The organism is Cytobacillus stercorigallinarum (assembly GCF_014836495.1).
In the GTDB taxonomy this organism is placed as follows: domain Bacteria; phylum Bacillota; class Bacilli; order Bacillales; family Cytobacillaceae; genus Cytobacillus; species Cytobacillus stercorigallinarum.
This window is the reverse complement of sequence record NZ_JACSQT010000010.1, coordinates 75,710-116,712: the sequence shown is the minus strand read 5'-3', so window position 1 is coordinate 116,712 and position 41,003 is coordinate 75,710. Positions and strand designations below refer to the sequence as shown.

At 36.6% G+C, this 41,003-nt stretch carries 50 protein-coding genes; 14 read left to right on the top strand and 36 right to left on the bottom strand.

Annotated elements, in window-relative coordinates; translation table 11 throughout:
- Positions 1-510: 510 nt before the first annotated feature.
- From rlmD to H9655_RS18080, 5 genes are all read right to left on the bottom strand, one after another.
- Positions 511-1,884 carry a 23S rRNA (uracil(1939)-C(5))-methyltransferase RlmD gene (rlmD, locus tag H9655_RS18100; protein WP_191816649.1) on the bottom strand — a complete coding sequence of 458 codons (1,374 nt, stop codon included), beginning with the start codon at positions 1,882-1,884 and terminating at the stop codon, positions 511-513.
- A 216-nt stretch (positions 1,885-2,100) separates the two neighbouring features.
- A complete protein-coding gene (locus H9655_RS18095) occupies positions 2,101-2,265 on the bottom strand; it encodes a hypothetical protein (RefSeq protein ID WP_155986770.1) in 165 nt (54 codons plus the stop codon).
- A 58-nt stretch (positions 2,266-2,323) separates the two neighbouring features.
- On the bottom strand, positions 2,324-3,352 hold the full coding sequence (locus H9655_RS18090; RefSeq protein WP_191816648.1) for an IS1595 family transposase: 1,029 nt from the start codon (positions 3,350-3,352) through the stop codon (positions 2,324-2,326).
- 110 nt (positions 3,353-3,462) lie between these two features.
- Positions 3,463-4,173 (bottom strand): alpha/beta hydrolase, encoded by a 711-nt coding sequence (locus H9655_RS18085; RefSeq protein WP_191816647.1) that lies wholly within the window; start codon positions 4,171-4,173, stop codon positions 3,463-3,465.
- Positions 4,174-4,244: 71 nt separating this feature from the next.
- Entirely contained in the window at positions 4,245-5,168 is a 924-nt protein-coding gene (locus H9655_RS18080; RefSeq protein ID WP_191816646.1) for a diacylglycerol kinase, read from the bottom strand.
- A 290-nt stretch (positions 5,169-5,458) separates the two neighbouring features.
- Here H9655_RS18080 and H9655_RS22860 point away from each other — a divergent pair, with 290 nt between their 5' ends.
- Both H9655_RS22860 and H9655_RS18070 read left to right on the top strand, forming a co-directional pair.
- Complete coding sequence (locus tag H9655_RS22860) at positions 5,459-6,556, top strand: MBL fold metallo-hydrolase (protein WP_191816645.1); 1,098 nt, start codon at positions 5,459-5,461, stop codon at positions 6,554-6,556.
- An 18-nt stretch (positions 6,557-6,574) separates the two neighbouring features.
- Positions 6,575-6,829, top strand: a complete 255-nt coding sequence (locus H9655_RS18070; protein ID WP_225230737.1) for a DUF3006 domain-containing protein — start codon at positions 6,575-6,577, stop codon at positions 6,827-6,829.
- A 184-nt stretch (positions 6,830-7,013) separates the two neighbouring features.
- On the opposite strand, the gene H9655_RS18065 is transcribed toward H9655_RS18070, so the two are convergent.
- The 5 genes from H9655_RS18065 to H9655_RS18045 form a co-directional block, all read right to left on the bottom strand.
- Positions 7,014-7,385 carry a DUF2750 domain-containing protein gene (locus H9655_RS18065; protein WP_191816643.1) on the bottom strand — a complete coding sequence of 124 codons (372 nt, stop codon included), beginning with the start codon at positions 7,383-7,385 and terminating at the stop codon, positions 7,014-7,016.
- Positions 7,386-7,464: 79 nt separating this feature from the next.
- Complete coding sequence (locus tag H9655_RS18060; protein WP_191816642.1) at positions 7,465-7,755, bottom strand: hypothetical protein; 291 nt, start codon at positions 7,753-7,755, stop codon at positions 7,465-7,467.
- Positions 7,756-7,762: 7 nt separating this feature from the next.
- Positions 7,763-8,224, bottom strand: a complete 462-nt coding sequence (locus tag H9655_RS18055) for an ASCH domain-containing protein (protein ID WP_191816641.1) — start codon at positions 8,222-8,224, stop codon at positions 7,763-7,765.
- Positions 8,202-8,777 carry a nucleoside/nucleotide kinase family protein gene (locus tag H9655_RS18050; protein ID WP_191816640.1) on the bottom strand — a complete coding sequence of 192 codons (576 nt, stop codon included), beginning with the start codon at positions 8,775-8,777 and terminating at the stop codon, positions 8,202-8,204. Before H9655_RS18050 ends, H9655_RS18055 begins: the two co-directional genes overlap by 23 nt.
- On the bottom strand, positions 8,774-8,962 hold the full coding sequence (locus tag H9655_RS18045; protein ID WP_191816639.1) for a hypothetical protein: 189 nt from the start codon (positions 8,960-8,962) through the stop codon (positions 8,774-8,776). Before H9655_RS18045 ends, H9655_RS18050 begins: the two co-directional genes overlap by 4 nt.
- A gap of 483 nt (positions 8,963-9,445) precedes the next feature.
- On the opposite strand from H9655_RS18045, the gene H9655_RS18040 reads away from it, so the two are divergent.
- From H9655_RS18040 to H9655_RS18020, 5 genes are all read left to right on the top strand, one after another.
- Positions 9,446-9,742, top strand: a complete 297-nt coding sequence (locus tag H9655_RS18040) for a hypothetical protein (RefSeq protein WP_191816638.1) — start codon at positions 9,446-9,448, stop codon at positions 9,740-9,742.
- Between the two features lie 90 nt (positions 9,743-9,832).
- Positions 9,833-10,489 carry a DUF5819 family protein gene (locus H9655_RS18035; protein ID WP_191816637.1) on the top strand — a complete coding sequence of 219 codons (657 nt, stop codon included), beginning with the start codon at positions 9,833-9,835 and terminating at the stop codon, positions 10,487-10,489.
- Between the two features lie 17 nt (positions 10,490-10,506).
- A complete protein-coding gene (locus tag H9655_RS18030) occupies positions 10,507-11,478 on the top strand; it encodes an HTTM domain-containing protein (protein ID WP_318245514.1) in 972 nt (323 codons plus the stop codon).
- 1 nt (position 11,479) lies between these two features.
- Positions 11,480-12,712 carry a transglutaminase-like domain-containing protein gene (locus H9655_RS18025; protein ID WP_191816636.1) on the top strand — a complete coding sequence of 411 codons (1,233 nt, stop codon included), beginning with the start codon at positions 11,480-11,482 and terminating at the stop codon, positions 12,710-12,712.
- A gap of 25 nt (positions 12,713-12,737) precedes the next feature.
- Entirely contained in the window at positions 12,738-13,115 is a 378-nt protein-coding gene (locus tag H9655_RS18020; protein ID WP_191816635.1) for a thiol-disulfide oxidoreductase DCC family protein, read from the top strand.
- A 713-nt stretch (positions 13,116-13,828) separates the two neighbouring features.
- Here H9655_RS18020 and H9655_RS18015 read toward each other — a convergent pair.
- The 9 genes from H9655_RS18015 to sipW all read right to left on the bottom strand — a co-directional run bounded on the left by H9655_RS18015 (position 13,829) and on the right by sipW (position 21,117).
- Entirely contained in the window at positions 13,829-14,593 is a 765-nt protein-coding gene (locus H9655_RS18015; RefSeq protein WP_191816634.1) for a DUF1129 family protein, read from the bottom strand.
- Positions 14,594-14,607: 14 nt separating this feature from the next.
- A complete protein-coding gene (locus H9655_RS18010; RefSeq protein ID WP_191816633.1) occupies positions 14,608-14,934 on the bottom strand; it encodes a PadR family transcriptional regulator in 327 nt (108 codons plus the stop codon).
- Positions 14,935-15,143: 209 nt separating this feature from the next.
- Entirely contained in the window at positions 15,144-15,551 is a 408-nt protein-coding gene (locus tag H9655_RS18005; protein WP_191816631.1) for a DoxX family protein, read from the bottom strand.
- Positions 15,552-15,718: 167 nt separating this feature from the next.
- Positions 15,719-16,912, bottom strand: coding sequence for an ABC transporter permease (locus H9655_RS18000; RefSeq protein WP_191816629.1), 1,194 nt, complete (start codon positions 16,910-16,912; stop codon positions 15,719-15,721).
- A gap of 2 nt (positions 16,913-16,914) precedes the next feature.
- The gene (locus tag H9655_RS17995; protein WP_191816627.1) at positions 16,915-17,601 is read right to left on the bottom strand and encodes an ABC transporter ATP-binding protein; all 687 of its coding nucleotides are present in this window, start codon (positions 17,599-17,601) and stop codon (positions 16,915-16,917) included.
- A complete protein-coding gene (locus tag H9655_RS17990; RefSeq protein WP_191816625.1) occupies positions 17,598-18,719 on the bottom strand; it encodes an efflux RND transporter periplasmic adaptor subunit in 1,122 nt (373 codons plus the stop codon). Before H9655_RS17990 ends, H9655_RS17995 begins: the two co-directional genes overlap by 4 nt.
- Positions 18,720-18,726: 7 nt before the next feature.
- Complete coding sequence (locus H9655_RS17985; RefSeq protein ID WP_191816623.1) at positions 18,727-19,386, bottom strand: Yip1 family protein; 660 nt, start codon at positions 19,384-19,386, stop codon at positions 18,727-18,729.
- Between the two features lie 536 nt (positions 19,387-19,922).
- Positions 19,923-20,525, bottom strand: a complete 603-nt coding sequence (locus tag H9655_RS17980) for a TasA family protein (RefSeq protein WP_191816621.1) — start codon at positions 20,523-20,525, stop codon at positions 19,923-19,925.
- Between the two features lie 52 nt (positions 20,526-20,577).
- Complete coding sequence (gene sipW, locus H9655_RS17975) at positions 20,578-21,117, bottom strand: signal peptidase I SipW (RefSeq protein WP_225230729.1); 540 nt, start codon at positions 21,115-21,117, stop codon at positions 20,578-20,580.
- A 255-nt stretch (positions 21,118-21,372) separates the two neighbouring features.
- Here sipW and H9655_RS17970 point away from each other — a divergent pair, with 255 nt between their 5' ends.
- From H9655_RS17970 to H9655_RS17960, 3 genes are all read left to right on the top strand, one after another.
- The gene (locus H9655_RS17970) at positions 21,373-23,097 is read left to right on the top strand and encodes a M4 family metallopeptidase (protein ID WP_191816619.1); all 1,725 of its coding nucleotides are present in this window, start codon (positions 21,373-21,375) and stop codon (positions 23,095-23,097) included.
- Positions 23,098-23,519: 422 nt separating this feature from the next.
- Complete coding sequence (locus H9655_RS17965; protein ID WP_191816617.1) at positions 23,520-24,752, top strand: helix-turn-helix domain-containing protein; 1,233 nt, start codon at positions 23,520-23,522, stop codon at positions 24,750-24,752.
- Between the two features lie 327 nt (positions 24,753-25,079).
- Positions 25,080-26,291 carry an MFS transporter gene (locus H9655_RS17960; protein ID WP_191816615.1) on the top strand — a complete coding sequence of 404 codons (1,212 nt, stop codon included), beginning with the start codon at positions 25,080-25,082 and terminating at the stop codon, positions 26,289-26,291.
- Between the two features lie 98 nt (positions 26,292-26,389).
- Here H9655_RS17960 and H9655_RS17955 read toward each other — a convergent pair whose 3' ends face one another.
- Positions 26,390-26,683 carry a hypothetical protein gene (locus H9655_RS17955; RefSeq protein ID WP_191816613.1) on the bottom strand — a complete coding sequence of 98 codons (294 nt, stop codon included), beginning with the start codon at positions 26,681-26,683 and terminating at the stop codon, positions 26,390-26,392.
- Positions 26,684-26,801: 118 nt separating this feature from the next.
- On the opposite strand from H9655_RS17955, the gene H9655_RS17950 reads away from it, so the two are divergent.
- The gene (locus H9655_RS17950) at positions 26,802-27,395 is read left to right on the top strand and encodes a hypothetical protein (protein ID WP_191816611.1); all 594 of its coding nucleotides are present in this window, start codon (positions 26,802-26,804) and stop codon (positions 27,393-27,395) included.
- Positions 27,396-27,397: 2 nt separating this feature from the next.
- On the opposite strand, the gene H9655_RS17945 is transcribed toward H9655_RS17950, so the two are convergent.
- From H9655_RS17945 to H9655_RS17930, 4 genes are all read right to left on the bottom strand, one after another.
- Positions 27,398-27,697 carry a hypothetical protein gene (locus tag H9655_RS17945; protein ID WP_191816609.1) on the bottom strand — a complete coding sequence of 100 codons (300 nt, stop codon included), beginning with the start codon at positions 27,695-27,697 and terminating at the stop codon, positions 27,398-27,400.
- A gap of 16 nt (positions 27,698-27,713) precedes the next feature.
- The gene (locus H9655_RS17940; RefSeq protein ID WP_191816607.1) at positions 27,714-28,130 is read right to left on the bottom strand and encodes a hypothetical protein; all 417 of its coding nucleotides are present in this window, start codon (positions 28,128-28,130) and stop codon (positions 27,714-27,716) included.
- A gap of 69 nt (positions 28,131-28,199) precedes the next feature.
- On the bottom strand, positions 28,200-28,655 hold the full coding sequence (locus H9655_RS17935; RefSeq protein ID WP_191816605.1) for a hypothetical protein: 456 nt from the start codon (positions 28,653-28,655) through the stop codon (positions 28,200-28,202).
- Complete coding sequence (locus tag H9655_RS17930; RefSeq protein ID WP_191816603.1) at positions 28,645-29,244, bottom strand: histidine phosphatase family protein; 600 nt, start codon at positions 29,242-29,244, stop codon at positions 28,645-28,647. Before H9655_RS17930 ends, H9655_RS17935 begins: the two co-directional genes overlap by 11 nt.
- Positions 29,245-29,455: 211 nt before the next feature.
- On the opposite strand from H9655_RS17930, the gene H9655_RS17925 reads away from it, so the two are divergent.
- Positions 29,456-30,649 (top strand): MFS transporter, encoded by a 1,194-nt coding sequence (locus tag H9655_RS17925; RefSeq protein WP_191816601.1) that lies wholly within the window; start codon positions 29,456-29,458, stop codon positions 30,647-30,649.
- A gap of 26 nt (positions 30,650-30,675) precedes the next feature.
- Here H9655_RS17925 and H9655_RS17920 read toward each other — a convergent pair whose 3' ends face one another.
- Genes H9655_RS17920 through H9655_RS22545 form a run of 3 tightly spaced genes read right to left on the bottom strand, consistent with a single transcriptional unit; the run spans position 30,676 to position 31,822 of the window.
- Positions 30,676-31,137, bottom strand: a complete 462-nt coding sequence (locus H9655_RS17920; RefSeq protein ID WP_191816599.1) for a GNAT family N-acetyltransferase — start codon at positions 31,135-31,137, stop codon at positions 30,676-30,678.
- Positions 31,134-31,502 carry a VOC family protein gene (locus H9655_RS17915; protein ID WP_191816597.1) on the bottom strand — a complete coding sequence of 123 codons (369 nt, stop codon included), beginning with the start codon at positions 31,500-31,502 and terminating at the stop codon, positions 31,134-31,136. Before H9655_RS17915 ends, H9655_RS17920 begins: the two co-directional genes overlap by 4 nt.
- Entirely contained in the window at positions 31,499-31,822 is a 324-nt protein-coding gene (locus H9655_RS22545; protein ID WP_225230728.1) for a hypothetical protein, read from the bottom strand. The genes H9655_RS17915 and H9655_RS22545 overlap by 4 nt, the downstream gene beginning before the upstream one ends.
- Before the next feature lie 103 nt (positions 31,823-31,925).
- On the opposite strand from H9655_RS22545, the gene H9655_RS17910 reads away from it, so the two are divergent.
- On the top strand, positions 31,926-32,423 hold the full coding sequence (locus H9655_RS17910) for a hypothetical protein (RefSeq protein ID WP_191816595.1): 498 nt from the start codon (positions 31,926-31,928) through the stop codon (positions 32,421-32,423).
- Between the two features lie 527 nt (positions 32,424-32,950).
- Here H9655_RS17910 and H9655_RS17905 read toward each other — a convergent pair.
- The 9 genes from H9655_RS17905 to H9655_RS17865 all read right to left on the bottom strand — a co-directional run bounded on the left by H9655_RS17905 (position 32,951) and on the right by H9655_RS17865 (position 39,538).
- Positions 32,951-33,493 (bottom strand): histidine phosphatase family protein, encoded by a 543-nt coding sequence (locus H9655_RS17905; protein ID WP_191816593.1) that lies wholly within the window; start codon positions 33,491-33,493, stop codon positions 32,951-32,953.
- Positions 33,494-33,497: 4 nt separating this feature from the next.
- Positions 33,498-33,953, bottom strand: a complete 456-nt coding sequence (locus H9655_RS17900) for a GNAT family N-acetyltransferase (RefSeq protein WP_191816591.1) — start codon at positions 33,951-33,953, stop codon at positions 33,498-33,500.
- The gene (locus H9655_RS17895) at positions 33,953-34,492 is read right to left on the bottom strand and encodes a GNAT family N-acetyltransferase (RefSeq protein ID WP_191816590.1); all 540 of its coding nucleotides are present in this window, start codon (positions 34,490-34,492) and stop codon (positions 33,953-33,955) included. Before H9655_RS17895 ends, H9655_RS17900 begins: the two co-directional genes overlap by 1 nt.
- 127 nt (positions 34,493-34,619) lie before the next feature.
- Positions 34,620-35,429 carry a glycerophosphodiester phosphodiesterase gene (locus tag H9655_RS17890; RefSeq protein ID WP_191816588.1) on the bottom strand — a complete coding sequence of 270 codons (810 nt, stop codon included), beginning with the start codon at positions 35,427-35,429 and terminating at the stop codon, positions 34,620-34,622.
- A 223-nt stretch (positions 35,430-35,652) separates the two neighbouring features.
- Positions 35,653-36,435: a tyrosine-protein phosphatase gene (locus tag H9655_RS17885; RefSeq protein ID WP_191816586.1), complete on the bottom strand. Its 783-nt coding sequence runs from the start codon at positions 36,433-36,435 to the stop codon at positions 35,653-35,655.
- 98 nt (positions 36,436-36,533) lie between these two features.
- A complete protein-coding gene (locus H9655_RS17880; protein ID WP_191816584.1) occupies positions 36,534-37,463 on the bottom strand; it encodes a hypothetical protein in 930 nt (309 codons plus the stop codon).
- A gap of 7 nt (positions 37,464-37,470) precedes the next feature.
- Entirely contained in the window at positions 37,471-38,538 is a 1,068-nt protein-coding gene (locus H9655_RS17875; RefSeq protein ID WP_191816582.1) for a hypothetical protein, read from the bottom strand.
- Positions 38,535-38,996, bottom strand: coding sequence for an anti-sigma factor (locus H9655_RS17870; protein ID WP_191816580.1), 462 nt, complete (start codon positions 38,994-38,996; stop codon positions 38,535-38,537). Before H9655_RS17870 ends, H9655_RS17875 begins: the two co-directional genes overlap by 4 nt.
- Positions 38,993-39,538: an RNA polymerase sigma factor gene (locus H9655_RS17865; protein WP_191816653.1), complete on the bottom strand. Its 546-nt coding sequence runs from the start codon at positions 39,536-39,538 to the stop codon at positions 38,993-38,995. Before H9655_RS17865 ends, H9655_RS17870 begins: the two co-directional genes overlap by 4 nt.
- A 213-nt stretch (positions 39,539-39,751) precedes the next feature.
- Here H9655_RS17865 and H9655_RS17860 point away from each other — a divergent pair, with 213 nt between their 5' ends.
- Positions 39,752-40,189 carry a cell wall hydrolase gene (locus tag H9655_RS17860; protein WP_191816652.1) on the top strand — a complete coding sequence of 146 codons (438 nt, stop codon included), beginning with the start codon at positions 39,752-39,754 and terminating at the stop codon, positions 40,187-40,189.
- Positions 40,190-41,003: the final 814 nt, after the last annotated feature.

Sequence of the window (41,003 nt, the reverse complement as noted above, 5' to 3'; positions counted from 1 at the left end):
TTTATCGTCGTTGAAAACAGTGTTGACAAGAAGGAATAAAATGACTCTTCTTTTTACACAATTATATGGACTTAATCATTCCGAGTGTTTTCCGACCCAAAAATGACCGTTTTCCCCGCTTTTTTTCCGTATTTTTTCACGTTTTATCGGGAGTTAAAATAGAAATCTCCGATAAGGGAGAGAAGAATAAGGCGGAGAAAAGAATTGGGGAGAGAAGAAAAAAGATGGCGAAAGATGAGGAGAAAACCTTCGGTCTCTTATTGGAATACTGCATGAGTAAACTATTGAAAAAAGCCTGATATAGCAAGGATAGTGAAAAAAAGAGTAAGGAAAGAGGGATGGAAAACTATTGATTTTATATTGAAAAAGAGAAGAAAAAATCCCGGATTCCTATTGAGGAAAACCCGGGAGAATATTGAATCAGAATCGAGAATCGGAAATGTTTATTTTAACGAAAATCGGTCCTGAATCGGAAAAGTTTATTTTAGTTCGGAAAAGTTTATTTTTGGGTTACAATACCAAAGTTAGTTTAGCTACTGCTTCCACATGCGTCGTCTGCGGAAACATATCCACCGGCTGCACCTCTACAGTCCGATACCCCCCATCCTCAAGCACCCTTAAATCTCGTGCTAATGTCCCAGGATTACATGACACATAAACAACCTTCTTCGGTTTCATGTCAATAATGGTTTGCAACAGTGCTTCGTCGCAGCCTTTTCTTGGTGGGTCGACGACGAGGACGTCTGCTTTGTGGCCTTTTTCGTACCAGGCTGGGATGATTTCTTCTGCTTTACCGACGGCGAAGTTTGCGTTGGTGATGTTGTTTAGTTCGGCGTTGCGTTTGGCGTCTTCGATGGCTTCGGGGACGATTTCGACGCCAAAGACGAATTTTGCTTTTTGGGCAAGGAAGAGTGAGATGGTGCCGATGCCGCAGTAGGCGTCGATGACTTCTTCTTTGCCTGTGAGTGCTGCGTATTCTAGAGCTTTGTCGTAAAGGACTTTTGTTTGTTCTGGGTTGACTTGATAGAAGGATCTTGCTGAGATGGCGAAGCGGACATCACCAATATAGTCATAGATCACTTCTTGTCCCCAGAGCACACGGGTTTCGTCGCCCATGATGACATTTGTTTTCTTGTTGTTTACATTTTGAACGATTGATTTAACACCTGCAATATTCTCTGTGATATCTGCGATGATTTTCTTTCTATTCGGTAGATCTTTAGATTTTGTGACAAGGACAATCATGACATCACCTGTCACTAATCCGTAGCGGGCCATAATATGACGAAGGTCGCCTTTATGACGCTGCTCATCGTATGCACGTACACCATTTTTATTGCAGATGTCTTTGACTTTTTGAATAACCTCATCATTTTTTTCTTGCTGAATGAGGCAAGATTTCATATCTATGATTTGGTGGGAACGTTGTTGATAGAATCCACCTATTAATCCGCCTTCATGTTCGCCGATCGGTACTTGCGATTTATTGCGGTAACGCCATGGATCGCTCATGCCAAGGGTTGGGTGAACAGTGACGTTTTCAAGCTTGCCTATTCTTGTTAGCACGTCACGGACTTGCTTTTGCTTGGCTAGTAGCTGGCCCTCGTAGCTTAAATGCTGGAGCTGGCAGCCGCCACATTCCTTGTAAATTGGGCATGGGGCAGTGACGCGATATGGGCTTTCTTCGTATGTTTCGATCAGTTTGCCGAAGCCGTAGCCTTTGCTTGTTTTAAGCACTTTAATTTGCGCTTTTTCACCTGGAAGGGCGTTGGGGACAAATAGTGGATAACCGTCGACCTTTGCCACGCCCGCTCCTTCATGGGTTAAATCTTCAAAAGTAACATCTATATAATCGTTTTTCTTAACAGGTAATGTTTGCTTCATTTCATTCTTCCTCTTCTCTTAAAATCCGTGCAAATCGCTAGTCAGATTGTAACATAAAAACAAGCGCAATACGAAAGGAGGTTTCTTCCTCAATTTAAAATAAAGGCTCTGTTAAATTTTAATGTTGATTTTTAGGAGAAAAGTTCGGGAAACCACTTCTCACTGGTTTCCCGAACTATTAAGGGCGAAAAAACTCTTTATTTGCGGAGATAATAATCACTTACGAAGCATTTTATAAAAAATATAAATAACACCAAATACTAAAAAGGAATAAGCAATCACAAGTGACTGTTCAATCTCTAAAAAACTTCTTCCCTTTGCCATAAATAGGAGTATTATTCCACAAATAATCATTACAATTCCGATTAAATACCTTTGCATTAAATGACCTCCAATTTCATAAGGGATTAATAAAATATTTTGCCCTAACAAATGGAAACTACACAGTAAATTTTGACTGTCGCAAACTGTCATATGTGTCTGTCATCTCAAATACAAATGATGTTAATAGGAATTCTTTTATATGTTGATTTGTACTTTCGTTACTACGACTATCAACAAATAAAAACCAAGCAAGGTAATTGTCAAGATACTTTGTAGCCACACCTTTAAAACGGTCTATCCATTGTTTTAAGCGAGAATGAAGACCGTTGACATTTTGGATGTGATATAAGCCCTTAATAACGTGTTTGCCACCGTCTGATTTAATACGGTAATGCTCTAAACCTTTTTCTTTTGCATAGGTTTTGTAAGCCCTCCAAGCATCGGTTACAATTACGTTTTCTTTGGATAGTTTAGAACCAATCAAGGTATCGACTTTCGGTTTTACAATACGCCCCATACAAGCAACTTTGAAGATGGTTGCTTTTGTTCGGTCTCTGGCAACGAGGACACAAACTTGTTCGTGGCTGATTCCTCTGTGCTTGGATTTTCCACCACGTTTACGAGGTTTACGGTCAGTAATGCCACGTTGTCCCTTTTGAGAGTATAGGAAATAGGTCTCGTCAATTTCAACGATACCTTCAAAATGTTCAACATCCAATTGCTTTAAAGCGTTTAACAGTTTGTGTCTCCAATAAAAAAGCGTAACCCAAGTAACCCCTACGATTTCAGCGGACTTTCGGAGGGAATAACCTTTGAACATACAATCAACAAATGTAATCCATTCGTTTCCTTTTCGGGTACGGTACAAGACGGTATTGGTTGTATCAGTAAAGGTTTTGCTACAAGCCTTACAACGATAACGTTGGCGACCATTGTACTTTCCGAATCGAACAACGTGTTCCGATGTACAATGAGGGCATTCAAAACCTTCTTTGAAGCGAGTTTCTCTCATTTCATTGATTAAACGACCACCTGCGGAGGAAGAAGGTTCAACATAGCGTTTAACCCATTGATAAACTTGTTCTTTTTGAGTGTGTGGCAATTTATCAATATGCTTTAATAAGTTGCTAAACGCTTTGCTCACCTTGAAAACCTCCTCGAATGTTCGTTCTTGTGTTAATTATATCAAGTTTTTTGACAGGTATCAAATATCAACATTTGCCTTTAACAGAGCCAAAATAAAAAAGCCATGCATTACGCATGACTAGTGATGTTTGCTTCAAACCGATCCTCCACCTCAAGAATAAACCCACGAAAATACTTCTCAAAATAAGGATGACGATGAATCCCTTCCGCATCAGTAATGAACTGGAAGCTTGCATGCGGATGTACGAGCTTCTCATCAAGTGCTTTTGTAGCTTCTATTGTATTAGGTACCATATCTCTAAGAATATTTGGATACTCGTCCCCTTCTTTTTCACCCACGTACCAGAAAATATGTTTCTCATCCGAGATGGCTGGTTGTTTTTGCAAGAATGATAGAAAGTCAGGGTACCAGAGAGAAGCTGATAGTAAGAAATAATAGTCGAAATCATTTCGCCTTGTTAATAAAGAATAAAGGGAGACGAGCGCTCCGAACGATGCGCCTGCGATGCCTACATGCTTCGGATCTATTGATAGCTGAAATTCTTTATGTAAAAAAGGTAATAGCTCCTCTTTCAACATCGATAAATATGTATCTGCCTCACCCTCATAGCCATAGTCATCTACTTTTGCATACCAAGGAGTGTATTCTCTATTACGATCGATCGGGTCCACACCTACAAAGGCGATATGCTTTAGTGGGTGGTGTTCGAAGTGCGCAAATAAATAAGAGCCATCTTGAACAATAATCGTCAGTTGCGGTGTTTCATTTTCTGGTAAAAGAATCGACAGGTTATATTCTTTCCATTGCCATTTTTTCATGGTTTCCCCTCTTCCCTTTTTTCAAAAAAAGCTACTGAGGCAGCAATCACGACAGTAGCTTTTATTCATTCTTAACCTTGATAATCAGGGCGATCTTGTTTACGTATTTGATTGAGTGGTACAAATACATCTAAATGACGATACAAATTCACAAATTCAGCTGGGGTGTCCCCACCATACTCGCCATCAAGGTTCAGCATGACCGGATCTTTTGAATACACTTTTATTCTATTCGCTTTTGCATAAATAACATGTGGATCATTGACATGCTCACCACGCAGGGCAAGTGTGGCAATGCGAATAAATTCTGCTAGATTGGTTTTCTTCAAAATCAATAAGGTGAACATGCCATCATTAATGGATGCATCTGGAGCTAATTTTTCAAAACCGCCGACAGAGTTTGTTAAAGCGACAAGGAATAACATCGCTTCTCCTTCAAAAACTTTGCCATCGAATTCAATTGTGACATCAGCCGGTTTAATACTTGGTAGCATTTCTATTCCTTTTAAATAGTAGGCAAGTTGACCAATCATCGTTTTTAGCTTACTTGGGACTTCATATGTGAGCTCTGTAATACGACCGCCACCAGCGATATTAATAAAATACTTTTCATTCATACGGCCAATATCAACAGGAATCTTCTCACCTTTGACAATAATATCCGCTGCCGCTTCTACATCACGCGGGATGTGCAATGCACGAGCAAAATCATTCGTTGTCCCTGTCGGAATAATACCGAGTTGCGGGCGGAATTCCTGCTCTGCAAGTCCATTGACGACTTCATTAATCGTACCATCTCCACCAGCAGCTACGACAAGGTCATATTTTCTCTCTACTGCAAGCCTTGCAGCCTTTGTCGCATCACCTTCGCCTGTTGTCGCGTGACAAGAAGTTTCATATCCTGCGCGTTCGAATTTCTCTAATACTTCTGCAAGATGTCTTTTAAAAATTTCACGACCAGAAGTTGGATTATATATAATTCTCGCTCTTTTCATTACCCATCATCCTATAAAATAAAATAAGTGCTTATATCTGTTTTTACTGTTCTTTATACTGTAATGAGCCATTCGTTCCATCATTTTACATCATACATTGTCCATAATCAGATAGCAATATTTAACCATTTCCTCTTGCCCTATCCTATTCTAATTAATCTCGACCGTTTAGACAAGTTTCATACCTATCTCTATCATTATTTAAGGAATATTCAGATTCCCACATTTCCCTTTTCTTTTATATTATAATCAACAAAGAAGCGAATGTGCGAAAGAGGAGTGACACCATCGTGACAATACATAATTGGCGTAAACCATTATTATTTATTTTTATACTATTAACCGTTACATTAACGGCATGTGCCACTGAAACAATAACCGAAGAACAAACAACATTTTCACCAACGTTAACAGCCCACTATATTGATGTAGATCAAGGAGATGCGACACTATTACAAGGTGAAGATTTTACGATTTTAATAGATAGCGGGAGACATGATGGCGATGAAGTCGTACCCTATTTACAATCAGTTGGGGTAAAAGAAATTGACTTACTCGTTGGCTCTCATCCCCATGCTGATCATATTGGGCAAATGCCTGAAGTCCTTGACTCTTTTCCTGTCAAAGAAGTGTGGATGAGCGGAGCAGAAACAACGTCGAAAGTATATGAAGACGCATTAGATGCCATTATTGAAAGTGAAGCAGCTTTCCATATACCAAGAGCGGGCGAATCATTTACTATTGGTTCAGCCCAGATTGATATTCTTCATCCATCATCTGTTGATGAAGATTTGAATAATAGCTCGATTGGGATGAAGGTCACGTATAAAGAACAATCGTTTCTCTTCACAGGCGATGCTGAAACTTCAGCCGAAAATGAGATGCTTGCTTCAGGTAACTTAGAAGCAGATATTTTCAAAATCGCTCATCATGGTTCAGATACATCTAATAGCGAGGCATTTATAGAAGCAATCGATCCTGAAATCGCTATTTACTCTGCTGGTGCCGACAACTCTTACGGTCATCCGCATCAAGAAGTATTGAACCGCCTTCAGCAAATGAATATAAACGTGTACGGAACGATAGAAAATGGGACGGTGATCATTCAATCAGATGGTAGAGATTATCTCGTTGAAAAAGGGGTAAAAAAACAGAAAGATACCAAAGCTAACGAGGGAGTTGCAAGTGAAAGTTGTCCCGCAAATCATGTGAAAATTAATGAAGCGAATAGCGAAACACTGCAACAAATCCACGAAATAGGTCCAGATCGTGCCGAGGAAATCATCGAGAAAAGACCTTTCACTTCCTATGATGACCTGCAACGCATTGATGGTATTGGTCCAGCCAAAGCGAAAGAAATTGAAGCCCAATCTATGATTTGTTTTTAAAAGGAGTGGTGTCGAGTGATGAAAGCTGTTTTAGATAGGATAGAAGAAGGTAAAGCTGCGCTCCTAGTCGGTGATGAGCAGGTAGAAAAAATAATCGAAACTCATCTCCTACCTCCTGACGCAGCCGAAGGTACATGGCTCCTTATTACAATGAAGGAAGACGAAATAACTGAAATCATCATCGATCACGAAACAACAAAAGCCGCCAAAGAAAGAATCCAACAAAAACAAGCGAAGTTATTAAATAGAGGCAGCCGCTTTAAAAAAGAATAACCAACTACTGCGAGATAGCACATCACTATTAAACTAAAAACCCCCTAAGTGGACTCTTTAGTCCAACTTAAGGGGTCACTTCAGGTTTGATGTGTTTTTTATTTAAACATACAAGATAAAGGGTTCATTTCTTTCTGTCGGCAAATTAACATTTATGAACTAAAAAATATATTTCATTCACTTATTAGTAGTTCTCTAATTCCTCTTCCATATCTGCTAATAATCTTTCTGGTTCCACAACCACGGAATATCCATTAATCCAAAAAACTGATACTTTCAGTTCATCTTTTATCATTCCAGGCAGCCAATTATTTAGAAATTCATCTAAGTTTATTTTTGCTGGCTTATACCCTTTCCAATCGCCCATAGCACAAATTTCCGCAAATTCACTCTTTGGCCAGAATGGAACTAAATTTCTTCCTTCTGAATCTTCTGTTTCTGCCCAACCTTCTTTATATAGCCCCCAGACTTCTTCATAATCAACAACTTTTTTTATAAAATAATCGTATCGCTTATGAGCAGGTAACTCCTTGACTATATCCACTTCTTTATTCATATTATACATACTCCTCTATAATCTATATACGATGACTGATTGAATATAATATATTGAACCCTTCTTTTACCATTCATCCTCACGGGTGATAAATAAATGGCACAATGATAAGCAAGAGGGCTATCATCGTCATTGTTTTCGTTAGAGGCTTTGATAGCTTCTCTCTTCCTTCCCCCTTACACCAACCAGAAAATTGCCATTTATTCCGGTAGAGCACAAATAATAGAAGTAATATACCAAGAAAGCCCATCCAAGGTTGCGTAACCGTTTCTCCTCCTATTGTATAGACAGCTGTTAACGCCGCACTACCTAGCCAGCCTAACACTAAAAAGATAGCGATAATTCTTACAAGTTCAAAGACAATCGTCATTGTTTTGTCACTCCTTTTTATAGACAACTTCAAAGTCTTCACATACGACGAGGAGTTTTTCATGAAAGTCTTTGCCTAAAGGTGCTAACTCTCGTTTAAAAAAGGCTTCATGTACCTCTCTCCAATAGCCAAGCGAACGATCTCCCTCTCCTTCATTAAATGCATGACTCTCTGTCACTTCATCAAAAGGTACGATTGTTACACTTGTCGTTTTTACAATTGCTTGTGGCAGCCCTTTACCATCAAGAATAATATTCAACTGTCCGACTTGCGGTAACTCTTCATTTTCTAACTCGTATAAAAGGTAATTGGATGCTGTTGCTGTTTTCTTTCCTTCTGTAACTAGTTCCGCCAAAGCTTCCGCCATTTCCTCACTATCACCGAACGCCCATGCTGCATAAGTATCTGGCGCTTCTGGTTGTTGTTGTCGATATTGCTGCCACATTTTATCTATCGCTGTCTGACCCATCTTTTATTCTCCTGTTCACTTCTTCTATTATTTGTTGCATTGTCTCCTCTTTACTTAAGGTGCCATCGATGATTTTATCTGCATCCATCCTGGCTGTCTCAAGCATATGGATATAGGCGCCTCTACCCTTCTCTAAATAAAAACGGAGATCGTCGTGTATATCTTCTAAAAGCTCAAAATCTCTTACAATCCTTCGTGCAAGAGCTATATCAAGCGGTGTATCTATGAAAAAGGACAAATCAATTTCAGAAGCTAACGCTTGATGAAGATAAGAAAAAGGAAAATCTAAAATAATATAAGCATAGTTTTGTTTAAATCGCTGTACCGCTTCTACAATCGGAGTGATGTCCCATGCGTGAGGGTCCGCACCCTTTTCAATCCATTGGATGATACTACTCGGTCCTGCTAACGCAAACCCATCAAAATGGAGCGCCACAGCATGTGGCAACTGATTGACCAAAGCCTTCGTTATCTCTGTTTTCCCTCCACCAGAAACGGCTGCAATTGCAATAATGAAGCTGTTTTTCTCCTTTATAAACGTCTCAGATTTCACCTTTTCTGATTCATCTCCCCTATATTCTGATGTCGATTATTTTCTATCTTATAAAAATAAGTGATTTCAAAAGCGAAATAACCAATCAGCAATCCGCCGCCCATTGCAGAATGGAGTCCATTAAAAATTAAAAGAGGAATAAAAGCTAAAGAACCCGTCAGGATACCTATTGTTAAGGCTCTCACACAATCACTCCTTTTACCATTTTATCTTAACAAATATTGGATGGTCCAACCACCGTCAATCAGTTTCTTAATGCATTTACTTTCACAAGTTTCAGACCATCAAAACATAACAATAACTATTTTGCTATTAAATCACTCTCCATTCCTACTGAGGAGTATGAGATGATAATTAAAAAAGGCTATATATACCAAAAATAAGAGACCATTCTCTTGTTTTTTCTTATAGTAAAAATTAACTATTAGTTTTTTTATTTTACAAATAATTTACATAAATTAGTTAAAAGATATCATTACATTTATTTACCAGTATGCTACAAGAAAAGGAGTGTGCACCTATTTTTACCTACCTATTTTTTCCTATTTACTTCTTTTCTATCATTTTTTACATTTTATAGAATATTATTGAAATGAAATCGGAAAATTTGTAAGATTAAATCATCTCTTGTAATAAAGAGAAATTTTGCATAAAAAGGGGAGAAAGTAATGAAAAAAGGACTAATTGCAGTATTCGCGTCCGCATTAATTATTGGGGGAGGGACTTTTGCTTCAGCAAATGCTACTAATGACTTGGAAATCAAAACTGCTAATTTCGATTCGTCTAAAAAAGTAGCAGAAGTTGAACCAGAAGCAATTCCAGCTGTAGCAGCTGCAGGATTTGTAGGCGGTGTAGCTTTTAAAGCTGGTACAAAAGCTACTTCATGGTTATTGGACAAATTAGGTAACAACGCTGAACAGCCTGCAGTAGAGTATGACAAAGACCTTGATGTTGTGTTTGATTAATTAAATAATTCAAGGAGTAGTGGAACATTATAATTCCTCTACTCCTCTAATTAATTCTCCCCTCACTAAAAAGATATGGAAGGTAAAATTATGAAAAAAAAAATGATTACAATTTTAATAATTTGTTTATCAATATTTACAATCTTTCACTTTTCGATAATAGCATTGTCTACAGGTCCACTTAACCCAGTATCTATGAAACAACAAAACTTTTTTCATTCATATATGCATCCCCTATTATTCCAACAATGGAACCTATTCGCCCCAGAGCCAGTGTCGCATACAGACAGAATTGCAATAAAAGTAATGAACAATCAGGGGGATGAATCGGAATGGTTCGATATTGGCCGTCCTTTATTAGATAAAAATCAAAATAATAGTATAAGCCCATATAATAGAGCAGCCAGAATTCCTACTGGGTTAGTACAAAATCTCTTTGAAGAAGAAGAGATAATTGCAAAATTCAAAGAGAAAAGTGAAGATGATAGCGATAAATTCCTAGATAAAAATGAAGAAAAAGTAAGGCACGAAAATCACATTGATCAACTTTATAGGTTTAGTTTTTCTATGGCACAATTAATTGAACACCCAAATAACATAGAAAAGGTCAAAGTAAGAGTTATAAATGACACTCCCGTTCCTTACTCGAAAAGAAATGATCAGAATTATAAAACTGAAGAGTTGTTTGTAGAATATGATTGGAGAGAATTTAGAGGAGAATTTAAAGAAGTTGTCACTATAAAATAAAGGAGGAAAGAAATCGAGTGGAGAAAATTAATAATATAAATCACTTTTATAATAAGTTGACTACTCAAAATCATTTAATTGGAGCAAGCTTATTAAGAATACTCTTTGGTATAATTATTTTATATAATTACATTGTAAACTATGGTATGCGTCATTTTTTCTGGCATGATTCTGGTGTCATTAGTGATGAAGTATACAATTCTATGTATAAAGTATTCTTTTCGCCTTATGGACTAAATGATTCAGTTTTGTATTTTGAAATTTTATATCATAGTGGTTTTATTTTTGCTTTATTATTTACTATTGGGTTCGGTGGGAAAATTGTCCATATTTTAAATTATATCTTCTATTTATCATTAATTAGTAGGAATTCGTTAATAAGTGATGGTGGAGATAATATAATGTCATTATGTCTACTCTATATGATATTTTTGAATACTACCGCCTATTATTCAATAAAAGTAAAACCTCAATGGTCATTTCCAAAAATTCTTCCAGAAGTAAAATCTGTATTGCATAACTTTGCTTTATTGTTTATCATCGTGCAAATATGTATTATGTACTTTTTTTCTGGTATATTTCAAGTAATGGGAGAAAAATGGAATAATGGTACTGCTCTTTACTACATTTTACAAGTGGATACATTTTCAAAACCTTTCTGGGAACAGATTCTTACAAGCAATGATTATTTCATTGTATTATTTACTTATGCTTCTATTTTAGTTAAATTAGCTTTTCCGTTCTCATTGTTCAATAAATGGAGTAAATATGTAATTGTGACACTTATGATGGGTTTCCATTTAGGTATCGCAATAGCAATGGGATTAATAACCTTTTCTGCAATTATGATTGCTATTGAAGTACTTGTATTCTCTGATAAAGAGTATAAAAAAGCTTTTTCTTTTCTAAATAAGCTTAAATTTTTTAAAGGTTCTTCACAACAAAAAAAGCAGAAAGGAACAACATCTTTGAATAAGGAAGTGGTATAACTTGAAAAAACAAAATTTTCAAATCACTTATTTGTATGAAAACACAACAAAAGAAAATATTGAACTTTGGCTATCTAAACCAATAGAATCAAGCACGCAAAATAATATAGAGATAAGTTCAACCATTGAACCTCATAAGGTTAATGATTATTCTTTTTTAAATCCTATCTGGTATTACAATTTAAAACCCACTGAGAAATTGAAAATCAATTACCGATATACTGGAAATAGGTTAAAAAATAGAATTAATCAAAGTAAAATAACCGAAGAAGAGAAATTGTTCTTTTTAAGATCAACTAAGCTGATTCCTGTAAATAAAGAAATTAAAGAGCAAGCGCTATCTATCATAGGCGATGCTAAGACAGATTATGATAAGGCTCATCAAATATATAAGTTTATTACTAAAAACTTTAAGTATTCTACACGGTTTGATGAAAGAGGAGTTTTTTCGTTTTTAAAAAGAAAAAAGGGCGATTGCGGAGAATTTGCAGCACTTTTTTGTTCTTATTGTAGGGCATTAAATATCCCATCAAAGATACTCTATGGTACTTGGACTCTTAAAAAGTTTTCGCCTCATTCTTGGAGTGAAGTTTTTATAGAAGGAAAGGGTTGGATACCAGTTGACCCAAGCATGGGTAGGCTTAAATTCTTTTACCATCCTTTTCTAAATATTTCTACTGCTATATATTATGGTGTACTCTCTAATAAGAATAAATACTTTGGAGATCATGAGGGAAAGAGATTTGCCTTCTCAATAGAACCAGAAAGAACACTTGAACCAAATTATGAAGATAGTCATTCTCATTTTAATACCGTTGAAAAAGCTTGCATTGCAGGAAAGGAAATAGCTTGGGGGTATGAGTCTGTTGATGGTAAAGCACCATTTTTACAGCCGATATATCCAAGGATACATAGTAAAGAAAAAAAGACTCCCTATAAATTATTGTTTGGTACTTGGAAAGGGAAGCATTTAGAAGTTACGAATGATTTAAGTTATAAAATTAAAACAACAAGTTTCACGATAGGATTTCTTGTATTGTTCTTAGAAGTTTTAAACGAATATTTAATTTACGACCCTATGTTTAATTACGTATTACCATTCCTCTCTTTTCCATTAATCCTTATTGGAACGATACTAAGTTTATTTAGAAAAGAAGGAAATACTCTAATTTATATTTTAGGCTTTATATTTGTGTTATCATTCATGGGTTTAATTGGCACATACCTTACTTAAAGATAGCAAATTGGGAGTGTTAAAAATGAAGGTTTTAATTTATGATGGTGAATGCAATATGTGTAGTAGGTTTATCCGATTTATTGTAGATATGAATACAAATTCAGAATTAAAAATTACTGATTTTAATAGTAATTGGACAAAAGCTAATTATGAAACAAATACAAATATTGATAGCATGATTTTTATTGATAATTCAAAGGAATATATTTATTCAGATGCAGTTATAAAATTAATGGCCTCTACTCATTTTATTTTCAAACCATTATTAATAGCTCTAATTATTCCAAGAACAATTAGAGATGGGATTTATAAGTTTATAGCAAAAAGAAGAAGACAAATAATGACCAATAAAGCTTGTCCAGTTATCAATCAAAAGGCAAAAAAAATGTTCTTATTTTAACTAGACAACAAATTTAAGGAGGGGAAAGATTGAAAGCAAAAACTATAGTATGTTGGTCAGAAAGAAAATTCAATAGGAAGCTTAATGAGTTTTTATCCGACACAAAAATTGAGGTTATTGACATAAAATATTCTTCACCAGTAATTTTATTTAGTGCATTAATTTTATATAAGTAAATCTCAAGTCCATGCTTCCAATCTATATATAAAAAGGGCTATAAGTCCTTTTTTTGTTGTATCTCTCTCAATCTGGACGATTTTTAAAAATACAAGTTATCTCCATGCAAAAGGAGTTATTCAATTTTCCCAGTTATAAAGGTAGAGTTTTTGGAATAGTAATTATCCTACTAATCTTTTGTTTATAAATACGTTTTATTTATATTAAACATTTGTATTCAAAACGTACTTTTATAAAGATAATATGATATGGATATAAATGATTAACATATAACGGCGTAGATAATTTACTCAATAAATAAAGTGTTGATTAAAAATAAGGACAGATGTGCATGAATTAGAATGAAGATAAAAAGCTTTAAGGTTCCACCAATTTAATAGCTTCATCGTATTCAGATTTAAGCACATCGCCTTTTGTTAATTTTGCTATAGAATTTAATTCTTCAAGTGATCTATTCTTTTCTCTATACTCCTGGGTTGCTCTTCATCCGTCTCTTTTAGTTTAGGTCGTGTGAACAATCAATCGCTGTTAGTTTTTCATTCACTTCCTTGCTGTTTCTTCCTTTCTTTTACAAAAATATAAAACAAGTACAGTCCAATGAGGCTATAGGTAATAAACATACCAATGATCAGCTTACTAGATTCAGATAATGCCGTTTCCTTAAGTAAAATATCTGGTAGAAACAATGCGAGTAAAACAACTGGAATAATGATCGTTTTGCTCCAAATGGAGAAAGCAATGATGAGTAGGAATACAACGCTCCCTATCACAATACTGCCGATTTCTCCAAAATGGACTATTGGTGTGTCTATCATTGTGTCCAAAAATAATACTGACAGATAAAACAGCATACTAACGATGATTGGTAATGATAAGATGAATATTTCCTTTGTTACGGATGACTGCTTTTTTGATGTATATTTCAATACGATGGCAACACCAATAATAAATAGTAAGGTATAAACAATGATACCAATGATATGAAATAGACTATAAGCCAGTTCTCCGCCATTAATTAAATCTCCGAATATGGTAAAAGCAATCGGTCCCAGTAAGACAAGAGGAAAGTACTTTGTCCATGAGGCAAGATCTGATTTCATTTCACCTGAAATGCTCTCCATATATGCACTTGGGGAGTCTCCTACAACTTGGTCAACCGATTTACCATTTGCTTCTGCTTCTAATAGATGATCTTCGAGTTCTTTTGTAATCTCCTTAATTTCGTTGAGGTTTTTTCCACTTGATAGTAAATAAATATGCAAGTCCTCAAGAAATTTCTTACTCTTCTGTGTTAATGACATTTTTTCCACCTCCACTATTCCATTTCTTTTTTTAGGACGGCATTTACGCTTTTCTCTAGCTGTTGCCAGCGTAGGCTAAATTCCACTAATGCTTGCTTGCCTTCTTTTGTAAGAGAATAATATTTTCGCTGTGGCCCAGCTGTCGATGCCCTGCGAACAGAAGTGACTAATCCTTCTCGTTGCATGCGCATGAGTAGCGGGTAAATTGTCCCTTCACTGACTGCATCAAAACCATACTCACCTAGCCGTTCAGCCATTTCATAGCCATAGCACTCTTTACCATCAATAATCGCTAACAAACAGCCATCGATTATCCCCTTCATCATTTGTGTGTGTGACATTTCTATTCCACCCATTTCACTATCTTGTTTTACAAGGTATATAAACAGTATAAAAGATACTATCTTGTAAAACAAGGGTTATAATATTCATTTTTCAATAAAAGCGAAGTAATTCCAACGTTTTGTTGACACTATTCCCCTTGCCTATCTGTGGCAGAATAATGAAACAAATAACCGAGAAATGTTTTTCTCGGTTATGTTTTCGATATCTATCCATCCATATCCATCGATTGGTCTTTATGACGCTTTAGCACATTATCTAGCGCTAGATATGATTGATTAACAATAGCTAAACAAATTGAAATGGCTAAAAGAACAAGATCGAATTCTATACCAAAGAAGCCATCCCCAATCTTTACCATAATAATTGCACCAACCATGATGAGAGCAAATAGAACAGAAATTAACCTTGTTCCAACTCCTATTACCAACGCAATCCCACCGATGAGTTCGATTAATGCAACCATATAAGCAGTGAAACCTGGCAACCCTAAACTTTCAAAAAATCCAACTGTGTTGTGTATACCATCTTGAAACTTACTCAGACCATGCATAAAAAAGATGACGCCTAAAACCACTCTTAAAATAGCAGCAGCAATTTGATTTTTCTTTACCATTATTCACTCTCCTTCCATTTATCTTTTTTCTTATTGTTATCGTTACATGAAAAAACCGTTAATTCAAACTATTTTAGTCAGAATTAACGGTTTATTAAAAAAACACTACTTTATCCCTGTAATTGGTTACAGACGTAGGACCTAAAAACACCTAAAAGACTAAACGCTTATTCATAACGCAATGATTCAATCGGGTCAAGCTTTGAGGCTTTACTTGCAGGTAATATACCAAAGATGACACCAATTAGCATAGAGAATAGCATGCCTCCAGCAATGACTTGCCAACTCATGAGAGAAGGCCAACCCGCAAATAAACTAATTAATGTTGTCACACCCCAGCCAAGCAGAATACCGACTACACCACCAATGAAGGTAAGAGTAATTGACTCTATGAGGAATTGAGTTAATACTTGCTGCCTCGTTGCGCCTAACGCTTTTCTGATGCCGATTTCACGCGTACGCTCTGTGACAGAAACGAGCATGATATTCATGACACCAATTCCACCAACAAATAATGAGATTCCGGCAATACTACCAATAATCATCGTCATAATTGTTGTGACTTGACCGAGTCCTTCAGCGATTTCTTCCATATTTAATACTTGGTATGCTTCTTCGGTGTTATAGCGACTGTTCATAAGAGAGGCTGCTTTCTCCCCTGCCTGCTGTAAATCATCTGCAGAATTAGTTTGCAATGTCACTTGCGATATATCACTACTACCATAAATCGTTAGCCAAGTCGAACTAGGCAAATAAACTTCCATACTACCGAAGGAGAAAATCCCCGTTGGTTTTTCTAGCACACCAATGATTTCAACCGGTTGAGCACCAAGGCGAATCACCTCACCCACTGCTTCTTCTCCTTCAAATAGCTCTTCTTGAAGTGATTGACTAACAATAACAGCCCGTTTTCCACTTAAGAAATCTGCTGTTGTAAAACCTCTTCCATCTGATAGATTTAACGGGTTCAATTGAAAATAAGATTCGTTAATCCCCATTAAAGTTGCTTCTATCTGTTGATCTCGAAACTGGACAGGACCGAATTCTAAGCTTGACGCAACAACCCTGTTCACTTCATCAATTTCCTCTAAAGCGCGAATATCCTCTTGTGAAAACGCCGAGGCATACAATGCATTGGGATTTGCCATTATCTCTTCATCTGACGGTTGATAAAATAAATCAATCGTATTTCCCGGGCCTGTGAGTTGTGATTTCAACATTGCTTCCCCGCCCTGGCCAATAGCAACGACAATAATAACAGAGCCAACACCGATGATGATCCCTATCATTGTAAGAATGGAGCGCAGCTTATGTGCCATTAACGAACTAAGTGCCATTTTTATGCTTTCAAGAAGGCTCAAAGTCATCGACCCCCTACTTGGCGCTCATTTTCGACAATGATACCATCGCGGACGAGAATTCTACGACTCGCATAAGCAGCGATTTCCGGTTCATGTGTTACCGTTACGATCGTGGTACCTTCTTTATTTAGTTGGGTAAAAAGCTCCATAATATTTTCACTCGTTTTCGTATCGAGCGCGCCTGTCGGTTCATCAGCCAGTATCAACTTCGGTTCATTGACAAGTGCACGGGCAATAGCTACCCGTTGCTTCTGTCCACCTGATAACAAACTCGGAAGCTGTTCCATTCGGTCTTCTAAACCTACCTTAATGAGCGCACGCTCAGCTTTAGCCATTCTTTCTTTCTTATTCAAACCACTATAAATCATCGGTAGTTCGACATTTTTTAAAGCCGATAGCCTTGGTAGTAAATGAAATTGTTGAAATACAAAACCAATGGAACGATTTCTAATTTTCGCTAGTTTTACTTCAGAATATTGCGATATATCCTCACCGTCTAGTTGATAGGTTCCATTCGTCGGTCGATCAAGACAACCAATAATATTCATTAATGTCGATTTTCCAGAACCCGACGGCCCCATGATTGCGAGCGACTCTCCGTTTTCAATCGTTAAGTCAATGCTTTGTAAAATATCGACCATTTCATCGCCTATTTGATAAGACTTTGTGATTTCTCGTAAATGAATCATTCCGCTTCCACTTCCAAGCCATCACTCAAGTCATCAGAAGGATTAGTAATCACATCATCATCAGTTGTTATACCATCTAATATCTCTATCTTATCACCAGTGGCAACGCCTACACTCACGTTTTGACGATGAGCTTTTCCATCTTTTAGAAGATAGACATAAGAATCACCATCAGCAGATAACACAGACTCAGATGGGACAGTAAGTGCCTTCTTACTACTTGTCTCCACTTCAATAATTAATTGAAATCCTGTTCGCAATTCAGTAATGTCATCTTCAATTTCAACCGTCATGCCATATTGCGCTGGGGTCGCTTCACCAGAGACTGACTGGCTGTTTTCATCTGGCATTAACCCGATGAAATTAACCTTTCCCTTCCATTCCTTATCAGGTAGTACATCTGTCCGAATCGTCGCTTTCATCTCTTTCTCGACCTTTAAAGACTCAAATTCTGATAAAACACCACGCGCTACCATTTCATCCGTATTACCAATATGGATGACTGGCTGCTGCGCCATCGGATCCGTTGGTTGATCTTCATTCACTTGTAAAATCGTTCCATCTAATTTACTTTTAATCTCTAAATCTTTTTGTTGTTCTTCAATTTCTTTCTTCTCTAAAAGAAACTGTCGGACCTCTAAATTTGCCATTCTTAAATCTAATTGCAGCTGATCTCTTTCCGGTTCTATTTGCTTAGCGGCTTCTTTTTTGCCAACGGTATCACGCAATTCCTTTTCTTGATCTGAGAGTCGATCTAATTGTTTGTCCACTTGATTGATTCGTAAATAACCAGATTCAATCTGTAAACTCAACCTTTCAAGCTCCATCGCCACTCGCGTATCATCATACTTTGCGACAGCTGTACCTTTTTCAACAGCATCGCCTTCCTTAACAAGGATTTCAGCAATTTCTTCACCTTCTACACCGGGGTACACTTTCTGTTCATTTTTCAAAGATAATGTACCTGGCACAATTAACGTATCTGTAATTACTTCATTCTCTGCATTCGCAGTCGTTACAGAAGGTCCTTTCGCAAAAGCTTGATGGTAGACGCTAGCACCTATCATCATCACGACTACACTTACCACTCCAACAATGATCCAAGTTTTTTTCTTCATATTTACCTTACACCACCGTAGAAGCAACTAAAGCGAAGACCAGACTAATAATAAAGAAAGCAATCGCTATACCGTAAGCAACCCCTTTACTTAATCCCGCCACTTTATGCAAACCTAAACCGACAAGAATTGTTTGCCATATGGAGAAAACTTCAATACTTGCCCAAACACTGGTAGCTTCTGTATTTAATACAGCTGCTAAACTCGTCACATTTAACTCTGGATTGCCACCAATTATCATACGAATCACACCATTCAAGATGAGTCCAATCACACTAATAACCAGAATGTATGTATTCATTGAAAATAGCTGCTTAAATGACACATCCGAACTAGCAATTTTACAAATTAATAGATAAATAGCTGAGGAAATTAACACCGTGAAAACGGGTGAAATAATGCCCATAATTACAAACGTAATCAGTGAAAACATATACATCATGTCTTGCTCAGCTGGAGATAAATCCTCAATTCCAAGATAAGCTGGATCCATCGACAAAGCGGTGATAATCATACCAACTGTAAATAATAACGACACCAACAATAACGGTACCCAGATTTTCGGTTGTTGCTTAATCCGCTCAAATTGCTCTGATGGATTGGCAATCATCCCGAACAAACGAGGTTTCTTTGGTTCTTCCACTTCATGCTTTAATTCAGCTTCCATAAAAAATCTCCCCTTTTAAAATTTTCTACAATTATGTATACGTGGTGCGAATTGTAAAGTTTCATTTTTTTGGAAAATAATTTCAATAAAGACACTGAATGCTTAAATGAAAGGGAGGGGAAGTTAAAAGGGAACGTTTTAAAAGGAGAAACATTTAGTTTTCACATAATAAAGAATCAATCAGTGGAAAAAGAAGCGGCGAAATTCATAATAAGATTGAGAACGAAGAGGGCAGCATTCAATTATGCTAGCAAAACTTACTGGTAACTTTGAGAGAGGAAATGAAAGGTAGTGGTAAGGAGAATCAGTAATAGGGTAACGCCCTTTTTGGGGTGCCTGATGAGATGTCTCATCAGGCACTATTTTGATGGAAACGCTGGCTGAAGTACTTGATTTTTTCATGTTTAAAAGCGCATTTTTTTGCGACGTCCTCAATTTACAGTGCTGATTTGAGAGACCGCCATTCTCCATCATATTACACTCTCAAACCAGATTCCCCGTTTAAGAGCAGTGTTACACTTTTACATAAAGACTCATTATTGTTCGTCAATGTATTCCCCAGCAGTTTGCTCAGCATTGAATGTCCAATTTACACGAAGCTGATCACCTTGAAATTGATTTTGGTCTTGTCCATTGTCAACAAATTCAAATAACACAAACATTTTTTCTTTCTCCCCTGCCGGGATGCCATCCGGTATTTGTCCACCGCCAACGAATGTATCAATAGCCGTTAAATCTGGCTCTGTATTCGATAATTCTGCCAATGTAGTTTCAACAACTGGGACGGTTGCGCTGCTTGTATTGTACATAATTGTTACTTTGATATGGTCAGCGAAGTCTTCTACATTATCCCCATTTGCATCGACGACAGAGTAATCTGTTTGTAGCAGTACTTTATGAATATCTAATGTCCCATTATTCTCTAAAGTGAATTCTCGATAGATTTCATCACCTGGTTTAATATTATCAATATTCACGACAAAATCCGGATTTACAGCTAAATCTAGCGTTCCTGCTGCAAAAGTATTTTCAGTTGCAAAACTATCACTAAAATAAGCATAAGTTCCTCCAGTAATTAATGATAATCCAAGTGCAGCTGTCATCAGATTCTTTTTTGTTAACTTAAAATTTAATCCCATGTAAACATTCCTCCTAAATATATGTTTCACTTCCCCTTAGTAGGGAAGAGAGTTACTGCGTATATACCTCTTTTGGTTTTCTTTCGCTAGGTTGCACAAAGGCAGAGAAGAGTAAAATAATGCCTGGAATAATCATTAATAATGCAGCTCCTACTTTGGTTTGTGCGGTATGTAGCACATAGCCTAGATAGGGAATAGTCACACCGGCATATTCCCCAACCACATGATGTGCTGGGACTTCCCATCTATCAACAGCGTCATTATTATCACCTTTAGTCGTGTAAGTAATGGCTCCATCTTTTAAAGACGTTTCTACTATTCTATGTGTGATAAGGATCTCATCAAGTTTGAAAGTAATAATATCTCCTGATTGATAGGTTTTGTTTTCTTCTGTTTTGTTAATCGCTATCACTGAACCTGTTTTAAATAATGGCTCCATTGATCCAGAAAGCACTGTTTTAAACTGGTATCCAAAGAGATTAGGTTCATTACCGGTAAAACGTGCGAAAAGCATGATAAATAATAAAACACAGATAAGCAGAAATAGTAGATTACCAATTAATCGCAGTGTCCATTTTGCTAGACTTAACAATATGAATGACTCTCCTTTCATAAAAAACTTCATCGATTTTCTCTGCTAACATTAATATAACTGAAATATCTGATAAATAAATTGGGTTATTTTTATCTGTAATTAGACCTAATAAAGCGTGTGATTCATATAGAAGATGATAGAGATGCGAGTCCAAAGTCGCGTTTTATTAACCCAATCGCTGACATATTGACGTAATATTAAATTTTCAGAATAATTATAATTGTTTACAGAAAATAATATGAGGTGATTGTTTTGAAGAAGAAGAATTTTACTAAGAAAGTGATATTACCTACTGCATTAGCCTTGTCCGTCACATTCGCAGGGTTTTCTCCATTGTCCACATATGCAGCGATTCAAACAGAGACCAATGAAGTCATCTGGCAAGCACCGAAAGGGTTAAATAAAGAGGAGGTTGTACAAGCTTATTTACAAGACCAGCTGAAAGATGAGACCCAATCTAAAGCGCGATCAAGTAAAAAGAGTGTGAATCAATTTAAAATTATTGATGAACATGTTGATAAACAAATAGGAACGATTCATATGAAAACCGTTGAGCAAGTTGACGGGGTCCCAGTTTATGGCTCAGGTCAAACCATTTCGCTAGATGAAAACTTAAATGTTTATGCTTCTATCGGGGAAGTAAATGATGAGTTAGTGAAAGTAAATATAAATACAACTCCTAGTATTACTAAAGAAGAAGCAGAGTCTCATGCGAAAGCTGCGATAGAAAATGAAGTCGGTGCGATAAAAGATTATGATGGCATTGAAACAGAACTAATGGTATTTCCAAAGAATGATGAATACCATCTAACTTATTTAGTAAAAGCCTCTACTTCCATTCCTGTGCCTGGTTATTTCCATTATTTTATTGATGCACATACAGGTGAAGTACAACATCACTTTAATGCCCTTCATTCTGCGGAGCCGGAAACAGAAACTGTCAGTGCTCGTGGATTAGACTTATTTGGCAAAATGCAAAATTTCAATGCAACAAAGAATATTGAAACGGGCAAAACCCATTTGTATTCATTGGAAACTGTCAAAAACCGTTCGGTACCAATTCATACGTATGATGCAGCAAGAATGGGTGAAACGCCTTTTATCCTTTTATCTGCTTTACTAGGATTTACAGGTTTTGAAGTAGAGACAGCGTCAAACTTCTTCTACGATCCAGCAGCCATTTCTGCTCAACAAAACTCGATAAAGGTAAACAAATACTTTCAAAATCAACATGATCGTAATAGCTTAGATAACGATGGTATGAAAATAATAAGCACCGTGCACATAGGTGAAAAATGGAATAATGCCGCGTGGAACGGGAAACAAATGCTTTATGGAGACGGTGATGGTTCATACTTCAGCTCACTAGCAGGGGCACTTGATGTTGCAGGACATGAAATGACACACGGAGTAATTACAAATACAGCTAATCTAACGTATGAAGGTGAATCAGGAGCACTAAATGAATCCATTGCTGATATCTTCGGTGTGTTAGCAGAGAATCATTTCAAAGCCGAAGAAGATAGAAACTGGCTAATAGGTGAAGATGTATATACACCTAATATCGCGAATGATGGCGGCCTTCGTTCATTAGAAGATCCGAAAGCCAATGCGCTTCACCCCAATTATGGCCTGAAAGATAACCGTTATCCTGATCATTATGATGATCGATATTTAGGGGAATTGGATGAAGGTGGCGTTCATATTAACAGTAGTATAAATAATAAAGCAGCCTACCTTATTGCTGAAGGTGGAGAACATTACGGTACAACTGTGAATGGAATTGGATCAGATAAATTAGGCAAAATCCTCTATAAAGCATTAACAGTCTATTTAGTGCCATCATCTAATTTTTCCGAGATGAGAGAAGCTATGGTCCAATCTGCACGTGATTTATATCCTGATAAAAATGGAGAGCCTTCCGCTGAAACAGCTGCTGTAATGGCTGCCTATGATTCTATCGGAGTGTTAGAATGATCACTGCATACTAAGAGCTGAGCTGCATCTAAACGAACAAACGCTATTAATTATAGCCTTTGTTCGTTTTTTTATTGCTAGCGTTTAAAATTCATTGTGCCTTAAAGTCATTCTATGATTCCCACTCATAGATCTATAAACTTTTTGCATTTCCATTGTTTTTATCTAAATCATGTGCACACCCATCTCTCTCTTAAGTGATGCACAATTTTACTTTAGCTCTTCCTTTCTCACTTTTACACGCAATCTCCTCTACTATCTTCTTGTTTATAACCTTATGAATTCCCTCCTTTATACTCTCTACATCTATCAGACAAAATACCCACTAATGATTATAATTTTAAAAATAATATATCAATTCAGTGAATTTATATTACAATTGTATACATTATTAATTAAATAGATCTAGGGGGTAAGTACCATTGTCAGTAGGCCATATTATTAAATTTTATAGAGAAAAAGAAGGTATGACGCAATCACAATTAGGTGACGGTATTTGTACCGCAACACATGTGAGTAAAATTGAGAATGGTAAAACAGATTATTCATTAGAAATTATTCAATTGTTTTCGCAAAAGTTACAAATTGATCTACAAAAAGAAAGTGAGAAGTTCGAGGAAATCGAAAAAACATTGCATTCATTCAATGAAGCTTTGATGTTGAATAAGATCAAACAAGTAGAGTCTTACCGAAGAATCTTAAATAATATACCGTACTTACTATCTACTAAGTATGCCTATTTTTATCAACTCGTAATGTTACGATATTGGTTTGTAAAGGAGGAGAAAAAGGAGATCGAAGCCCTCTTAGGTTCTTTAGCCAAAGTGGAAGCATGGATGAACCCTTATGAACAAAATTTTTTACTTCATATGAAAGGGTGGTATCTCATCCGCTATTCATCTAAAAAAGATGATCATTATGAAGCCATTGCTATTTTCAATAAGATCCAGATTGCCTATTACCCAAATGAGGAATTCTATTATCATTTAGCACTTGCTTATCAATATGTAGGAAGACAAGTCATGGCATACATGTATGCAGAAAAGGCGTTAAAATACTTTAAAGAAATTAATCATTACGCTGATGCAATTAAGGCGGAGTCCATATTGTTATTACACATATCTGAAGATCCTTATATCGATGTGAAACCTATGTATAACCGATTAATTTATGCCTGTGAACTAATTAATGATAACGAAAAAAAAGGGATGTTACTGAATAATCTTGGCAACGCACTTCTCAAAAGAAAAGAATATAATGAGGCTTATCAATACCTAAAGGAATCTTTACGCCTATGTAATAAAAAAGGGAAAGTCTACATTCATCGCCTTTTCAATTATAATCTCGTTGCGGTTGAAGGTAATTTAAGTAGTAAAAAAACCTTAAGAAAAAATATTATCGAAGGACAAAGAATAGCACAAGAACTAGAAGAAGATGTTTTTATTCACCTTTTTAATTTATTGGAGTATAAATTAGAAGAAGAACAAGAGAAATATCTACAATACTTAGCAGAAAAGGCATTCCCGTATTTCAAAGAACATCAACACTTTTCCTTAATGAAAACATCATTGAAGGAATTAGTCGAGATGAATCAAATAAATTCTTCCCCTCACCTAACCATAGAATTATTAGAAGAAGCTGTTCAGCTTATATAAATTTTAAAATGCCACTTATGATTTCTACACTGTAGAAAGTCATAAGTGGTGATGGGTATTCCCTCCCTGGTATCCTTATTCATCTATACTACAAATAAAAGCTTAAAAGTTTGATTAAACAAAGGAAAAGTTAGTCTTTTAAACGAATAGCTAAAAGATAAAATAATGTAAAGCCAGTTCTATTCCATATAGATAAATTTGTAGAAAGTGAGCCCCCCATTATCTTTCTATTATGTGAAAGGAGTTTGAGGAATTTTTGAATAATCCGATTTGATTTACCCCCTAAAAATCTAACATTAGATGAACTAAACTTGGGGGAAAATAATCATGTTTCAAAACAAAAATTTTGCTTTATTAGTATCCGGGCAGTCTCTTGCGAATATGGGGGATATTCTTTATATTACTTCTATCATTAATATGATGTATCAATGGACAGGATCTAGCTTTTCTACAGCATTTGTTCCTTTTACGATAACATCAGCTATGTTTCTATCAAGCCTACTCTCACCGCTTGCGATGAACCGCTGGAATTTAAAATGGTTACTCACCTTTTCACAAGTTGGGAAAACGATCATTATTATCCTACTCACCCTGCTTGTAACTGAAATGGTTGCTGTTCCGTATTTAATCGTCTTTATGCTCATTGCTGGCATCGGCTTTCTCGATGGCTGTGCGAATCCGATTAGCCAAACATTGATTCCTCACTATGTAAGTAGTGAACAATTAGTAAAAGCAAATGGATTTTTCGATACGATTACACAAATCATTCAAGCTGGCATGTGGTTCATCAGTAGTATGTTGCTCATTAGTATGGGCAGCAACAACTTACTGTGGATAGTGATTGGTTTATTCTTCTTATCTAGTTGTTTACTTTCTTTCTTAAACAACATACAAGGATCAAACGAAAAACTGCCGTCTCCGCTTGCCGAAATGAAAGAAGGCTGGAACATCCTGTACCGAACACCGATATTGCGAAAAATGGCCTATATTGAAGGGCTCGACTCTATCGCAGCTACAGTATGGCTCGCTGCTATTCTCTATGTTTATGTGAATGAAAGGCTACAAGCCGACCATCAATGGTGGGGCTGGATAAATGGCGCTTACTTCCTTGGGCTCATTCTCGGCAGTCTTTATTGTATGAAGTATGCAAATTTAGTAGAAAACAAGATACGAAAGGTGTTCCTGTTAGGGAGCATCGCAGCGTTTTTTAGTACTTTCTTATTCGCTTTAAATACGATACCCATTCTTGCACTTATCCTTGCCTTTTCATTTGGTGCTTCTATACAAATAAAAGGCATACCGCAAAATACAATGATTCAAACGAGTGTGTCACTTACACAGTTATCAAAGGTCTATGCCGCACTAGGCGCATTGGGCACAGGTATTTTCGCCATTTCCGCTTTGCTAATGGGGTGGCTCGCTGAAACGTTTAATGCGCAGCTTGTTTTTCTCATCTCTGCCACTTTAATGGCAGTGATTAGTGTCTTGATAAAGGTTAATCAACAGGTTTTTGTTAAAGGAAATGTGAAGCAAACGTAAATGATGGCAATGAAAACTTCCCACTAATCTTAAGGGAAGTTTTCTTCTTTTTCATCTGTAATAAGATGCATGATATATACCAAAATTCAATAATGGTTTTAAACCATAACCGCATGAACAAACAAAGCAAAGACAACAAATAAATGAACAACCGCCAATATCCCAATATATAAACCATTTAGCGGAAAGAGTAACAAGTGAATCAAAATAAGTAAAAAGCATTCCACTGCAAAGAAGATAACAGTCAACCCTATTCGATTGGCTAGCTTCTTTTCATTCCTTATTCTTCCCTCTTTATAACCAGCGATAAAACTGACACTCCCCTTACGTTGGATCACCAAACCAATTACCACTAAAACACTACAAAGCAAAAAACCGAGCGTGATCTCCATAGAAAAGCTTTACCTCCTACCTTTTATCTATTTTTCAAAAATGTATATTAAAAAGTTTATTTCATCAGAAATGAGACTAAATAGAAACTATATATTCTTGCTAGGGAGTGTGACTATCGTGTTTGATCTTTTTGATTGGCTTAGACTTTTATTATCTGCTATCATCATTTTGCCATTAACAACAATCGTTCGAGAGTTTGGGTATTACCTAGCAGCGACCATTTTAGGTAGCAAAGAAAAGAAGTTAGTGATTGGCAGTGGGCCAGTATTATTTAAAGTACCTACTATCGAGGTGAGAAGATACTTCTTTATGAATAGCTGGATGGAGTATGAAGAATTAAATCCGAGCGGACGCTTTTGGCACGGGTTCATTTATGCTTCTCCTATTTTAACGACAGGTGGTTGCGCGATTATTGCTAATTCGCTTGTATTAGAAGGGATCTTACCAAATAATATTTTCTGGCAAACATTTATCTTTTATTGCTTTTATTATGTATTTTTTGATATTGTCCCTGTTTATTTGCCAGATGGGCAACCTACTAACGGTCGGGCGATTTTTGACCTCATCTATTACGGGGAGCGCTCCGATTATTTAAGACAAAAAAATAAACAAAGCAATGAGCAAAGAGCTTACACTGATAAGCAGCAAGAAACGATGGAGAATAGAGATAAAGATGAGAGGGAGCATAGTGACCATACCCAACCCAAATAAGATTAGACACTAGTTTCTTCTCGTTTATTTAATTGCTTGTATAACATATTCAGAACTGGAAAATAAATCAGCGCACTTACTGATAAGAAAAGAAGGAGGCTAATGAGCTTCTCTCCTTTTAATAAATAGTCAGTATGATAAACAAACTGTAATTGTTCATTCAAGGAAAGTGGGGTGGTGAAAATCCCTAAGAGAAACCCTAAAATGGCGAAAACACCGTAAATATTTAAAACAGACCTTATTGTTATTTCTCGTTTTTCCACATAGGTAACTACCTGTTGTTCCTGTGGTTGAGCGTTCATTTAACCTCCCCTTTCATTAAATACTGATTAACACTAGAAAGAATATAAAAAAGCATATCGGTAAAAGAAAACTTAAAAGTGCTGTCCTTGTTTGATAGTTTTCCTGTTTCCTTTTTAACAAACGATCGATAATAAAAAACAACCAAGCGGCAATTAAACTAATTTGTAGGAGAACGAGTCCAAATATAGTATGGAAGAGAAAGGTAAGGAAGATAGCTAGCTTATTTTTCTTCTTAGCAAGTAAACTGGCAAGCCAATCACTAACGAGGGAAGTCGCTATTCCATAGATATAAATAACTGGAAGACTATACACCATGACAAGACCAAGGTATTCTATGAAATAAGAAGGATCTTCTACTATTGAAATGAAAGATAAGGTCAGTGGGTAAAGCACGCTTGTAATGGAAGCTGCAATCAATTTTCGTCGAAACATATTGCCACCTCTCATTCAATTGGATACTCTAATTATAACATAATTTTGAAAACTATATGAATTTTACCATTATGAACTTGCGATGCGATCAAGCTTTTTCAATCCTGATTGTTCAAACTCATTGGCTTCCGTCTTTAATCGGTTGATGTCATCCTGTTGATCTAATCCCGTTTCTAAAACTTCTTTCTCTAATTGATGTACCTCAGCCTTTAATGAGAAAGCTGTAGAGAGATCGGCACTCGCCCCTTCAAATACGGATAACATACTTTCAGTTAGATTTTCAGGTGGCGGATATTGGCTGTATAAACTTGCTAGCTTCGTTGCCTCTTCATATAAAATTTCTAGTTCCCTTAACATCTCTTCTGCTTGATTATCTTCCTTTGCTTCTTCATATGCCAATACATGAGTTTGATAGGACGATTGTTCAGCTAACATTTCTTCCTTAAATTCTTCAAAAGCGGGTTCCTTTGTGCATCCGAAAAGTGAAACAATCATTAAAATGAACAGACTATATTTAAGCTTCATTTGGACCCCCCTTTGGCAAAATATAAGTACTACAGCTCCAATGTGTATGATAAATCGTTCCTTCCCATTGTCGTTTTTCTAACTCTTTAGCAATGAGGCGATTGAAAATCCCATGTCCGACTAAACAGACCGATCCATTTTCTCGCGCTTCCTTTATAAGAAAATCAGCCGCGGCAATTGCTCTCTCTTTAGCTTCACGATAAGACTCGCACCCATGCTTGGCACCTAAAAACCATGCAATTCTTAAAAAGAGTGTCCATTGATTTGGTTTTAGCCTTAAAAACTTACCTAAGGAAACATGAGGAAGCTCGGCCTCCCGAAAAAGAGCATGAGCCGCATAATTTTGATTGACAGCTAAATGATGAAGAGTCGCCTTCGCCCGTAACAAATCACTCGTCAGCAATGTATGTGCTTTTTTGATTTTTTCGATAGTCCATGCTGGATAGCGTTCCATTGGTTCGACTCCGGATTCATCATAAACTTCTATCCACGAACGATACCCAGCTCCATCTATTCGTTTATTCTCTTTATGAATGGAGGCGCCATGTCTGATTAAATTAATTTCCATCCGTTTCACTTCGCTTTCCATATCTAACTCTATCTATGTCCACCTTTTCACAAGGATCATTCATATAGTTAAAGCCTCTCATTAAAGGTTAAATTATACATTCTCTTTTTAAAAATATTCTATCAAGGAGAACAAATTCCTTTTCTTTTTATTCGAAATATATTGAATAAATAATTCTAAAAATATAGAATATAGACAATCTATTTATCCATTATAGGAAAGGAGCCAATTCATGTTACATACGCAGTCATTTAAAATCCTATGGTTGGGAAATTTAATTTCTGAATTTGGTGGTGCTATCGGGGGGATTATAAATGGCTTACTACTATATGAACTGACGGGTTCAAAGGAATGGATGGCAACCATGTGGCTTTGTTACTTCCTGCCATCACTATTTGTTCAAAGCTTAAGTGCCCCCTTTTTGAACAATATCAATAAAGAGAAAGTGTTATTTATTACCCAACTCTTCCGCTCAGCGGTCTATCTTTTACCTCTATTAGGGAGCATAGTAGGCATAAACGATATAACCATAGTAGTGCTCGTGATTCTGCAATGTACAATAGGTATATTGCAACCAATTTATGCTAGTATTTCATTCTCATTAATCCCAGTATATTGTGAAGATAACAAGCTTGTCTCAGCCAATAGTTCACTCGATGCAACGACAAGATTAATGAGCTTTATCGCACCAGGAATGGCTTCTGTCTTATTACTCTTCTTACCTTTACACTTTCTTTATCTACTCACAACATCGCTCTTTCTTCTTAGTGCTTTTTCACTTCACCAATTGCCATACTCAACAGCAAGTTCGTCAGTCAACAAAAATAAAAAAAGTTGGCGCCAAGCAATCATAGGAGGGTATCAAACCTTCTTTTCCTATCCTTCTTTATGGAAGTTAACCCTTCTCGCTTCAGCGGTACAGTTTGCTGTAGGAGCAACAATGGTGATAAAAATCCCATTTTTTCGTGAAGAATTAAGCGGCACTTCCTGGGAGTATGCCCTATTTGCCGCTGCTTTTCCATTTGGTTATGTACTAGGTACGTTTTTGTTAGCGAAGTTGCCTAAGAACAATGTAACGCTATACCTCGGTTTGTTTGGAGGCGGACTCTCTTTTATGCTTTTGTCTCTTACACCATCCATAACCCTTGCATGGGCTTGCGAGCTACTCGGGGGTTTATTATTCCCATTATTTAACGCACAGAGTGTAGCAAAATTCCAGAGAGTAGCTCCGAGGGATCAATTAGCAGAATTAAGTGCCATCCGTCTCCTTTTTTTAAGAGTAACGATGCCTTTAGGGATTTTATTTGCCTCTTTGCCATTACCAACTAGGAACATCTATCTTTATATTGGTGGGCTCATACTCTTTTTAGCGATTGGTTCCTTCTTAAAAAGCACTCGTGTTTCTAGCAAACATCATACAGCTTAAGCATTTTACTCTAATCTATAAATCACTTATTTTGCTCCAAAACGATAATTATAACAATCAATAATGAACCCAAGTTTTTCTAAAAGTTGACACGAACGCTCGTTAGCTACTTGTGTTTCAGCGACAACCTTTTGCTCGTTTAGTTTAGAAAAGGCATACACCAACACTTCATGAACGGTTTCACTTGCATACCCTTTCCCCCAACTATCGGGAAAAAATTGATAAGAAATTTCTATATCTGCCTCACAATGGTGGGGGGTAAGGGCGATGAATCCTAAGTGATGATATGTATGCTTATCTAATACGATCCAATACTTCCAAGATAAGTTCATTAACATATTCCCCATTTGCTCCTTTACTTCTTCAATTGTCCTTATCCCACCAAGATACTTGCGGACCTCAGCATTCCGATACAATTTCACCATTGTGGGAAGATGCTTCATAGAGAGCGGAGTTAATACACATCTCTCAGTCATCAACGTCTTCATTTACTAATCTCTTCAATCATTTCTACACGATTGCCGAACGGATCTCTAAATTCAAAACGGTCAAAACCTGGAATAGGGACACCCTCTATTAAACTAATGTTTTGCTGCGATAACACTTCCTTCCAAAAGGATAGATTATCTACTTCATAAGCAATATGTGCCTTTGTAGTCGTTCTATCGAATCCATTCTCCGTGCCAACATGGACAGCACGGTCGCCTACCTGTAACCAAAAACCACCTCTCCCTTTCAATGAAGCTGGTTTTTCAATTTCCTTTAATTGCAGAACTTCGCAATAAAACCGCTTGCCTTCTTCTTCTGCCCCTTTCGGAATCGTTAATTGTACATGATGAATTCCTATAATCATAGTTTACCTCCTTTATCATTCTTTTCCGAAAGAATAGAGCATTTAGGAAAGTCCAGTTTTTCTTCATAAAAACGATGAGCTGTTTTCGTGACAAGGCTGATTAAAGATAAATATAGTCTGCTCCAAGTTTCACCAATTGAATTAGCTTTCCTCCCTATCCTTTTGAACGAACAGTTGCATCCGTGACGAATTCTGCCATATACACATGCTTGCCGCCACAATAACAAATAAGGTCTTCTAACGAAGAATGCAATTGCTTGATTAACAAAAAGCTCCCGTCCTTGCGCCACTTCATTCAACCTGACAATTCCATCAGTCATACTCCTTCTTTTATTCAACTCTATATTTCTACTTTTTAGAAGAATATTCCTTTCATCTAACGACATAATAAAAAGAATCTTATTACAAAAGGAGCTGTTCAATATGCGTAAAAAAAGAAGAATAGTCATATTACTTTTCATTTTCATCTATCTTGGTCTTGTATCAAATGTTAGTGCCCTTACCTTCGACACCTTACCTGTCGAGCAATCATCACAACATTGGTCAGTGGAAATAAGTGAAGGCGTCGGTAAGCAAGTAAAACAGCAATCCAAGGTCGGTCATTATGATACACGGTCTTTGAAAGTTGAAAACATGGGAGAGAACAACCTCATGACTGCTGAAATTTCAATGTACCGAAATGAACCAAAATCAACAACAAAGTATGCACTACACGGTTGTCCGGAAGCACTGGATTGCAGGCAAATTTCAGAAGATCAAAAGTATACGCTTGCCGCACAATTAAATAATGGCTCCCCATACAATTTCACAAACTTTATCCTAGCTGAAAAAGCAACAGAACTTGAAGTTGAAATCATCTGGACAGAAAAAGGCAATGAAGGACGCCCACTGAAAGAAAGATTTGTTTTTTCTGAGGAATAAATGAGGGAGAAGGTTATTCTTTGCTGATAAAGAGTAACCTTCTTTAGAAGTAAATAAAGAGCTATATATATGGAAGCACCATTTGATACACTGCTATACTGAATCCTAGTATACTAGCTTTTAACTTTGAATGATGATACTTTCCTGATGTTTTTAAATGAAGAAGAATAAAGATAAAACCGATTGGTATGAACAGTTGAAAATATCCCTCTTCACTAGAACTTGTATAAACCGGGAGCACATAAGTACTGATTAAAAAATAAAATAAAATCCTAATTTTTTTCGTTTCAAGTTTTTTTGCCCAACGTACTAATAAAAAAATAATTATAATTATTGCAATGGTATACGGTATTGGAGGTAAAACAATCGCCTTCCCGTCTCCTAAGGAATATCCATTTCTGCACCTTCTTGATTTTCAATTCTCTAACACCACTTGAGAAGAAATTTCAAGCGGTTTCTCCGTTGTCGAATAATAATCTTCCGCTCGCCAATAACGGCGCTGATACTTAAGTAACAAATCCTTAAAATCACCTTACCCATATCCGCTCTACACTAAATCCATCTGGTGTTTCTCTTAATCTATAGACATCAGGATTTGTTAATGCTTGCCATTCGTCAAACCCAAATGACACTTGATACTTTTTTAGTAGTAAGGAAATAATATTTCCATGGGCAACGATGATTGCATGCTCAGCCTCACTGCTTCTTATTTCCTCTATGACTTGAGAGATTCTGTCCATTGCTTGTCTGCTTGATTCACCACCAGGAAAATATAAATCCGGATCATCGAAAGTGGCCTTTAACTTATCTTGCCAATCTTCTAAGCTTGTTGTACTCAGCACACGTTCGGATAAACGTTCATCCACTTCCACAGTTATGCCAATTTTTTCAGCTAACGGTTCGATCGTTTGTTTAGCACGTAAAAATGGACTAGAGAGGATACGATCAATTTGCCTGTCATGAAAGAACACCTTTAACTCTTCTGCTTGTTGCTGGCCCGTTATGGTTAGTTCAGCATCTGGTGACTGCCCAGTTGCTTGGCAATGTCTGACGATATAAATTTCTTTCACTTTATTAACCCCCGATTACTTTTGTCATCTTCACGATCTCTTGCGAATATCCGATATGTTCGTAAAATTGGACGGCACGTTGATTCTCGGAAAACACTTCTAGAACGAGGACTTTGATTCCTTTTTCTTTTGCCCAAGTTTCTGCAAAACGCATCAACTGCCTACCAACTCCTTTCCCCTCACCTTCAGGAGTGACCACAATAGCAGATATATACACTTGCTTTTCTTTTGAAAAATAATCCTCTTCTATCCTACATTCAATATATCCTAAAAACACACCTTCCTCGTCTGCGACAAATATATTATCACTATTCTCATCAATTGAGGCTTGTGCCATTTCCAATTGTTTTTGCTGCATCTGTTCAGGATGACGGTGTTCAAGAAAAGTAATATCACTCAGTCGAGCTGATAATTGTAGAATGTGTTGTTTGTCTTTATGATTGTACGACCGTATGTTCATCATTTCCTCCTATTCATATATTCTTCTTGTAATAGACCCATATGGATCATATCAAACCATTTGCCTTCTCTAAATAAACATTGCCTTACACGACCTTCTTCGATAAACCCTAATTTTTCGTAAACATGCTGTGCTCTTGTATTTAATGAAAACACCTTCAATGACAGGCGGTGAAGATTTAACTCCATAAAAGCGTAATCTAAAATGCATTGAACAGCGGTAGTACCCATACCTTTACCCCATTCATTTTTTTCACCAATATCGATAATCAGTTCAGCATTGCGATTTTTCATGTCCATATTCACTAATGAAATAATGCCGATTGGACGTTGATGACTTTTTTCCTCAATGATGTAGCATTTAGAATCAGTTGCCCCTAGAATGACTGTCTCGACGAAATCCTTTGTTTCTTCATATGTATATCTATCTAAATCCATACTTGTATAAGTCATCACATCTAAATCATTTCGCCATTTATGATAAATGGGTATATCATCAACAGTCATCTTTCTTAAATATAAATGTTCATTTGCGAGCATTCCTTATCACACCTTTCATCCTTGACTTTGTACAATTATACTTTAACATTAAATATTTTTACTATAAATTACTTTTCTGGAAATAGAAAAAGACAAAGACGTTTTGAAAACGCCCTTGCCCCACTATTTAATATACATAATCCGGATAATCAGAAATAATGCCATCCACTTTCATTTCTTTTAAAAATTGTGCTGCTTCAGGTGTACGAACAGTCCAGGACTGGATTTTCATTTTGTTTTTTCTCACCTTTTTGACGAGTTCTTCATTCACGAGACCGATACTCGGATTAAAATAATCGGCATATTTTCGAAAGGCTTTAAGCGCTTCATCACTGACATCGTTTGAAGATGAAGTTAATACGCCAATGGGCATTCTTGGTAATAATTTATTTGCCAGTTTCATGGATTCGAAGTTAAAGGATTGGACAATAATTTCTTCTCTTTTCGGTTTATCCATCTTCCGTTTCTTTAATGCTTTCGTCATTTGCTTCTCGATACCAGGATATAACTCTGGCGCTTTCAGTTCAATGAGAATACCGATTTTTCCTTTATAACGATCGAGGACTTCATCGAAACTAGGAATTTTTTCTCCTGCAAATTCCTCACCTTTCCAGCTACCAGCATCTAGTTGTCTTAACTCCTTAAAATCGAGATCGCCTACTTTGCCAGTTCCATCAGTTGTGCGGTCGACTGTCGTATCATGTAAAATGACTAACTTGCCATCCTTACTTCTTTGCACATCAATCTCAATATAATCTGCACCCATCGCAACAGCTAAATCAAATGCTGCGATCGTATTTTCTGGTGCATAGCCCGAAGCCCCCCGATGCGCCACATTCGCAATTTCTTTTTCTTTCCTACTTGCCTCAGCCTCACCAAAAGGCAAAGTCACAAAAACCACTGTCGCTAATAAACAAAAAAGTAATACCTTCTTCAAATTCCCCAACTCCTTTATTTTATCTTTCGAATCAAATGATATAGGAGGAACTTGAAGAGAATATAAAAAGGTTGTGTAGAAGATATATTTTTAAAGTAAAAATATTCAGTCTTATTTACTTATAATTTTTTACAAAGAGTGTAAGCAAAACTACATAGAACGGAGAAAAGGAAAAGTTTTTCACCCCTAAAAGGCATTTTCCATTATTCTCCGTGTAATCTAATCAATCCAATAACCTTCTTCTTAATTTCTCAATAACTTCGCTCTCAACTGAGCATTCCTTCATAAGATATTCCTCGATTGTATCATATTTAGAAAATATAGCTTTATAGGCTTGTTCAAGATAGGCTTCTCGTACTTCAAGCACTGGTTGAATATCTGTTTCCTTCAAACGGAAAAGGCTAGCTATCTTTAGTGCCTTTGCGGTTTTCTTCATTCTGGGCTCAATCAAATCATTGGAGTAGAGGTATTCTTTCATTACTCTATCGTATGGCACATCTGCTGTTAATTGGATTAACGATGACATAAAACCAGTCCGGTCTTTCCCTCCTGTACAATGAATAAGCAGTGGCGCGTGCTCTTTTTCAACTATGAGGTCAAAGATTTGTTTAATTTCCCTTTGACAACCAAACGCCATATGCTGATACATTTTAAGCATCAACTCTTCAAAATTCATATGCCTCGCACCGGTTAGTAAAAATTTTAGCATTCCTTTTCGCGTCAATTCCCAACTAGGGTCTTGAATAGGGATTTTCACTACTGAGAGATGTTGTTCTTCATGAATTTTCGCTCGCTTTGACTCTCCTTCTGACACCGTTCTTAAGTCACAAATTGTTTTTATATTTAACTTTCGAAAAAGGTGCATATCCGCTTCAGTCAAACGAGACAGTTCATCTGATCGGTAAAGCAGACCTGATTTCATCCGTAATCCGTTGCTCGTAACAAGTCCACCGATATCTCTGAAGTTATATACCCCTTCTAGTCTTTTCCATTCCATCGTCGCCATCAATTGTTCTCCTAACTACGCTTTTAATCATTTATTTTAACATCATTTTAATGTTTTAAAAAACAAAAAAACCGACTATAAGCCGGCTTCTCCTCAAATCACTCTTTATCTTTTATTTGCAAGTAATCACTATTATTGATTGAAATGGTATATTTACCATCGCCATATTTAAGAATGGCTTCTTCCACTCTTTGTTGTTCATCATATTCATCCTGTTTCTCTGCAAGAACCATCTCATTTGGTTCTTTTTCAGAGTTAAGGTCTCCAACATCTGATACAACAAGCTGGGCATTACTATTTTTACTCATGTACACATTCACTGCAGAACTGTTATTTACGTCCCAATCCGCTGTTAGTTGACGAGGCTTCATCGAAATTTCGTTATAATTCCCGTCGATTTCTAGTGTTACATCTTGTGGAATCACAAGTGTCGGATCCAAGGTACTATAATTTTGAAACATTGCGATTGACTCACGTGGTAGCTCCTTAAATGCAATGTATAAGGTATCTCCCTTTACAGTAGTTGTCATATAATCTTCAACATCCGTAATTAATGGTTTTTTCTCTAATTGGGTGGCAGTGTACGTACCAAATACAGACAGTTCCTTTCCTGTCGATCCTTCCACACTTATACCAGTTGAGCCTGAATCAACAACGACTCTTTTCACATCATTATTCATAGCAAAATCGAATGTTGGTAAATCACCTGTTCTATGTTCAAGGTCCATATTGGCACTCACTTTATCAACAATACCTGTCATACTAAGAAGGGCAATGGTAATACCAATTGTTCCTAACACACCCACAAATAAAATGCTAAAGATATCATACTTCAAGTAAGGCTTTTCTTGTTTTGAGAAAAATAAATATAGCAAGATTTCGCCGCCTAAAATAATAAAAATAATCGGCCACCATGAAATAAGTATACGCGAGACATCCAGCTTAAGGATTTGTGAAAGAAGCAAATACACGCCCAAAAATAAAAGTGATGCCCCCATTGAAAAGGTTCCTACTCTCCATGTCCTCATTTTTTCTTCACCCCTTCTTCATTTTTTTCTTTTCTTTTGTTCCAGATAAGAGCTTTAACCCGCCACCAATTAAAACGATACAGACAATGGCTGTTTGGAAATAACGATTAAACCAGTACCAGACGTCAATATTCAACAATTCAATGATACTTGGTGCAAATGCCGGCAATAAGACATTTGTAGTCATATAATACAAACCAACTACAACCAACCCTATTCCTAACCATTTTTGATGATTTTCAAAATAAGAAACAATCGGTACATCTTCTAACTCTTCTTCTCCATAGCGAGAGGATTTTTGTAAACCGTCGAAAAAACTATAGAACCATATGATTGGTATGAGAAACAGGAAAATACCTAAACGTAGAACGTCCAAAATATAGATAGAGAAAAGAAATGCAGCCATTAATTGAATCCCTCTTCGCTGCAGTCCTAAATACAAATGACCTGCCCCCGGGAAAATAGATAAGAAAGTAGCAAGCCCTTTGCTTTTACGCCCCTCTTCTCTTCCTCTTTCAATATCGTCTAATAAAGTTCTGTCTACGAGCTCTTCCCCTTTTTGCTTTTTATTCAATTGTTGAATCGCATCAAAGAAACTGTACACCCAAATCACTGGGAATAGTAAAAGAAAGACCATAAATTCTCCACGATCGGTTAAAAAAGCGACAAACAAAACCATAATACAGAAACCCAGTGAAGCCGTTAATAAGGTAATCCCTCTATTCATTAATCCTAAATGAAAATGCCCAACGCCTGGAATAAAAGATAAAAGAATGGTACGGAACCGTTCATAATCCAGTTCCTCTGCGACTTTAGAGGACGGGTCCTGTTTATTCTTTAGCAACTTTGAAGCCATAATAGCTGTATCGACGAGATTGATAATATAAAGAATCACACCAGCAAAAATAACAAGTAAAATTTCGCCTCCTACCCCAACTGAAAGCATGAAAATTGTAAAGGCAATGAGGGCAAATTCACCTATTAAATAGGTCATTCCGCGGAGGAAGACGCCTAAATATAAAAGACCTCCTCCAGGGAAAAAACCTAATAAAAATGCCAATAAAGGGTTTTTCATTTTTTATCCTCCTCCTTCTTTGTATCCATCCAAGCAAATGTTTTATCCATAATTCCTTCTGTTATAGAGGCTTTATCCTCTTTAAACTGTTTACTCTCCACATCTCCAGCGTATTGTGTGAGCGTTTGGAAAAACCCCGTTGACATAAGTAATAAAGTCATCGCTGCCGCTACCCCATAATGAAAAATCGTTTTCTTATAGAACGCTGTGGCTTTACGAGGGAATGTTTCATTGTTTGTATCTTGTTTATTATTTTCAATTGGCAATTGAGCCATAATGTTGTCGGTAAAAGCTGTTCCATCTATAATATCTGGAAGTTCCTCTGCTTCAATTGCCGTCAGATAGACCTCCAAGCATTGATCGCAGGTATAGAGGTGGTCCTCATAAAGAATTCTATCTTCACCATCTAATTCATTCTTCACATAATTCGTCCATTGTTCATAACTGTAATGTTTCATGAAAAATCGTCCTCCTTCCAATGCTTTTTCATCCATTGACGTGCCCGGTATAATTTTGTTTCAATGGTCTTCACTTGCACATTTTGCTCATCTGCCATTTGTTGATAAGTTTTTTCGTTTATATAAAAATCATAAATGACATGACGATAGCCTTCTGGCAATTGATGAATCCGTTGTCTGACTAACTCTACCGTTTCTTTCCTCAGGAACTTTGCTTCAATATTACCATGTGAAGATTCCCTCATATCAAAATCAATCACTTCCATGATGTCTTCACGCTGTCGTTCTTTTTTTCTTTTCATATCAATCGCGTGATTGACGGCGATTCGTTTCATCCATGTTTTAAAACCTTGATCCTCATATTGGGGGAGAGAGTGATAGATTTTCAAAAACACTTCTTGTGCGGCATCTTCAGCAGCATTCCGATCACGCAATACCGCAAACGTCACTTTAAAAAGTTCGTTGCGGTATTTTTCGACAAGCAATCGGAAGGCATGATCGTTTCCATCTAATATTTTTTGGATAAGAACTTGGTCGCTAATGTCACTCTCCCCCTTTCTTTTTTAGCTTCCATCATAATAGACGTTAAACAGTCATCGTTCCCCTACACAAAAGATAAAATTTTTTTCACTAGCTTTATTCAAGCAAAAATTAGCCTGCTTGACTATACTTATATTTTGCAAAATACGGGGTTCTAGACATTTTCAATCATGAATATGACTTTATCTTCATATTCTTAACTATGGGGTGAGAACATCATGAGAGTAGCTTATACAAGTTCCGACGTGGATTTAATGGCAAGGATGATGAGAGCCGAAGCTGAGGGTGAAGGAAAGCAAGGAATGTTATACGTAGGCAATGTAATCGTTAATCGTGCAATCGCTGACTGTCTTGACTTTAAAGATGTTCGAACAATCGAGGATGTCATTTATCATGTGCAAGGCGGTAATTATTCATTCGAAGCCGTACAGAAAGGGAACCTCTTTTACAACAGAGCAAGGAGCACAGAAAAAAGACTCGCCGAGAAAAATTTGAAATATTGGCGTGAGCACCCTGCTAAATATGCACTCTGGTATTTCAATCCATATGCCCCTTGCCCGCCTACTTGGTACAACCAACCTTTTTCCGGCCAATTTAAAAACCACTGCTATTACGAGCCCATCGCTAACACATGTGACAGTGTTTATGTGTAAAGAAGTAGTTAGGAACGCTCTCCAACATGGGGAGTTGTTCCTTTTATTATGTCTATCAGATGATTGAATTGATTGGGCTAGTGGAGATGATTGAATAATCGTTTTATAAAAGTATGTGGATCACACGGGGGAAATGTTTTTGCTGTTTGTGTGGCAAGGGGATTTTTAGTATGGGGATGGGGAGCTTTTAGTTCTTTGTTGAGTTTTCCCACTTTGTGTTGATTGTGTTTCTTTTTTTTGAGTCTATTGGTGTGTTAATCCTTTTTTGCGTTGCTTATATCTTTTCTTGACTGCTTATAAGCTTTGATTTTTCCTTTTGTGTTGCGTATATCTTTTTTCATCTTCTTATGAGCATCGATTTTTCCTTTTGCGTTGCTTATATCTTTTTCCCACTTCCAATTAGCTTCGATTTTCCTTTTTGCGTTGCTTATATTCTACCTTCCTTTCTTATTAGCAACGTTACTTCTTTTACGTTGCTCATTTCTTTTTCCCACTGCTTATTAGCATTGATGTTCCTCTTTGCGTTGCTTATATCTTTTTCCATCTTCTTATGAGCATCGATATTTCCTTTTGCGTTGCTTATATTTTTTCCCCACTTCCCATTAGCTTCGATTTTCCTTTTTGCGTTGCTTATATTCTACCTTCCTTTCTTATTAGCAACGTTTACTTCTTTTACGTTGCTCATTTCTTTTTCCCACTGCTTATTAACATTGATATTCCTCTTTACGTTGCTCACTTCTTTTTCCATCTTCTTATGAGCATCGATATTTCCTTTTGCGTTGCTTATATTTTTTCCCCACTTCCCATTAGCTTC

Bases quoted from the DNA above. Each gene is read 5' to 3' on its own strand.
- rlmD (WP_191816649.1), bottom strand. From the start codon at position 1,884: ATGAAGCAAACATTACCTGTTAAGAAAAACGATTATATAGATGTTACT.
- H9655_RS18095 (WP_155986770.1), bottom strand. From the start codon at position 2,265: ATGCAAAGGTATTTAATCGGAATTGTAATGATTATTTGTGGAATAATA.
- H9655_RS18085 (WP_191816647.1), bottom strand. From the start codon at position 4,173: ATGAAAAAATGGCAATGGAAAGAATATAACCTGTCGATTCTTTTACCA.
- H9655_RS18080 (WP_191816646.1), bottom strand. From the start codon at position 5,168: ATGAAAAGAGCGAGAATTATATATAATCCAACTTCTGGTCGTGAAATT.
- H9655_RS18070 (WP_225230737.1), top strand. From the start codon at position 6,575: ATGAAAGCTGTTTTAGATAGGATAGAAGAAGGTAAAGCTGCGCTCCTA.
- H9655_RS18065 (WP_191816643.1), bottom strand. From the start codon at position 7,385: ATGAATAAAGAAGTGGATATAGTCAAGGAGTTACCTGCTCATAAGCGA.
- H9655_RS18060 (WP_191816642.1), bottom strand. From the start codon at position 7,755: ATGACGATTGTCTTTGAACTTGTAAGAATTATCGCTATCTTTTTAGTG.
- H9655_RS18055 (WP_191816641.1), bottom strand. From the start codon at position 8,224: ATGGGTCAGACAGCGATAGATAAAATGTGGCAGCAATATCGACAACAA.
- H9655_RS18040 (WP_191816638.1), top strand. From the start codon at position 9,446: ATGAAAAAAGGACTAATTGCAGTATTCGCGTCCGCATTAATTATTGGG.
- H9655_RS18035 (WP_191816637.1), top strand. From the start codon at position 9,833: ATGAAAAAAAAAATGATTACAATTTTAATAATTTGTTTATCAATATTT.
- H9655_RS18020 (WP_191816635.1), top strand. From the start codon at position 12,738: ATGAAGGTTTTAATTTATGATGGTGAATGCAATATGTGTAGTAGGTTT.
- H9655_RS18015 (WP_191816634.1), bottom strand. From the start codon at position 14,593: ATGTCATTAACACAGAAGAGTAAGAAATTTCTTGAGGACTTGCATATT.
- H9655_RS18010 (WP_191816633.1), bottom strand. From the start codon at position 14,934: ATGTCACACACACAAATGATGAAGGGGATAATCGATGGCTGTTTGTTA.
- H9655_RS18005 (WP_191816631.1), bottom strand. From the start codon at position 15,551: ATGGTAAAGAAAAATCAAATTGCTGCTGCTATTTTAAGAGTGGTTTTA.
- H9655_RS17995 (WP_191816627.1), bottom strand. From the start codon at position 17,601: ATGATTCATTTACGAGAAATCACAAAGTCTTATCAAATAGGCGATGAA.
- H9655_RS17990 (WP_191816625.1), bottom strand. From the start codon at position 18,719: ATGAAGAAAAAAACTTGGATCATTGTTGGAGTGGTAAGTGTAGTCGTG.
- H9655_RS17985 (WP_191816623.1), bottom strand. From the start codon at position 19,386: ATGGAAGCTGAATTAAAGCATGAAGTGGAAGAACCAAAGAAACCTCGT.
- H9655_RS17980 (WP_191816621.1), bottom strand. From the start codon at position 20,525: ATGGGATTAAATTTTAAGTTAACAAAAAAGAATCTGATGACAGCTGCA.
- H9655_RS17960 (WP_191816615.1), top strand. From the start codon at position 25,080: ATGTTTCAAAACAAAAATTTTGCTTTATTAGTATCCGGGCAGTCTCTT.
- H9655_RS17955 (WP_191816613.1), bottom strand. From the start codon at position 26,683: ATGGAGATCACGCTCGGTTTTTTGCTTTGTAGTGTTTTAGTGGTAATT.
- H9655_RS17945 (WP_191816609.1), bottom strand. From the start codon at position 27,697: ATGAACGCTCAACCACAGGAACAACAGGTAGTTACCTATGTGGAAAAA.
- H9655_RS17940 (WP_191816607.1), bottom strand. From the start codon at position 28,130: ATGTTTCGACGAAAATTGATTGCAGCTTCCATTACAAGCGTGCTTTAC.
- H9655_RS17935 (WP_191816605.1), bottom strand. From the start codon at position 28,655: ATGAAGCTTAAATATAGTCTGTTCATTTTAATGATTGTTTCACTTTTC.
- H9655_RS17930 (WP_191816603.1), bottom strand. From the start codon at position 29,244: ATGGAAAGCGAAGTGAAACGGATGGAAATTAATTTAATCAGACATGGC.
- H9655_RS17925 (WP_191816601.1), top strand. From the start codon at position 29,456: ATGTTACATACGCAGTCATTTAAAATCCTATGGTTGGGAAATTTAATT.
- H9655_RS17920 (WP_191816599.1), bottom strand. From the start codon at position 31,137: ATGAAGACGTTGATGACTGAGAGATGTGTATTAACTCCGCTCTCTATG.
- H9655_RS17915 (WP_191816597.1), bottom strand. From the start codon at position 31,502: ATGATTATAGGAATTCATCATGTACAATTAACGATTCCGAAAGGGGCA.
- H9655_RS22545 (WP_225230728.1), bottom strand. From the start codon at position 31,822: ATGACTGATGGAATTGTCAGGTTGAATGAAGTGGCGCAAGGACGGGAG.
- H9655_RS17910 (WP_191816595.1), top strand. From the start codon at position 31,926: ATGCGTAAAAAAAGAAGAATAGTCATATTACTTTTCATTTTCATCTAT.
- H9655_RS17900 (WP_191816591.1), bottom strand. From the start codon at position 33,953: ATGAACATACGGTCGTACAATCATAAAGACAAACAACACATTCTACAA.
- H9655_RS17895 (WP_191816590.1), bottom strand. From the start codon at position 34,492: ATGCTCGCAAATGAACATTTATATTTAAGAAAGATGACTGTTGATGAT.
- H9655_RS17885 (WP_191816586.1), bottom strand. From the start codon at position 36,435: ATGGCGACGATGGAATGGAAAAGACTAGAAGGGGTATATAACTTCAGA.
- H9655_RS17880 (WP_191816584.1), bottom strand. From the start codon at position 37,463: ATGAGGACATGGAGAGTAGGAACCTTTTCAATGGGGGCATCACTTTTA.
- H9655_RS17875 (WP_191816582.1), bottom strand. From the start codon at position 38,538: ATGAAAAACCCTTTATTGGCATTTTTATTAGGTTTTTTCCCTGGAGGA.
- H9655_RS17870 (WP_191816580.1), bottom strand. From the start codon at position 38,996: ATGAAACATTACAGTTATGAACAATGGACGAATTATGTGAAGAATGAA.